Below are 57,671 nucleotides of genomic sequence, written 5' to 3'. Positions count from 1 at the left end.
GGTCGAGGACGCGAATCTCCGAGGACACATCCTTGAGGAGGTTGAGCAGCAGGAAGTTACGGGTCCAGCTCCAGGACTGCAGTGACGTGTGGGCGTCCGGGGCGAACAGCACCGAAAGCTTACGGGAGCCGGCCAGGTAGTCCTCAAACGGCGCGGCGAGCAGCGAGCCGGCGGGATGGGTGGACCCGTTGAGCACCCAGTCCTGCTGCGGGCGGAACAGCAGCCATTCGCGGTGTGCACTGACATTGACGTCCGTGGGCACGTCGATCACCACCCAGGAGCCGCCCCGCAGGACGGCGTTGCTCCGGTTGTGGAAATCGATGTAGTCAACGGCAAAGGTCCGCTCAAACCCCGGCGTGGAATCGTGGGCCACCACTGCCATCATGTGGTCCTCGGGCACCTCGAACAGGCGGGGCGCTTCCGTCAGGGAGCCGCCACGCTGGAGGATGACGGCTGTACGGGAGTAGGAGGAGGCCGTCTTCGGAAGCCCCCCGCCGGTGGAGGCGACCAGCAGCGTGTCCGCATCGAGCCACGAAACGTTGCCCTTCGCCGTCGGCAAATCAAAGCCGCCCTGCGCGGGGTCCACAAACGTCCTTGTTTCCACGTCGTATTCCCGGTAACGGTTGGCGTCGCCGCCGTCCGGGGACAACGCCAGCAGCGCCAGCCGGTAGGGTTCGCCCAGGTCCGGTCTGAGGAAAGTTGCTCCGTGGAACACCCATTCTTCACCCTCGGCGGCGGACAGGGCATCCATGTCCAGCAGGACGACCCAGTCCGGGGTCTCCGTGCAGTAGCTGTCCCAGGTGGTGCGGCGCCACAGGCCCTTGGGATTCTGCTGGTCCTTCCAGAAGTTGTAATACCAGTCACCGCGCTTGCCCACCATGGCGATCCGGTCCGTGGAGTCCAGCACCTCGAGGATGCCGCCCTCGAGTTCCACGTAATCGGCGTCCTCCAGCAGGTCTTCCGTGCGTGAATTCTGTTCCTTCACCCACGCCAGCTGCTGCTCGCCGTAAATCTCCTCAAGCCAGACATTCTCGTCAGTGGGCTCGGGCGCCATGCCCGAGGGCGCGCCGGACATGTTGCCGGAACCGGGGGCGGGCGCTGGATCAGCTGCAGTGGTGGTCATGCGCCCCATCCAAGCAACATCGCCGCTCCGGTAGCAAGTCAAGCGTTCAGCGCATCCTTTGCTTTCAGCCCGTACTCTGGATGCCGTGGAAATAACGGAGAGCATAAGGACCGCCATCATTGGGGCAGGTCCGCGGGGCACCAGCGTCCTGGAACGCCTGCTCGCCCGCACTGCCGCGCAGATTGCTTCCGGCGCCGGCCCGGCCCGGCTCCACATCGACGTTATCGACCCCTACCCGGCAGGCCCGGGGCACGTGTGGCAACCGGGGCAGTCCAGGCTGTTCCTGATGAACACGCAGTCCTTCTACCCCACTGTGATACCCGAAGACCCTTCCTTGGCGCCGCCCGTCGCCGGCACCACCTTTGACCAGTGGCGTGCCCGGCAGCAAAAGCACCCGTCGCCGGACCTGAGCGAGGAAGAGCTCGCAGAACTTGCCGTCCTGGCTGCCAGCGATTTTCCCAGCCGAGCGCTGTACGGCCGCTACCTCCGCAGTACTCTCAAGGAACTGATACGCAACGCGCCCGACGGCGTCACCATCGACTTCCACGCAACGTCCGCACTGTCCGTGTGCCCGTCGGGTGACGGGACGTTCGACGTCGGCCTGGCCACCGGGGCGAGGATCCGCACGGGATCCGTGGTGCTGGCGCTCGGTCACATACCGTCCCGGCTGAACCCCGAACAGCGGGACCTGCAGGCCTCGGCGGAGCAGTTGGGCCTGCGGTACCTGCCACCGGCCGTGCCCGCCGATGTGGACTGGTCCCTGATTCCTTCCGGAGAGCCGGTCCTGGTGAGAGGCATGGGCCTGAATTTCTTCGACACCATGGGCCAGCTGACCGAGGGCCGCGGCGGAAAGTTCGTCAGTAACGGGGCGGTGCTCCAGTACGAGCCTTCGGGCCAGGAGCCCCACATCATTGCTGCCTCCCGGCGGGGAACGCCCTACCGGGCGAAGGCTGCCCTGAACGGCTACTACCCGGCATCTGTCTCCTTGCGCTACTTCACCGAGGCGGCGCTGGAACGCTTCCGCACGGCCGGCATCCGCCCCGCGTTCGACCATGACTTCTGGCCGCTGCTGCACCGCGATGCGTTGTGGGCCTACTACTCAACGCTCGTGCGCTCGCAGCCGAACGCTGTGCCTGACCCGGCCGCGTTCCTTGCCGCCCTTGACGAAGCCCTCCACCCGCATGCCCACAGTGCCGTGAACTGGGAGGACAGCGTGGAGAGCGTGCTGGCCGTCCACGTGGGGCCCCGGCACCGGCTGGACCTGCCGGGGCTCGCGGCGCCGCTGGCGGGACGCTCCTTTGCCTCGCGTGCCGAGCATGACGCCGCCGTGGTGGAATACCTGCTGGACGACGCCCGCCGGTCCGCGCTCGGCGAGGATGACCCGTTGAAGATGGCCATCGGTGCGCTCCATCACGGGCGCGCCGTGCTGAAGACAGCAGTGGCCGACGGCGGCATCACCGACGAGTCCTGGGTTGCCGGCCTGCGTGGCTGGTTTGAATCGTTTGTGGAAGGACTTGCCAGCGGGCCTCCAGCGCTGCGCTCGGAGCAGCTTGCGGCGCTGGCCAGAGCAGGAGTGGTCAGCTTTGTGGGGCCGGACCCCAAGTTCGGGGTGGACCGCCGGAATGGTTTTTTCACTGCCTTCTCGCCCTGGGTGGACGACGCGCCGGTGGCCGCACGAACCATGGTGGAGGCACTCGCGCCGGGCAACAGAGTCTCAGCCAACGATTCGCCGGTTCTGGAGCAGCTGCTAGCGGACGGCCTGGTGCGCCCGCGACTCATGATGTCGGTGGAGGGTGCCCCCGTTCAGTCCACCGGCCTTGAGGTTGAGCCGCACCCTTACCGCCCCGTGGCAGCAAACGGGTCGGTGACGGAAGGCCTTTACGTGCTGGGGCTTCAGCTCTCGTCCACCCAGTGGGGCACAGCCATCGCCGCCGAGGCCTTCCAGCCCGGCGGGCCGAACTACCGCAGCGGCCAGCGAACCCTGCGCGACGCGGACGAGATCGCCGGCGCCATCCTGGGGCGGTAGCAAACCCGAACGATCCCTCACTTGTCGCGCTTTAAACCCAAACGCTCTCTCACTTGTCGCGCCTTAAGCCCCAACGCTCTCTCACCCAGTTCACCTGGGTGAGAGAGCGTTGGGGGTAAGACGCGCACTATGTGAGAGAGCGTCGACGGGGGCCGCCGACGTCAGCTCCTTAGCCGCGCAGGCACACCTGGTACTGGAGCCAGGCTGCAGCGTAGCGGATCCAGCCCCGGACGTCGTACCACCTGGTCGGCTTCACCGGGGCGGTGCACACCGGCTCAACCACAACACTTGCCACCGTCACGTCAACAGTGACCGCCGTGCCGGATTCTGCTGCGGTGAGGACCAGCGATCCTGCTCCTGCCGCGGCTCCCGAGGGAACAGCCAGGCTGACGCTGGCTGCACCCGCCTGAACCGGTACGGAGCCAAGCTGGGTCACGGTGCCGGCGGAGTCGGTGAACACGGCTGAGAGTGCCTTGTTGACCGGGCTGCCGAGCGACGTCAGGTCCAGCTTGGAGACGGCCACAGTGATGGGATCGCCCGGCTTGACCTCGCCGGGTGTGGTGTTGGTGACGGCCATGGAGCGGCGGGCAAAGTCCGGCGAAACGGGGCTGCTGTTCTGCAGGTATCCGATCCAGGCGTCCCGGTCCACCAGTCCTGAGTCCTTTGTGTTGGCTCCCTCCGTGAAGATCCGGAAGTTGTCACCACCGGTGGCCAGGAAGCTGAAGGTGCCGATCCGGTAGGACTTCGCGGGATCGAGCACGGCCCCGTTCACCCGCACGGAGGTTATGCGGTCCCCGGCGGGCCGGGCGGCGTCGTAGGTGTAGTTCACGTTCTTGGACAGGCCGAGCTGGATGTAGGCGCGGCTGGGTACCGTGCCGTCCGGGTTGGTCTGCCACTGCTGTTCCAGCATTGTTTTGAACTGTGCGCCCGTCAGGGACGTGGTCCAGAGGTTGTTCACGAACGGCAGCACGGCGTTTGCTTCCGCGTAGGTGATGGTTCCATCCGGGGCGTAGTAGAGCTCGTTCCGAAGTCCGCCGGCATTGACCACACCGATTTCGGCGCCGCCCAGTTCGGCAGGCTGGAGCGAATCCAGCAGGGAGTCGGCCACCAGGTTGCCCAGGGTGGACTCGTTCCCGCGGTCATCACGTTTGGCGACGCCGGCGGCGTCCGTGGTGAAGGCGGTAGTGATGTCAGCGGTGACTGCGCCAACAGGCTGGTTGCCCACAACGGCGGCCTCCGCGAGTGCCTTCTTGACGATGGCGTCGACGGCGGCCACGCGCGGGTAGGCGGCGATCAGGTTCGCGGCGGGGTCGGTGGTGCGCTTGACGTTGCCGGCCTTGTGCGCTGTTACCTGCTTGGTGGCGGTGTCCACGGTGAGCTGGATCTGCCCCACGTTCTCGCCGTAGTTGCCGGTCTGGACGATCGGGCGGGTCTTGCCCTCAACTCCGGGAACGGGGGCGTCCCACGCATATTCCTTGTGCGTGTGGCCGGTGAAGATGGCGTCGACGTCGGACGAAGTTTCGGTGACCAGCTTCGCGAACGGACCGCCGGCTGCCACTTCCTCTTCCAAGGTGGCGCCTTCCACCGTTCCTGAGCCGGCGCCGTCGTGGTTTTCCACAATGATGACGTCGGCAAGGTTCTCCGCAGTGATCCGTGACGCTGCCCGGTTGATTGCCTCCACGGGATCGCCGAACTCAAGGTCGGCGATGCCGGCGGGAGTTACCAGGGAGGGAACCTCCTGCGTGACGGTGCCGATGACGGCCACCTTGATGCCGTTCATGTCCAGGACGGTGAACTCGGGCAGCACCGGTTCGGTGGTGCCCTTCCTGTAGACGTTGGCTCCCAGGTATGGGAACTTAGCGTTGTTGCCGCCGGCGATGACGCGGTCCCGCAGGTCCGCCCAGCCGCCGTCGAACTCGTGGTTGCCCACCGCAGATGCCCGAAGCTCCAGGGCATTCAGCACGTCGATGGTGGGCTGGTCCTTGGCGACGGAGGACGCAAACAGCGACGCCCCGATGTTGTCGCCGGCCGAGAGAAAGGCGGTGGCGCCGGGCGCAGCAGCTGCCCGGAGCTTCTCGATGGTGCCGGCGAACTGGACCGTATTGGTGTCGATCCTGCCGTGGAAATCGTTGATGCCCAGGAAGTTCAGGTCAACGGTGGCGGGAGCAGACTTCAGGTTCAGGCCCACAATCACGGGATCGTGGTCGCTGGCGCGGTACTGGTTGGGTGCGTAGTAGTCGGTGACGTTGTTGTTGTAGCGGCTGTACTCCAGGGCTACGGATTCCACCGAGTTGATGTTCCAGATGTCCGCCCCCGTGACCGCAGCGTTCGCCGCAGGGGATGCCAGGATGTGGTCCAGGGAGCCCACCATTCCGCCGAACAGGTAGGAGTGCTTGGCGGTGCCGTCGGCGTTGCGTGCCTTTTCGTCCTGGTTGACGTAGCCCTCGGTGGTGAAGACGTTGATGGGGTCTTCCTTGGCGTATGCATTGAAGTCGCCGATGAGGAAAACCTTGTCCGTGCCCTTGGACTGCTGCAGGGACTTGGTGAACCGCAGAAGGGACTTCGCCTGGGCTGTACGGGCCAGGTTTGATGCGCCCTGGCCCTTGTCCGTGTCCTCCGGAGTGGCAGCGGAGCCCTTGGACTTGAAGTGGTTGGCGATGGCGATGAACTCAGTTCCGGCACCGCCGCCCACTGGCTTGAAGACTTGGGCCAGCGGCTTGCGTGCGCTGGCAAATGCTGCGGTGTCGTTGTGGATGATGGATTCCCCCACAGGTTCTGCAACGGCCTTTTTGTAGATGAAGGCGGTGCGGATCATGTCCTCATCGCTGAGCGGCGGTGCGTTGGCAGGTGAGCGGACGTAGTCCCAGATGCCCGGGGTCTCGACGTTCAGGGCGTCCACCAGCTTGGCCAAGGCGTCGTCCCGGTTCTTGCCGAACTGTGCGGAGTTTTCGATCTCCATCAGCGTGACAACATCGGCGCCCGCCTTGGTGATCGCGGCGACGATCTTGTCCTGCTGCCGTTCGAAGTTCTCCGCGTTGGCGGCCCCGCGCGCGTCACAGCCTCCACGGACGGTGATGGGGTTGCCGGCACGGTCCTCGTAGAAGGTGCAGCCCGCCAGGGTGTCACCGGTGGTGGGGAAGTAGTTGAGGACGTTGAAGGAGGCGATCTTCAGGTTGCCTTCTACCGCGGCGGGAGCGTCCGTGCGGGTGGCGCCGAAGGTAGCGGGCTGGACGGCGGCCTTGTTGGCCTCCGTCAGGTGGGTGAGCGGCTGGAGCTTCCAGGCGTTGTTCCCGTAGCCGAGCACCACGTTGGTGGTGAACGTGGCAGGCGAGCCCACGCGGACCGGGTCAGTTGTGGTCAGGTAGGGCAGGACCTGCGCCTTGGTGGCGGCGTCCTTAAGGAAGTTGGTGCTGGAGCCGTCGTCGAGCTTGATGCCACGGTCCGCGTTTTCAGCGGCGATGGCGGTGTGTTCGGCAGAGCCGTAGGGAGCGACGGCGGTGGGCTGGACCAGCGGAGTCGTTCCGCCGGCGAGGCCAACCTCGCCGTACTGGTTCAGGGTGTAGTTGTCGGTGACCGTCAGCGGGCCCTCGGGCGCCAGAAGCATCCCTTCCAGGGATTCGCGGAAGGTCTCGTTGGCGGGAAGCGTAAAGGTGGTGGCCTTCACCTCGGGTGCCGGCTCTGTCAGCTTGGTGAGCCCTGCCGCGGCGGTGACGTTGAGCTGGGTCATGCCGAAGTATTCGGCCACGGTCCCGGTCACCTGAACGTGCTCTCCGGCCTGGACCGACGCCGCGGTGGCGGGGGAGTAGACGAAGATTCCGTCCGATGCCGCATGGTTGGTTGCCGTAAGATCCCCACCGGTTCCGGCGGTCTGCAGGTAGTAGCCGTTGAGGCCGCCGGTGGCGAAGACTGCCGTGACCTTGCCCGTGGTGGTCACCGTGGACCCTGTCAGCGGGCTTTCGGTGCCAGTGCCTTGGATGTCGGCGATGGTGCGGGTGGATGGTGCGGGTGTGGGTGTGGGGTCAGGAGTGGGCGTGGGGTCCGGCTCCGGGGTGGTGGTGCCGCCCGTGCCCGTTGGGGTGATGGCAGCGTTCAGGCTTAGGTCCGTGGCGTTGCTGTTGCTGTCCGCGCCGGCCGCCCGGTTGAGGCTCTTGACGTCAGTGTTGCCTCCGGGGGCCTTGGCCGCCAGTGTTTCGAAAGTGTTGGAGGTGCCGTAACCGAGGAGATCAGCGACGCCGGCAGGCTCCACTTGGGAACCGAGGCCCAGCGTGACGGCGGTTCGCTGCTTTGCGAGCACAATGGTGCCGCCAGCGCCGCCGAAGTTCAGGCTGCCGGCCACCAGGTCCGGCGCGGGGAGATCCGCGCCGTTGGCACCGTTGCTGGAACCCTGGACCAGGAAGTACCCCTTGGCCGGGATGGAACCGGAAAGGGCTGCCACGCTGGTCGGAGCTGCCTCGCCGGTGGCTGAGCGGTACTGAACCGACCAGCCGTCCAGGGAAACCGGGGCGTCAGATGAGTTGTACAGCTCAACGAACTTGTTCTTGTAGGCGGCGCCTGCGCTGCCACCGCTCAGATAGGCCTCGTTGATGACAACCGGCGAGGTTCCCGCCGCGGGCGGGAGCTCCGCGGCCGCGGGGATGGCTGCCAGCGGAGCTATGAGCCCCGCTGACAGCGCTGTACCCAGCGCTAATTTCCAAGGTGTTTGCATCTGCTCTTACTTTCAGAAGGGTCTCCCCGGTGGGGGAGCCGATGGAAGGTGTCCAGGTTGTACCGATGGACAAGGGCCCGGATCCTGCTCCTGGTCAAGTGGTATCCGGCACATCAAAACAGCGATGAATGAACGCAAGGTTGATAGCGCGTGCATTCGGCGGGACGTTCCCCAGCGGAACGGGCCACTCCACCGGCCGTACCCCCGTGGCCCGGTCCGGTGATGGTGTCAGTAGTGGTTGGTTTGGCGGCCGGAACCCATGTGCCGGCCATCACAAAAGGATACCGGCCGGTAGCTTTGGGGGAAGCTCCGGCAGGCAGTTCTTTTTGGGATTTTTGCGAAGCCTGAAACCGGCTTCCAGCTACTGGCCCTGCGCGGAGCCGGGCTTGATGTCGGGAGCAGCTATAGCGGTCTCCTGGTGCAGTTCGGTGACGAGGTGGCGTCGGAGCGGGGCCGGTGCAGTCTTTGCTCCGCGGAGGACACCAAGAGGCTATCGCGCGGGGTCTGACACTTTTAATGGTTCCCGCCGGTCCGGTACGTTTTCCGGCAGCTGCCGGGTTAAACGAAGGACCCCTGCCGGCCAGCATGCTGGCGGACAGGGGTCCCAATCGCGGAAGGTAAGAGATTCGAACTCTTGGTACGGGGTTACCGCACACTAGTTTTCAAGACTAGCTCCTTCGGCCGCTCGGACAACCTTCCTCGACTAGTAGTGTTTCATAGGCACTTGCCTGCAACAAAACAGAGACCGGAAGGTGTCCGGTGCACACTGGTTGCAGCCAGTATTAAGTCAGAAACGGGAGTGTTCCATGAAAGCCGTCTACATATCCGAACCGGGCGGCCCCGAAGTACTGGAGGTCCGCGAAACGGACACTCCCGTACCCGGACCGGGGGAAGTGCTCATCGACGTCGTAGCCGCAGGCCTGAACCGCGCGGACGTCCAGCAGCGCAGGGGCTTCTACCCGCCGCCGCCCGGCGCTTCAGAAATCCCGGGCCTGGAAGTCTCCGGCCGGATAGCAGGCTTTGGCCCCGGTGTCAGCAAGCCGTTTTCGCTCGGCGACAAGGTGGTGGCGCTGCTGGCCGGTGGCGGATATGCCCAGCAGGTGGCGGTGCCGGCGGAGCAGGTGCTGCGGGTGCCCGACGGCGTTGACCTGGTCACGGCGGCGTCCCTGCCGGAAGTTGCCGCCACGGTTTACTCGAACCTGGTGATGACTGCCCAGCTCCAGGCCGGCGAGACGGTCCTGATCCACGGAGCCACCGGCGGGATCGGCACCATGGCCATCCAGCTCGCCAAGGCGCTGGGAGCCAAGGTGGCCACGACCGCCGGAACGGACGAAAAGGTGGGAACCGCGAAAGCCTTCCTGGGTGCGGACATTGCCATCAACTACGCCGAAGAGGATTTCCCGGCGAGCCTCCGCGAGCAGAATGGCGGGCGGGGCGCTGACGTAATCCTCGACGTCGTTGGTGCCAAGTACCTCCCGCAGAACGTGGACGCGCTCGCGGATTATGGCCGGCTCGTGGTGATTGGCCTGCAGGGCGGCGCCAAGGGCGAACTGGACCTGGGGCAGTTGCTCAAGAAGCGCGCAGCCGTGGTGGCCACTGCGCTGCGGCCCCGGCCGGTCGAAGAAAAGGGCGCCATCATGAACGCCGTCCGCGACGCCGTCTGGCCCCTGGTCAGCGACGGCAGGATCCGTCCCCTCGTGGCCAAGACCTTCCCCCTGGAACAAGTCCAGGCCGCCCACGAATACTTCGACACAGGCGACCACGTGGGAAAGATCCTCCTGCTGATGTAAGCATCTCTTCCGGGTAGATACTGAGTATTGCCTCCCCGGCTTCCCTGCATTAGGCTCACCCTATACGCGGTATGCACGGGCCTTGGGGGACCGTGCACACCCAGGCCTCCAAGTGCAAGGAGCAATGATGTCCATCCGTCACAGCCTCCTCGCCCTGCTGCAGGACCAGCCGCGCTACGGCTACCAGCTGCGGGTCGAGTTTGAAAACCGCACGGGGGCCACGTGGCCGCTGAACATCGGGCAGGTGTACACCACGCTTGACCGGCTGGAACGCGACAGCCTGGTCACCAAGGACGGCGACGACGGCGACGGCCACGTGATCTACAGCATCACCGACGCCGGAAAGGCCGAGGTGGTGAGCTGGTTTGCAGCCCCGGTGGAGCGGAATAACCCGCCCCGCAACGAGCTGGCCATCAAGCTGGCGCTCGCCGTCACTATCCCGGGCGTGGACGTGCAAGGCATCATCCAGGCGCAGCGGGTGGCCTCCATCCGTGCCCTGCAGGACTACACCAAGGCCCGCAGGGACACCACCACCAGCCAACGGTCAGGAGATACAGCCTGGCTGCTGGTCCTTGATTCCCTGATTTTCCAGACCGAAGCTGAGGTCCGCTGGCTGGATCTCTGTGAAGCGAGGATGGTCCAGCAGGCGCAGTCCGCGGGCCAGGCACGCAGGACATCCAACGGGGTCACGGAAGATGCCGCCCCGCTCAGCGCGGACAGCCGGCGGTGAGCGTCCAGGGACCGCAGCAGGTCCTGGAACTTGCCGGGGTCAGCAAGACTTTCGGAGAGGGGTCGACGGCGGTGGCGGCACTCCGCGACGTTGACCTCACCATCGATGCGGGAGAGTTCGTTGCGGTCATGGGACCGTCCGGGTCCGGCAAGTCATCGTTGCTGGCGCTCGCCGGGGGACTGGACCGTCCGACGTCGGGCGGTGTCTTTGTGGAGTCCACGCCGCTGGCGGGATTGGGGCTGAATGACCTTGCGCGCCTGCGCCGCCGCGCCGTCGGCTACGTTTTCCAGGACTTCAACCTGGTCCCCACCCTGACTGCGGCAGAGAACGTGGCGCTGCCGCTGGAACTGGACGGAACGGCGACGCGGAAAGCCCATCGGCAGGCGTTGGACGCACTGCGGCAGGTGGGAATCCCGGAGCTGGCCGACCGGTTTATGGACCAGATGTCCGGAGGCCAGCAGCAGCGCGTGGCCATAGCGCGTGCCGTGGTGGGACAGCGGCGCCTGATCCTTGCGGACGAGCCCACCGGAGCGCTTGATTCCACCACCGGCCAGGGGGTTATGGAAGTTCTGCGGTCCCGCGCGGATGCAGGCGCCGCCGTGATGCTCGTAACCCACGAAGCGCGGCACGCAGCCTGGGCGGACCGTGTGGTGTTCCTTCGCGACGGCCGCATTGTGGACCAGGCGGCTGCACTGCATGATCCCGCCGTGCTGCTGGCGCAGGCCGGTTTGTGATGCCGCTGGACCTCGCTCCGGCCCCGGGCGGGCGCCGGAGCAGCTTCCGCGTTGCCCTGCGTATGGCGCGCCGGGACATCAGGCGGCATGAAGGGCGCTCATTGCTCATCATCCTCCTGATCATGCTGCCGGTAGCCGGCATGATCGGCGCTGCCACGCTGTACCAGAGCACGCAAGCTACGCCCGAAGAAATCGTCAGCTCCGAGCTCGGGCAGACGCAAGCCCGGTTCACTGCCCTCCCGGTCCCCAACGCGGACTCCGTCCAGGACCCGTTGAACGACACCAGGGTGGCTTCCAGCACAGGGGACCATGATCCGAACTTTGTCCCGGCGGATCCTGCGGAGCTGCTGCCGTCAGGCTACGAAGTCCTGCCGCAGCGGCAGGTGAACCTGACCACTCGTGTGGGCGCGGCTTTGGTGCCCCTGCCAGGCAGGGTGGTGGACGCACTGCATCCCGCCTTTGCCGGAAAGTTCACACTGCTTGACGGAAGGGCTCCCCGGTCCGCTGATGAAGTTGTGGTGTCACCTGGCCTGCTGGACCGGTTCAGTCTGGGCTTTGGCGAGGAGATTACGACGTCGGCCGGTACTTTCGTTCCCGTGGGAACCGTCCGGGACGCCGGTGCCTCGGACCGGAACTCCTTTCTTTTCCTGACGCCGGAGCAGGTACCGGACTCCGCTCTGCAGCAGGAATCCGAACGGCCGCAGTCGACGTCCTACTACCTGGTTGGTCCCCAACCGATGACCTGGTCGCAGATACGTGATGCGAACCGCCACGGGGTGGGCGTGCTGTCGCGCAGTGTGGTGCTCGACCCGCCGGCTCCGGACCAGCGTGGCATCGAAGGCGTCACGCCCCGCCAGCCGCCGTCGGATGCCTTGGCTTTTTACGCGGCGGCCGGTCTGATCGCAGCCCTGGCACTGCTTGAGGTGGGCCTCCTGGCCGGGGCGGCATTCGCTGTCGGGGCAAAGCGGCAAGTGCGGGAGTTGGCGCTGTTCGCGGCTGCAGGCGCGGATGCCCCAACCGTGCGCCTGGTAGTGACGGCAGGAGGACTATGGCTTGGCGGCTTCGCTGTGCTGTCGGGCGGCGCCCTGGGTTTCCTCTCCGCAGCAGTTGTAGTCCATTGGGTCCGCTTTATGGGTTCCCCACGCTTTCCCGGCCTCCATCCTGACCTGCCACTGACCCTGGTTTCCATGGTCCTGGGGCTGCTGTGCTGCATTCTCGCCGCCATGGCTCCGGCCAACCACGTTGCTCACCAAGCGGCCCTCGGAGCGCTCAAATCGGGAAGGGCGCCGGCCGGCAGCGGCAGGCGGACAATTGTGGCCGGAGCCGCGTTGCTGCCGCTTGCCGGCGGGCTGCTGGCCACGGGATGGCTGCTCGGGCAGTCGGCCAGCGATCCGGACCGCAAAGCCGAGCAACTTCCTCTGGTTGCAGGGTTGCTAATCGCAGGCGCTGTGCTCGCCGTCGTCGGACTTGTGCTCCTGGTGGGATGGATCATTGCTGCGCTGACCGCGCGGACGGGCTGGCTCCCGCTGGCCCTGCGACTGGCGGCGCGTGACTCGGCCAGGAACCGCAGCCGTACGGTGCCGGCCGTGGCAGCTGTCCTCGCCGCCGCAACCCTGGCAAGCGCGGCCTTGGTCCTCTCGGCAAGCCAGCAGGCCGGTATGCGCGAGAACCATTCCTGGAGCGCGCTGGAGTACCAAACCTACCTGCCGCTGTCGCTGGAACAGCCCCTCCTGCCTGACGGCAGCACCCGGCCCGCAGTCAGGGTTGAGGCAGCGGACCTGTCATCCGCGGTGGAGGGTGCACTCACCGGCGTTGCCTGGACAAAGGAGATCAGCGCTCCCGCGTACGTCCAAAACTGTGGTTTCGGCCTTGAGGCTGATATCGTCCGGCCGGCCCGGACGGCAACCTCAAACTGCCTGCAATATGCGCTTGCCAAGCCAGCGGGAAATGAATGTCCGCTCACCCCTCAGCGGAGAGTGATCGACCCTGAGGACTGGCGGTGCAAGGGCTCCCTCGCCCAGTGGCCCGGGAGTCACCGTTCGATCGTGGTGGGCGGTGCGGACGCCATCGCCGCGGTCATGGGCCGGGAAGCTGGACCGGAGGCGTTGGCGGTGCTGGATGCGGGCGGCATGGTGGTGACCAACCCTGTCTTCGTGCGCGACGGGAAGACCGTGCTTCTGACGCAGGATGTACGCACGCAAGCGGAAGACCCGGTTGACCCGTTCCACATGCACGAAACGGTCAGCAGCACCACCCTGGCTGCCGTGGTTGTTGAGCCCGCAGTAGCTGTTCCCTACTACGGGGTGGTTTCGCCGGAGACGGCCCACAGGCTGGGCATGCACCCGGGCCCGGCTGAACTCCTGGTCCAGCTGACCCGTCCTCCCTCCGCTGCGGAGGTGGATGCGGCGGCGGGGGCCATTGCCGCGGTCTACAAGCAGCCAGGCACCGGCTTCTGGGTGGAACCTGGCATCTCCCAGGACAACGCATGGATCACCTGGGCCATCGTAGCCGTCAGCGCACTCATCACGTTCAGTGCAGCAGGCATTACCACCGGTCTGTCCCTTGCGGATGCCCGGGCAGACCATGCGACCCTCGCCGCAGTGGGCGCCTCACCCCGGCTGCGCAAAGGACTGGCGGGTTCTCAGGCACTGCTGACCTCAGGACTGGGGACCCTGCTCGGAGCTTTGGCCGGCACCGTGCCGGCAGCACTCATCGTCGCCGCAACGGAAATGGGCGCCGCCCTTGAAGTTCCCTGGCTGCACCTTCTGGCCCTCCTGGTCGCTGTCCCGCTGACGGGTGCCGTGCTGGCCTGGCTTTTCACGCGGGCCAGACTGCCGGCATCCCGGCGCGGTGGGGATGTGAGCAATTAGGTCACTAAATTGGGTCTTTTTGATTGTTCGCTGCGGGCTTACCGTGGGGTGCAAGAGCCGCCCGGTCAGGGCGCCGGACCCAGGAGGACTTTCCATGACAACGCACGTCGCCGACTGCAGCGTAACGAACTGTTCCTTTAACGACCACACCAACTGCAACGCCGCCGCCATCACGGTGGGAGGCGCAGAAAACCACGCAACCTGCGCCACGTTCATTGACACAGGCCTTCACGGCGGGCTGCCCAAGGTGCTGGCCGACGTCGGAGCATGCCAGCGTTCCGAATGCGTGCACAACGACCACCTGATGTGCAAGGCGGCTGAAGTGCACGTGGGCCCGGGGGCCGATAACGCCGACTGCCTCACCTACGCGCACGCCTAACGACCTATTCCGCCGCTGGCGGTACCCAGGGCCTCCGTCCGGAACACCGGATGGGGGCCCTCTTTGCGCGGTGCCGTGCCCCGGACGGTGCCGCGGGCTGCAGCCGAAGCATGACGTTGAGCGCCGGCTGCAAGCCGCTCGGCGCAGACCAGAGCTCTAAAGCGGCAAAAACCGGCCCGATGCGCTCGCGTCGTTGGTAGGGTGCCTCTCAGTAGAAGCGGAAGAACCTCAAGGAGGAGACATGGCAGAGACGCCAGATTATCGACGGAATGCAGCCCGGGGCGACGGTGCGGTGGCCACCGATACCGCCCTCCCTCCCTCGGCGCTGGACGAAAAGGTCCGCGAGGCGGAAGAGAAAAAATGGACGCCCGGAAAGATCGCACTCTGGGCAGCGATTGCCCTGCTGGGCGGCGTTGCCTGGTTTATGCTCGCCATCATCCGAGGCGAGACCGTCAATGCCATCTGGTTCGTGTTTGCCTCGGTCTGCACCTATCTCATCGGCTACCGCTTCTATTCAAAGGTCATCGAACGCTACATCACCAAGCCTGATGACCGCCGGGCCACCCCCGCAGAGTACAAGGCAGACGGCAAGGACTATGTCCGCACGGACCGCAACGTCCTGTTCGGCCACCACTTCGCTGCCATCGCCGGCGCCGGGCCGCTGGTCGGCCCGGTCATCGCGGCCCAGATGGGCTACCTGCCCGGCACTATCTGGATCATCATCGGCGTCGTCCTCGCCGGCGCGGTGCAGGATTACCTTGTAATGTTCTTCTCCATGCGGCGCGGCGGGCGCTCGCTGGGACAGATGGCCCGGGAGGAACTTGGTGTCATCGGCGGCACCGCAGCCCTGGTCGCCACCCTGCTGATCATGGTCATCATCGTGGCAATCCTGGCCCTGGTTGTGGTCAACGCACTGGGCGAAAGCCCTTGGGGCGTCTTCTCCGTTGGTATGACCATCCCCATTGCCCTGTTTATGGGCGTCTACCTCCGGTACCTGCGGCCCGGCAAAATCATGGAAGTCTCCCTGATTGGTTTTGTCCTGCTGATGGCGGCGATCATCGGCGGCGGCATTGTTGCTGAAACCGCGTGGGGCGCCGAGCTCTTCACCCTGGACAAGGTCACTATCGCCTGGGGACTCATCATCTACGGCTTCATCGCTGCCATCCTGCCGGTGTGGCTGCTCCTGGCACCCCGTGACTACCTGTCCACCTTTATGAAGATCGGCGTGATCGTGATGCTCGCGCTGGCCATCATCGTGGTCCGCCCCGAGATCACCGTCCCGGCCTTCAGCGAGTTCGCCAGCAGGGACAACGGCCCGGTGTTCCCCGGTTCACTGTTCCCGTTCCTGTTCGTCACCATCGCCTGCGGCGCACTGTCGGGTTTCCACGCCCTGATTTCCTCGGGCACCACACCGAAACTTGTGGAAAAGGAACGGCAGACCCGTTTCATCGGCTACGGCGGAATGCTGATGGAGTCGTTCGTGGCCATCATGGCCCTCGTCGCGGCAATCTCCATCGACCGCGGCCTTTACTTCGCCATGAATGCTCCGGCTGCCCTCACCGGGGGAACCGTGGAAACGGCCGCCACCTGGGTCAACAGCCTGGGCCTGGCCGGCGTCAACATCACCCCGGACTTCCTGGCGCAGACCGCCAGCAACGTGGGCGAGGAAAGCATAGTTTCGCGCACCGGCGGTGCTCCCACCCTGGCCGTGGGCCTCGCCCACATCATGCAGCAGTTCATCGGCGGCACCGCCATGATGGCGTTCTGGTACCACTTCGCCATCATGTTTGAGGCGCTCTTCATCCTCACGGCAGTGGATGCCGGCACCCGCGTGGCACGATTCATGCTGCAGGACTCCATCGGCAACTTCGTTCCCAAGTTCAAGGAAGCCTCCTGGCGGCCCGGCGCCTGGCTCTGCACGGCCATCATGGTCGGAGCCTGGGGCGCGGTGCTGCTGATGGGCGTGACCGATCCGCTCGGCGGCATCAACACGCTGTTCCCGCTGTTCGGCATCGCCAACCAACTGCTCGCCGCCATCGCCTTGTCCGTGTGCCTGGCCATCGTTGCCAAGCGCGGAACCTTCAAATACCTATGGATCGTGGCACTGCCTTTGGCGTTCGCAGCGGTGGTCACCATCACCGCGAGCTACCAGAAGATCTTCTCGCCCACCCCGGCTGTGGGGTACTTCGCCAACAATGCCGCCTTCAGCAAGGCCCTGGCGGACGGAAAGACGGAGTTCGGCACAGCTAAATCCGTGGCGGCCATGGAAGCCGTGGTGCGCAACACTGCCATCCAGGGCTGGCTGTCGGTGATCTTCGTGGTGCTCAGCATCATTGTGATCGCGACGGCGGTGCTTGCCACCATCAAGGCGTTCCGCACCCGGACGGACGGGACAGCCAGCAAGGGCAACGAGGACCCCGCCAGGCCGTCACGTGTCTTTGCACCGGCCGGGCTCATCCCTACTCCTGCCGAGCGGGAGCTCATGGCCGAGTGGGACAAGGTCCCCGCCGAATTGAGGTTCGAGAGGGCAGGACACCACTGATGAGCTCCGGACTCGCTGCGGTTGCCCAGGGCTTCCGTGGGTTCGCACGTTACTTCGGCGGCGTGCTGGGGGCGGATGCCTACGCTAAGTACCTGGAGCACCACCGGGCCGCCGGCCACAGCACGCCGCCATTAGGCGAGCGCGAGTTCTGGCGGGACCGGACCGACCGCCAGGACTCCAATCCCCAGGGACGGTGCTGCTGATTGAGCCTGCAGCGGACAAAGCGTCAGCGGGCTTCATGGAGTGAACCCGGGGCGGATCGCTCGTGAGAGTATGAACGCATGAGCGATCCGAAAGACACTCAGGCACCTGAGGACCTCCCGGTAGAGGGCACCACCATCGACGGCAGCCAACCGGCACCCGCGCCGGCTGCCGCGACCGACGGCGGCAAGCCCAAAGGCAGCAACCTGCAGGATTTGGTGGACGAACCAGCCAAGGTGATGCGGATCGGAACCATGATCAGGCAGTTGCTGGAGGAAGTGAAGTCCGCCCCGCTCGACGACGCCGCCCGGGAAAGGCTCGCCGAGATCCATGAGCGCTCCATCAAGGAACTGGAAGACGGGCTTGCGCCTGAGTTGGTGGAGGAACTGGACAGGATCAGCCTCCCCTTCCCGGACGAGGCTACTCCGTCCGACGCTGAACTCCGTATAGCACAAGCCCAGCTGGTGGGTTGGCTGGAGGGGTTGTTCCACGGCATCCAGACTGCCATTGCCGCCCAGCACGCCGCCCGCGAGCACGCCGCAGCGCAGCAGCAGCTCCGCCAGCTTCCTCCCGGCACTGTGATTGCGCCGGGTGTGGTGATCGGTGAAAACGGAGAGCCACAGCGGGCGTCAGCCGGCCCCCGGGCGGGTGCTCCGGCACGACCAGGCCAACCCAATGAACCGGACCACGGTCCGGGACAGTACCTCTAAGGTCGTTGGGCTTTTTCAGCGCCGCCAGGCAGGGGCGCAAGGACGACGCGGAACTAGGGAAGGGATTGTGGCGCCGGGCCCACGACCGCTTCCACCGGGGACTGGACCGCTTCCACCAGGTCCTCGAAGGGGTTGAGGACGACCAGCTCTACGCCGAACTTGTGGACATCGCCAATGAGCTGGCGGCACTGCTCGACCGCGTCAGGGCAGTGTGTGTGCAGGCACAGCAGCGGTCACCCAGCGAGGGACTGGACATCCCGGCGGCCCTCGCCGGTGTCCATCGCGCGCTTTCCAAGGCCGGCAACTCGCTCGCCACTACCGCAGAAGCAGCCGCCATGCTGCGGCTCGCCGTTGGCCCCGTCCCCGTGGGAGCGGCATCCGTACGGCGGCGCGCGGAGGCAGTCTTCCAGCAGGTGGCCGACGCCGAGAGGCAACTGCGGGAGGAAAGCCTGGGCTCCCGGCAGGAAGATATTCCCGGTTAAGCGTGTGGCTTAGTCGGCGCCTGATCTTCCTGCGCGGGGCATTTCGTTTGGCAGGATAATGTCATGACTCTTTCACCGACACTGACGTTTAACGACGGAAACCAGATTCCCCAGCTCGGCTATGGCGTATGGCAGGTTGAGGACGGCGTGGCGGAAAAGGTTGTCCGCCAGGCCTTCGAAGCGGGCTACCGTCACATCGACACCGCCAAGATCTATGGCAATGAGGCGGGCGTAGGCCGGGCCATCGCCAGCTCGGGCCTGTCGCCGGAGCAGCTTTTCATCACCACCAAGCTGTGGAACGCTGACCAGGGCTACGAATCCACCCTTGCCGCTTTCGAAGAGTCTATGGACCGGCTGGGCCTAGAGACCCTTGACCTTTACCTGATCCACTGGATGACCCCCAAGCGGGACAAGTACGTGGACACCTGGAAGGCCCTGATCGAGCTGCAGAAGCGCGGCCGGATCAAGTCGATCGGTGTTTCGAACTTCACTGTCGAGGGCCTGGAACGGATCATCGACGAATCGGGCGTGGTCCCGGCCATCCACCAGATCGAGCTCCACCCATACTTCAGCCAGCGCGAACTGCGCGAGTTCGGAACCGCGAAGGGGATTCTGACGCAGGCCTGGTCACCGCTGGGCCAGGGCGGCGAGCTCCTCGAGGACGCCACGGTAGCGTCCATCGCTGCCAAGCACAGTGCCACGCCTGCCCAGGTGGTTATCGCCTGGCACCTCGCCATCGGCAACGTGGTCATCCCCAAGTCCGTCACCGAGTCCCGCATCCGCGAGAACTTCGCGGCGCTGGAGGTTTCCCTGGACACAGACGACATCGTCGCCATCAACGCGCTGGACCGAAGCGCCAAGGGCGAGGGCCGAATCGGAGCCGATCCTGCAGTCGCCGATTTCGCTTAAGCTGAACCGCTGGCCGGTCGAACCAGACCGGTCTCGGCAGACCGCTCTTTAGCAGACCGCTGACCCGCGTTGCCTGGGTAATTCCCGGGCAATGCGGGTTAGTGCTTTAAGCGGCAGCGGTCCGAAGCAGTGCCGATATGCGGCGGCCCCTTTTTTGCCGGCTTCGATTCAGGCGGCGATACGGACCTGCAGGACCGGGACTGCGTCCACGACGGCCCAGCTGTCCTCGCCGGCGCAGTGCCGGCTGGCGAACCGCTCCGCCTCCGCGAGGGTGTCAAAAGTCTCGGCGCGGGCACGGCCGCAGTCGGCGTCGAAGTAGGTGACGTGAAATTCCTGTACGAATTGGTTTTCCATAAATCCAGTGTGCAACCGGGGTCTGACATTCCCCGGAATCAGCTCCGCGTGTTGCCCAGCCGGAGGACCCGTTCCCCTGCCAGCATCGCCGTCCGCTCAGCTTTGTCTGCGGCCCGCGCCGCCTGTTTTGCCTCGGCGGTGGTGCTCGCCAGCCCTTTGCGGGACTGCTCCAGCCGGTCCTCGGCCGCCTTGAGGCGGGCCCGCAAATCCGATGCTTCCTGGGTCAGCTCGGCGATTTCGCTCCGCAGTTCGTCTGCCTGGTCCTGCAGGTCCCGGGCCAGCTGGGCCGTCTCAGCTTCTGCCGCCTGCGCTTCCGCCAGCGCGGTTTTGGCTTTCTCCAGCGCGGGCGGTGACGTTGGACGCGGTGTCTGCCGGACTGCCTCCAGCCGAGGCTTGTCCGGCCTGGTCCGGTCGGTGCCCGCCGCCGTCGTATTCTCCTTTTGATCTTTTCGCACTGGCGCCTTGGCCGGAGCGGGAGCCGCCCGGGGTGCGGGAAGGGCGGCCGGGACTGCCACTGAGCCCTCAAGCTCCACGGCGTTCACGCCGTCCGCCGAGAGTGTCTTCAAGAGCCGTCCGCTCTGGACAGCAGCAGCTGCGCCCTCATCCGCCGTCAGGGCCCGAAGCGTCTCCTCAACGTCGGTGGCCATCGCATCGCTGATGGCCCGGCCGTGCTGCTGAGCTACTGAGCGGGCCGTATCGACGGCGGCGGCGAGCATGGTCCGCCGCTCGCGTCCCAGCTCGCGAAGCGCCGCGGCGTCCAGCGACGACTGCGCCTCGCGCATCCTGCCGCCGAGATCCGCCAGTTCGGTAAGGGCTTCCGGTTGGTGCAGGGCCAGCATGTTCACGGCCCAGGCGGCAGCGGACGGCTTTGGCAGCGTGCGTACCGCTGCTCCGAGTTCCTTGTCCGAACCGGCGGCTTCCTTCGCTGCGGCGGCGCGTGCCGCCACAAAGTCTTCCATCGGCTTGGCGTAGAGCTCATTGGCGATCTCCGCCAGGGCCTCGTCTTCCATGAACGCCATCATAGGTGCAGGCGTAGGCACAGAAGGACGATCCTACGGCCCCGCGGTCCCCGCTACTTGTCGTCTTGCCGGCGAACCATTTCGGTAATCCAGCTGGGCGCATAGGGCGAGGTGCAGCCCGGGGGAGTTGGGTAGTCCTTGAGCACTTCCAGGCGTTCCCCGATGCTGACGGCCCGGTCCCTGTGTTCGGCGTGCCCGATTCCGATTTGTGCCAGGCACGTGTTCATTGCCCACTGGAGGCGGTCCGGAGCATTCTTCATCTTCGCCTCGAATGTCCAGCAGTCTGGCGAGGTCGAGGCCTTCGGGCTGCTTCACGACACGGTCACTGGTCAGCGCCCAGCCGGCACTCGCGACCACCGGATCGGGATCGGCGGACCAGTCCAGGCGCAGCTCTTCTGCGTGTGGATTCTTTTTCACCACGTAATTCACGAGCCAGTCATGCACCTTGGGTGTGCGGGCCTCGCGCAGCATGGCATCCAACTCGTCACGCCCAAACGCCTTCGGGCGGCAGACCAGGAGGGCCAGCAGCCTCGCGGCGGTGTCACCGGTCTCCCAGAGCTGGCCGGCAAGTTCCTGCTGTGTCTTCAGGCGCTTCGCGACGGCGCGCAGCTTGCCGAGGTTCACACCGTGATCGTCACCGTGTTTTTCGTTCACCTCGCGTGCCCGCGGGTCCTCCAGCGCAGCAAGCTCCGCCATCAGCCCGGCCACGCTCGTCCCGGTGAATACAGTCCCGGCCATCGCAGTCTCCTCTCCGTCGCATGCGAAGTTCAGCCTACGACGAAGCGGGCACTCCGCACATGTATGCTGTCACCGGATCGGGGCCCGGCCCAGCTAAAGGCGACGCACCAACCAGCTGGCGACCCACCGCGTGTCCTGCCCGCCGCCGTCGTCCCACTCCACCAGCACGTGGGTGACGGTGTAGGCAATGGCGAGCCCGATGATGGAGCCCATCTTCACCCGGGCCGGCCGGAGCATCAGGACCGGCCTGCCGGGTGCCTGCTGCAGGGCGTCCTCGCGAACGGCTGCCTGGACCCCACGGCCGGGCAACTGCTGGGGGAGCGTCTCCAGTTGCACGCGCTTTTCGGCTGAATCGGGGGACAGCGGCATGGGAAGTCCTGGAATATTGGAACCTGTGCACCAGTACCGTCTTCTTAGGCTGAGCGCACACCACCGGGAAAACCGAATGGCCGGCAGCAGCCGTGGCCGGCGTGCTGCCGTACCAACAAGGCTAGGATCCATTTCCTTACTATGCATGCGTAGGAAGTACTCGACTCTCGGATGGGTCAACTACTTGCCGGAGGCTGCTTCCTGCGGGAATTGCCCGTTCTAGTTCTTATTGAGATCGAAGTCCAAGTCCAGGTCCTCCGGGGACAAGAGCTTCCTCCAGGTGGTCGCCACCCGGGCGGAGGGCAGCTGCGCCGCTATGGGCATTCGGTCTACGGCGACAAGCTGACTGAGATCCAGGCCTGTCAGCGCGGCGATGTCCCGAATGGGGACCTGGAAAGTCCGGAACGGGCCCAGCGGCGGAGCCTCCTCCACCGCCTTTTGCAAAGTGACGTCCGGCAGTTCGCCCAACTGGGCCGTCTGGTCCACCACGTAGCCCGTGGCCGCCAGCTCCCCGTCCTGCAGGAAGGCAGCGACTTTGAAGAACAGCAAAGGGATGTCCACACCCCGGTACACCGGATCGTTGTCACCGAAGACGGGTCCGGTAAAGACGATGAGCCGGCGGCCGTAGTCGGCGGCATGTTCGAGCAGGTAGGACTCAAGGCCGAGCCACAGGTCCAGGCCTTGGTTGAATTTCGCGGCCTGTGGAGCAGCGTTTGTGTAATGGAAGGTGTCCTGATTGGCCTGGGCTGCCTCGGTTCGGGAATCGCCCCACACAGCGGAGGCACGGCGGACCAGGTGACCGCGATCGATATCGTTGCGTGCGTAGAGCCGCTCCCCGGTCTGCTGGTCCTCAGCCAGTCTGGGGTCCAGACGCCACTGGATGCCGGACCTGTCCAGGTCCATCAGCTTCTCACCGTTGATACCTAGGGCAGTTATGGCGGCCAGGCGCTTGTCGAGCCGCATAAGCACTGAGAAGTGCGTGTAGGGCAGCAGTACTGTCTCAGGACCTGCGAGGGCCGGTACTGGAACTGGAAGCCCCAGGAACTCGTCATCGAACCCGGACCGGCCGGACAGATCATGTGCCACAGCAGAATTTGATGACAACCAGACTTCATTCATGGCCCGGACACTAGCAGCAGGAGATGACAATCGCATGAAAAGCTGCGTTCTTTCCGGCGGCTTGGACTGCGGGCTGAGGACCTGGCTGTCATCACCAGTTCCAAGATGTGACCGAAAGGCAACCTTCACCTCTGCCTGCCGGTGTCATGCTGGGCCAATGAAGAGACTGTCGGTCCAGTTGCTTGTGCTTCTTGCGGTCTCAACAGCAGGTTGCGCTACGCCCGGCGTGTGTCCTGCCATCGGCTGGAGCAACTCTGCCATCGTTGTCCTCGACGGACCGGTGGACGGCGTGGCCAAGGTCCAGTTCTGCCTGGACGGGAACTGCTCCATGACGCCGCAACCGAGCACGGCGCCCAAAAATACCGTCACTCCCGGCGTCTCCGCCAGCGCTGGCCAAGCCGAGTCCGCGGCCCCCGCAACGCCGGGCACGCCCGTCGGCGACTCGAAATACAGCCCGTTCTCCGGCAAGAAAATCGATGACCGCACCTGGCAGTTCAGTACGGCCATGAATGCCCCCAAAAAAGCCACAGTGAGGGCATTGGCGGCAAGCGGTGAGGTACTCGCCGCCCGCGAGGTGGATCTGACCTGGACCCGGGTCGGAGGGAGCGAACAATGCGGCGGCCCCTCCACAACAGGGCCCATCCCGCTGGCACTGTAGCCGGCCCTGGCCTGCCACCCCTGCCGTTTCGATTGGTGCGCGCGACGGCGGTGTACAACGCAACAAGGCCGGAAACGCAACGCTGCTTGGTCCGTGCTGTGGTTCAGGGTTTGCCGAAGTCTGGCCTGCCCGGCTGGTCTGCAGCAGGGTCCAGCTCCTGGAAGAGCGTCACTTGAAGGCCGGCCGGTGCCGCAAGGCGGGAGTTCAGTGACCGCCACGGGGTTACCCGCGGTGTGGCAATCAGTTCAGCACCCGCTTCCACGAGCTCAGTCGTAACCGCCGCAGTGTCCGCCACCTCGAAAGCCACCCGGAGCCTGGCGCTTGGCCGCCCGTCGGCTTCCACCCGGTCGATAAGTCTTACCTGGGCCGGGTTGGACAATTCAAGGGTGGCCCGGCCGGCGTCGAGAATCGTTACCCGGGCGTCCCCTTCTCCTTCATAGGCTTCCTGCTCGGGGAGCCCCAGCACGTCGCGGTAGAAGATCAGCGCCGCCTCATAGTCCTCGGCCTCAACAACGAGGCGGAGTTGGCGGACGGGGGCCTTGGCATTTTCGGTAGTCATGCTTGAACCGTAGGTCCCGGCCCCAGCCCGCACAACGATGGGCGATGGGCCATGCTGACCTCTATGACCGGGGTCCCCTGTGCTGCGCGGCGAGGCCCTGCAAACTTTGATCCCTCTACAGGGCATTGAAGGCCACTTGTACGAAACCTCGGCCCGCGCCAACGTCCCGGCCATGACGGAAAGTGACACCCACTTTAGTTCTCCACGCCATGCTGCCGGGGAGCTACCCCAGTCTCTCCACGTCAGCCGTGGAGGACCGAGTAAACCCCAGCTGCTCATAGGCGGCGTCGGGCGAAGCGCGTCCGGTCTCTGGTTCCCGCACAAGGTTTTTCCAAACTGCGCTGCCTTGGCTCGAGCTGCTTTACGCGTCTGTTCCTGGGGGAGGAGGCGCAGATAAATTCGCAATACTTGCTGCCCCACCAAGGCGGCAGTTCAATCGGGGCGCCACCAGCGGGCCGGTGCCGACGGCCTTGCCATCCTAGGCAAATCCACAGGCTGTTCAAAGGTTCCGAGGTTAGGGTCGGTCCATGGCAACCAGGAGTGCTAAGCCGGTAACTAGACGTAGGTTCATGGCAGTTACGCTCGGCGCCGGCGCCGTCGGCCTCGGTGCTGTTGCCGTTAACGCTGGATGCAGAAGCCAACCACTCGGCGGCGCGGGCCCGCAGATCGTGGAGCCGCCACTCCCGGAGCTGAGTTGGGTCTCGGACGCGCGTGTGGCGGGGTTTGAGGGCTTTGAGGATGATGCGGACGTTGACGCGCGGCTCGATGTGCTGGCGGCCTCGGACGTGAGTGTGGTGGTGATTGATACCGACCTTTCCTTTTATATGAGCGAGGAGCTTTTCGAGGAGAGCGCGGTCTATATTGACGCGGTGGCGCAGAAATGCCACGGGCGGGGCATGAAGGCGGTGGTGTATTGCTCGATGCTTGAGGCGCTCAGCAGGAACGCGCTGAGCGGGCAAAGCACCATGGGGAAGGACCACCCGGATTGGGTGCAGCGGGGCATGGATGGCCAGGCGAACGTGTTTGTTGGCGGGGGCCGGGTGTTTTGGGTGCCGGAGGGGACCGAGAGCGCGTGGTTGTGCCCCACGTCCGGGTACCGGGACTATTTCATCAATCGGGTGAAGCGGCTGGCGCGGACCGCGCTGGATGGCTTGTGGGGTGATGTTCCGCTGCTCTCGGACATCGTGGGCGTGTGGCCGTGCACGAACGCGACCTGCGCGGCCAAGTTCCGTGCCGAGACCGGGTTCGCGCAGCCCGCCGGCGTGGACTGGGACGACCCGGTGTTCCGTCGCTGGGTGGCGTGGCGGCACGGGATCATCCACGAGTTTGAGCAGGCGGTGCTCGCGGGTGCGCGCACGGTGCGGCCCGGCTTCGAGCTGATTGTCGAGACCGGCACGATGGATTACAGCAACGGCACGGTGCAGGGCCTGGACGGCGCAAGCCGCGATGACGGGGACGTGCTCCGGGCGTGGGAAGTGAGCTGCGTCAGCGACGAGACCGGCATGCGTGAGGCGTCCGCGGACGATTGGATCTCGATGGCGATCATGATGCGGCACGGCCGCGGCTGCGCGGGCAAGAACCCGAGCTGGGCGATCTCCTACGGCCGGCAGGCCGACGACGCCGAGCGGGTCATGGCGCTGGCCATCGCCGGTGGCCAGCGGCCGTACGAGAGCCAGATCCCGCTCCTGAGCCGCACGGTCGGCGACGCCTGGCGCGGCAGGATGTATGGCTGGCTCAAGGACAATAACGACATCTGGGCCGGCGGAAGCGCCAACCCCGTGGCGGTGGTATTCTCCAGCGCGAGCCGGGATTTCGTCGACCGGAACACCGGTGTGGGGCTCTACACCAGCACCAACCCCGCTGATGAGCTCTGGTGGACGACCCGCCAGAGGGATTCGGCGGTGTCCCTGCCCTACGTGGGCGAGTACCGCGGCATCTGCAAGGCCCTCATCCACGCGCACGCCCCGTACGATGTCGTCACCACGCCGCACTTGTCCGCGGCGCGGCTCGCGCCCTACCCGGTGGTGGTGGCGCCGCGGCCGGCGGCACTGTCCGATAAGGAGATCGCCGCCCTGAAGGGCTACGTCGAGGCCGGCGGCACGCTGCTGGTCACCGCCGGTACCGATGCCGGGGCCTTTGATGAGAACGGCGCGCAGCGGCCGCAGCCGGCGCTGCTGCGCGCGTTTGGCATCAGCCCGGGCGCCGACTGGTCGCGCACGTCCCACCGCGACGGTGCGGTGGTACTGGTAACCGGGCAGGTGGGGCAAAAGTACTACCAGACCGACGATGCCGCAGTGACGACCGCGCTGGCGGGAATCATGGAGGCGACCGGGCGCACCATCGTGACCGACGCGCCGGCCGAGGTCCTCATCGACCTGCGGCAGCGCACCGAGCACCGCCTGGACGTGCTCTTCGCCAACATGGACGGCCTCGATACCGGCGGGTTCAACGCGCAGAGCGCCAACTTCCAGGTCGGCATTCCCTGCGGCGGGAAAACGCCCCGGCGGGTGACCATCACCCAGCCAGGAGACCCGGCCCCCGCGGAGACCCCCTTCATACACGAAGACGGCCGCGCCGTCTTCGACGTGACCGTCAACGCCCTCTTATTGGCGCGCATCGCCGTTTCCTAGTGCGCGAGCCGACCCTCGTCGTCGCGGGCGCGGCTCTCACTGCTCGTGACTATCAGGCAACGTTGGGGATCAGCCACCCCTTAGACGGTTTGCTGCCTTGTCCGTGGAGCCGCTAAGTCAGCCGCTTACCAAAACGCGCGTGTCACTTAACCAGCGAAAAACCCCGCATCATCGTCGAAATCAACGACAATACGGGGTTTATCCCGAGCTTCCTATCAGAATCGAACTGATGACCTTTTCATTACGAGTGAAACGCTCTACCGACTGAGCTAAGGAAGCACCGCATGTTTGCCCGGAAAGAACCGGGCGCCTCATGCAAGAGTCAACTGTAATAGAGTCCCCGCGCCCGGGTCAAAATGGGCGGGACGAAAGGGCTGAGGCCTTCAGCACACCGTGTTGTCGGCAGGAACTTTGCCGCTGACAAGGTAGGTGTCCACGGGGTCCTCGAGGCAGCTGTTGGACCGGCCGTAAGCGGTATGGCCTTCACCTTCCCAAGTCAGCAGTGTGGCGTTGCCCAGCTGCTTGCGGAGTGAAGCGGCCCACTCGACAGGTGTTGCAGGGTCGCCGGTGGTGCCGATAACCACAATGGGCGAATCTCCCGTGTACTCAACGGGCGCCGGCGTGCGGGTGTTCTTGTACGGCCAGTCGGCGCAGTTGGTGCCGCCGTAGGCAAAGAAATACCCGAACGTGGGGGAGTCCTGCATCAGGCGCTGCTGTTCCGCCCGCATGGCCGCGGTATCGGAGTCCATCGGGTAGTCCAGGCAGTTGATGGCGTTGAATGCGAACGTGGAGTTGGACGTATATGTCCCGTTGGAAGCGCGGTCGGCACCAAGATCGGCCAGCCGAAGCATAAGGCTCACGTCTCCGGTCATCGCCGCTTCAAGGGCCTGGGTCAGGGCCGGCCAGCTCTGATCGTTATACAGCGGGGTTATCAGGCCGCTGACGAACATCATGGCGTTGACCACGCGCCCGTCCTTGGCAGTGCGGGGCGTCTGCTCGACGGCGGCGATAAGGTCGCGGAGCTGCTGCACTCCTGAATCGACGGTTCCGCTCAGCGGGCAGCCGTCCTGCTGGAGGCAGCTGGCAACATATGCCCGGATGGCCTTTTCGAAGGCTCGGGCCTGCCCCCGGGTCAGCTCCTCGCTACTGATGGACGGATCCAGCGCCCCGTCAAGCACCATGCGTCCCACGTTGTCCGGGAACAGCGAAGCATAGGTGGAACCCAGGAACGTGCCGTAGGAGTACCCGAGGTAGTTGAGCTTTGTGTCGTTGACCACTGCGCGGAGAATGTCCAGGTCCTTCGCGGAGCTCACCGTATCGATGTGCGCCAGCACCGGCCCGGTCTGCTCGGCACACTGGGCGGCGATCGCCTTGTTGTCCGTGCGGGCTGCTTCCAGGCCGGCGTCGGTTTCGAGGTCGTAGACCTTGGCCCGCGCGGCGTCACGCTCGGCGTCCGTCATGCATGTCACGGGGGCGGAGCGCTTTACGCCCCGGGGATCGAAGCCCACCAGGTCGTAGGCGTCACGCACTGCCTGGGAGAAATGTGTCCCGGAGGCGTCCTTGACGAAGTCATACCCGGACGCACCCGGTCCTCCCGGGTTGACCAGCAGACTGCCCGTTTTGTTGCCCGTGCTCGAGGCCCTCAGCGCGGCAAGTTCGATGGTGTCACCCTCGGGCTTGTCGTAGTCCATCGGCACCTTCACCTTGGCGCACTGGAATTCGCTTTCGCAGGGTTCCCACACCACTTCCTGCGAGTAGAACTGCTCCAGCCCGGACGGAGCGGACGCCACGATCGAGGGATCCGCCTTGGCAGTGGAAGCCTCCTGGCTGCGGGTGCCGCCGTCGATGAGGGTGCAGGAGGCCAGAACCATGGCAAGCGCCATGGCCCCGGCGGCACGCACGCCAATCACCCAGGATCGGGGGCGTGCTGGCAGGGGGCGGGCAGTCATCGGGTCTCCTTGGAGGGGTTAGATCAGGCTGGCTGCCATGGACTCAATGGTCAACAGCGGGGCAACGTTGGTGGTGGTAATGCGTTCGCGGGCTTTGTTGATGGCGTCCATGCGGGCGAGAGTGGCTTCTGGAGTGGAGCGGCTGGCGAACTCCTCCAATTCACTCCTCAGCTCAACGTTTACGAGCTCCACAGCATTCCCGAGCTGAATAATCAGCACATCCCGGTAGAAGGACAGCAGATCCGTGAGCGTCCGGTCCAGGGAATCCGTGATGGACCGCTTGGCGCGCCGCTTTTGGTCGTCCTCAAGCTGCTTCACCTGGCTCCGCATGGCCGGAGGGAGGGTTCCGGACGCCGGCGCCCCAAGGGTTGCCAGCAGGGCAGCCTTCTCGGCGGCGTCGCGTTCCTCGTTGGAGCTGTTGGCCTCGGCGGTGGCGATCTTGACCAGCTTCTCTCCCATCATCACAGCGGCGGTAACGCCCCGCAGTCCCAAGGGAAACCTTACGGTTTCCAGACGACGTTCCCTGGCGGCAGGATCCCGGGCAAGCCGTCGGGCAATACCCACATGGCTTTGTGCCGCCCGGGCTGCGCGCTCCGCCAGCGCCGGCTCCACGCCGTCGCGCTTAACCAGCAGGGCAGCCACATCGGAGGCGGGCGGCAACCGTAAAGCCACACTTCGGCAGCGCGACCGGATGGTCACCAGGACGTCAGCCGGGGACGGTGCGCACAGCATCCACACAGTGCGGGGAGTTGGCTCCTCGATGGCTTTGAGCAGAACGTTGGTGGTGCGTTCGGCCATCCGGTCTGCATCCTCCACCACGATGATCCGCCAGCGGCCGGAGGACGGCCGGTTGCCCGCCGTGGCCACCAGGTCGCGCGCTTCGTCAATGGTGATGGTGACTTTTTCAGTACGGACGAAGGTGACGTCGGAGTGGGTTTCACCGAGGATTGTCAGGCAGGCCGGGCATTGCCCGCAGCCGCGTCCGCTGATGTCCTCCTGGTCGCAGTTCAACGCCGCGGCGAACGCTTTGGCTGCATTTGAACGGCCGGACCCCGGCGGCCCGGTGAACAGCCACGCGTGCGTCAGGCTTTCGCCGCTGGCCGCTTGGCGCAGTTGTTCGACGACGGCGGGCTGGCCCTGCAGGTCGTCCCACACGGTCATGCGTCTCCCTCCGTCGCCGTCAACAGTTCCTCCACCCGCTGGAGGATCTGCGCGGCAAGGTCACTCACGGGAAGATGGGCGGGCAGCACAAGGTAGGAACCGGCCCGGCTTTCAGCCAGTTCCAGGAAGGCCTTCCGGATCCGCAGGTGGAATTCATCAGCCTCGGATTCCAGCCGGTCTTCCGTGGCATCACCGGCGGTCCGGCGCCGGCGGCCCACTGCCGGGTCAACGTCCAGCAGAACAGTGAGGTGGGGCTCCAGGCCGGAGGTGGCCCACGCGTTGATTGACCGGACGGCGTCCTTGCCCAGGTCCCGCCCTGCTCCCTGGTAAGCAACGGAAGAGTCAATGTACCGGTCCGTCAAAACGATCTCGCCGCGCTCAAGCGCCGGCCGAATGACCTGGCTGGCGTGGGCAGCCCTGGACGCCGCGAAGATCAGGGCTTCGGTGTGGGCGTCGATATGCCCGTGGCCGTGGTCGAGGACCAGGGACCGAAGTTTCTCGCCGATGGGGGTTCCGCCGGGTTCCCGGGTCCGCAGTACGGTGAGGCCGCGCGATTCAAGAGCGTCTGCAAGCCGGGCTGCCTGGGTGGACTTGCCGGCACCATCGCCGCCCTCAAACGCGATGAAAAGGCCCGCCCGTTGTTTACTCACCGGTCAAGCCTACCGATCCCCGCCGGCAATCGCAGATTGCCGGCGGCAGTATGTGGACAGTATTGGCAGGCGGGTAATGGCTTTCCGGGGTGCCCGGGCCGGACAGTAGGCTTTCCCGCATGAGTCTTTCCGAACAGCAAGCGGCTTCCCTGGCAGCTGAGACGGTAGTGGTGGCCGCCGGGCGTCCCCCGCGCGAAAGGGACCAGCCGGTCAACGCGCCCATCGTCCTGTCCTCCACATATTTCGGCGTTGGTGCCCTTGCTGACGGGGACCGCGGCTATGGCCGGTACTCCAACCCCACCTGGGACCCCTTCGAGGAAGCGCTGGGCCAGCTCGAGGGGTCGGAACTGCCCGGCCTCCTGTATGCGTCAGGCCTCGCCGCGGTCAGTTCCGCGCTGTCCCTCATTCCCGCCGGGGGAGTGCTGGTCATGCCAACGCTCTGCTATTCCGGTTCCCTGGTGATGGCCGCCGAGCTTGCCCAGAAAGGTTTCATCGAACTTCGAACCGTTGATATCGCGGATACCGAAGCAGTCGAGGAGGCGCTTTCGCCCAGCGGCCCGGCCGGGAGGGCCGCCGCCATGCTGTGGCTTGAGAGTCCCACAAACCCCATGCTCAGCATCGCCGACATTCCGGCTCTTACTGCAGCAGCACACGCTGCCGGAGCCATCGTCGTCACGGACAACACCTTTTCCACCCCCTTGGTGCAGCAACCCCTGGGCCTGGGCTCCGACGTCGTCCTGCATTCGGTGACCAAGTACCTGGCGGGCCATTCCGACGTCGTCCTTGGCGCCCTGGTGACATCCAACCCGGACATCCGGTCCGCGCTGCTTCATCACCGGACCATCCACGGCGGCATTGCCGGCCCCTTCGAATCCTGGCTGGCCCTGCGCGGGCTGCGGACGCTGGCGCTGCGCATCGAACGGTCCCAGGCCACGGCCATGGTCCTGGCGGAGCGGATTGCAGCCCATCCCCGGATCGAATCGCTCCGGTTCCCGGGCCTTCCCACGGATCCGGGCCACGAACGGGCCAAAGCGCAGATGAAGGGCTTCGGTTCGATCGTTTGCTTCCAGGTAGCGCCCGTGGGCGGGATGAGCGGCGCTGACGCTGCGGACGCGGTGGTCCGGGCGATGAAACTCTGGCTGCCCGCGACGTCGCTGGGTGGAGTTGAGTCTCTCATCGAACGCCGGCGCCGGCACGCCGCCGAGCCTTCAGACGTGCCTGAGAATCTGGTCCGCCTCAGCGTGGGCATCGAAAATGTTGAGGACCTCTGGGCAGATTTGAAGCAGGCGCTGGACGCGCTGGGCGGCTAGGCTGGGCTTGTGGACGGTGAACTCATTATTCGGCCTGTAGAGCAGGCAGTGTTTTTTATTCTTGCCCTTGTGGCACTCGGACTTGAACTGTGGGCCGTGGTGGACTGCGCCCGGCACCGCGCCAATGCGTTCGAGGCCACCGGGAAGAGGACCAAGACCTTTTGGCTGGCCCTTACAGGCGGCGCCGCCCTCGTCGGTGTCATCTCGTTCCTTGGCAGCGGCGGCTTTTTCGGCACGCTCGGCCTGTTCGGGCTCGCGGCGGTCGTCGCGGCGTCCGTCTACCTGGCAGACGTGCGGCCGGCCGTGAAGGATGCCGGACGCGGCGGCAGCCGCAACACGGGGCCCTACGGACCCTGGTGACCCAACCCCGCTGAATCAGTCCCGCGGGGCCACCGCTTCCCAACCCACCGTCAGCTCGCCCAGTCGCCATCTGGCCGGTCCGTCCTGAACCGGCCAGCCGGCGTCGCGCAAAATCCGGGCCATGGACTGCCAGCGCTGCCGATTGCCAAATGCAGCCATCGGTGCGGACTCCAGCCAGGCCCGGTCCATCGCCTGCATCAGGGTGTGGACCCGTTCGCCGGGGACGTTGCGGTGGATCAGCGCTTTTGGCAGCCGTTCGGCAACATCGGAGGGCAGGTCAAAACTGCCGAACCGGACAGACATACTGAGCGAGAGCGGCCGTTCGGCATCCAGCGCCACCCACGTCACCCGCCGGCCGATCTCGTCGCAGGTCCCATCGATGAACAGGCCGTCGGCGGACAGACGGTCCTGCACCAGCCGCCAGATCCCGGCCACATCCGCTTCCTCATACTGACGCAAGACGTTGAACGCACGCACCAGCACGGGCCGTCCGGGAACGGGAATTTCGAAGCCGCCCACATGGAAGCTCAAGCCGGGCCGCTGCAGCGGCAGTGCTGCGCGGACCCGGTCCGGTTCAATCTCGACGCCGCGCACCTGGACGTCGGGACGCAGGGCGGACAGCCTCTCAAAGAGTTCGACGGCGGTGGCCGGGGTGGCGCCGTAGCCCAGATCCACCACCAGGGGGTTGTCAGCGGACCGCAGCCGCCAGGACTGCGGGCCGATCAGCCAGCGGTCAACGCGGCGCATGCGGTTCGGATTCGTGGTGCCGCGGGTGATGTTGCCTACCGGCCTGCCTTGCCTGCCGGCCGGGTTCCTGCCGGATATCTGCGGGGCGGCCACCCGTTCAGCTTTTTGCACCACCGACCCACCTTATCCTTGCCGCAACCCCTTCCGCAGGGCACGCTTTGTAACGCTGGGCGGGCAGCAGCGGCGCTCGGCTAGGATGAAAATCATGACTTATAAGCTGATTCTGCTGCGCCACGGCCACAGCGAATGGAACGCCAAGAACCTGTTCACCGGATGGGTGGATGTAGACCTTAACGACCAGGGCCGCACGGAAGCAGCACGGGGCGGAGAGCTCCTGGTTGAGAACAATGTTCTCCCGGACATCCTCTACACCTCCCTGCTAAAGCGGGCCATCAACACTGCAAACATCTCCCTGGACAAGGCCGACCGCGGCTGGATCCCCGTCAAGCGCGACTGGCGCTTGAACGAACGCCACTACGGCGCGCTGCAGGGCAAGGACAAGGCCCAGACCCTCGCTGAATACGGCGAAGAGCAGTTCATGGAATGGCGCCGTTCCTACGACACCCCGCCGCCGCCCCTGGACGACAACTCCGAGTTCTCCCAGGCGCACGACCCCCGCTACGCCGACCTGGGCGACGCCCTCCCGCGCACCGAGTGCCTGAAGGATGTCCTGGTCCGCCTGCTGCCGTACTGGGAGTCGGACATCAAGGAGGACCTGAAGTCCGGCAAGACCGTCCTCGTCACGGCCCATGGCAACTCCCTGCGCGCGCTGGTCAAGCACCTGGACGGCATCAGCGATGAAGCCATCGCCGGCCTGAACATCCCCACGGGCATCCCGCTGGTTTACGACCTCGACGAGGATTTCCAGCCGGTCAAGCCGGGTGGCACTTACCTGGATCCCGATGCAGCTGCCGAGGCGATCCTCGCCGTGGCCAACCAGGGCAAGAGGTAAGCCACAAAAGCGTACGACGGCGGGCCGGTCACTTTTCGTGACCGGCCCGCTGTCGTTTGTTCAAAAGGTCACAGTTAGCTGTGCTCGATGCCGTTCGGATGCCAGGCGCCAGTGACCAGGTAGGTGACCTTCTCGGCCACGGAGACGCCGTGGTCCGCGAAGCGCTCGAAGTACCGGCTGGCCAGAGCCACGTCCACAGTGGTTGCGGGCGACTCGGCCCATTCCGGGGCGGCAATGGCTTTGAACACGCTGAGGTGGAGGTCGTTGATGGCCGTGTTCGCCTTCAGGATGTCCCGCGCCACCTCAAGGTTGCGGGTTTCCAGCAGGACAGTGAGTTTGTCGGCGATCTCCTGGTCCAGTTCCGCCATGCTCTTGAAAATACCGGTCATGGATTCCGGAATGACGGTGGAGGGGAAACGGAGGCGGGCCAGCTGCGCGAGGTGCCGGGCAAGGTCGCCCATCCGCTCCAGCGAGGCGCTCATCCGCAGGGACCCCACGATCATCCGCAAATCGCTGGCAACCGGCCCCTGCAGCGCCAGGATATCGATGGCCCGTTCGTCCAGGCTGTTCTGCAGGAAATCAATACGGGCATCCGCAGCAATGACGTCCTGGGCGAGGTCAACGTCCGCCACTTGGAAGGATGTGGTGGCCTTGTCCATGGCTTCGCTGACCAGGCGGGAGATCTCCACCAGCTGGTCACCGACCTGGGTCAGCTCTTCCTGAAAAACCTTACGCACTTAGGCGTCCTTTCCTTGGAACTCCGTCCCGCCCGCTCCAGGGCAGCAGGAATTCGTGTCGCCGTTCGGCAGTCCAACTCGTTACTCTGCCAGTATGCGGTAAACGGTTAAGTCCTTGAAGATGAACGTTAGTTGAACCGTCGGTGCAGCAGTCCCGGACGCGCCGACGGCCACCCGCCAGCGCATAAGGTGGAGCTGTGGATCCTATGCTCATCGGTCTGGTCGCCGGCCTCATCGGCCTGGCGCTCGGCACGTTCGGCGTGCTGGCCTTCAGGGTCAGCGAGAAGCAGCGTCACCTGCTGGACGTCGACGCCGATGAAATCGCCCTGCCGGCCGGCGCCGCCGAGGTGCTGGCCGTCGTCGGACGCGCCTTTGTGGTGGTGGACGCTGTGGACGGCGTGGTCCGTGCCAGCCCGGCGGCCTACGCCTACGGCCTGGTGCGGGGGCACACTGTGGTCCATAAGGAACTGCTGGATATGACGGCAGGAGTGCGGCGCGACGGCGTCATCCTGGAGAAGCAGCTGGAGCTGCCGAGAGGGCCCCTGGGCCAGGGCACCATCATCGTCCAGGTGCGGGCGGCCATGCTCGGGGAGGAATACATTCTCCTGCTCGCCGATGACCGCACCGAGATCACGCGGACTGAAGAAATCCGGAACGACTTTGTCGCCAACGTCTCCCACGAACTTAAAACCCCCGTCGGTGCCATCTCCCTGCTCGCCGAAGCCCTGGAGTCCTCGGCTGACGACGAACAGGCAGTGCGCCGCTTCGCAAAGCGCATGCACAAGGAATCCGGCCGCCTGGCCGCCCTGGTGCAGGACATCATCGAACTCTCCCGGCTGCAGGGCGCAAGCGTCATTCAGGAAGGCCGCCCCGTCGACGTCAACGCCGTCATCGCCGAGGCCGTGGACCGGTCCCAGCTCCCTGCCGAGAGCAAGAACATCCGCATAGTGGTCGGCGGCCGGACAGAGGGCAAGGTCTTCGGCGACCAGGACCTCCTGGTCACCGCACTGCGCAATCTGATCGACAACGCCATCCGCTACTCGCCCGCCAACACCCGGGTGGGCATCGGCGTCCGCTCCCGGGACGGCCTGGTGTCCATCTCCGTGACAGACCAGGGCGAAGGGCTCAGCCCCGAGGACCAGGAGCGCGTCTTCGAGCGTTTCTACCGCGTGGACTCGGCCCGTTCCCGCCACACCGGCGGCACCGGCCTTGGACTGAGCATCGTCAAGCATGTCGCCTCCAACCACGGCGGGGAAGTGACCCTCTGGTCACAGCCGGGCCAGGGGTCCACCTTTACGCTCCGCCTCCCGGAAATGGAGGGGCAGGAGGGCGAGGATGAGGTCCCGCACGCGGCCGCCCCCGGGCTGGCGGGTCATGGACACCGGAAGCCAACCGTCACCCAAGTACCCCGCGCCGCAGGCGCAAAAGAACGAGGAGCTAACGCTTGAGCAGGATTTTGATTGTGGAGGACGAGGAATCGTTCAGCGATCCCTTGTCCTATTTGCTGGGCAAGGAAGGGTTCGAGGTGGAGGTCGTGGACAACGGCCTTGATGCCATCACCGAATTCGACCGTAACGGGGCGGACCTGGTGCTGCTGGACCTCCAGCTGCCCGGGCTCTCCGGCACGGAGGTGTGCCGCCAGCTTCGCCAGCGTTCCAGCGTTCCGGTGATCATGCTGACCGCCAAGGACTCCGAGATCGACAAAGTGGTGGGCCTGGAACTTGGCGCCGACGACTACGTCACCAAGCCCTACTCCTCCAGGGAACTGGTGGCCAGGGTCCGGGCGGTCCTGCGCCGCCAGGGTGAGCCGGAGGAGCTGATCTCCTCCACCGTCCAGGCCGGGCCGGTCCGGATGGACATTGAACGACATGTGGTCAGCGTGGGCGGCGAACAGGTACTGCTTCCGTTGAAGGAGTTCGAACTCCTGGAAATGCTCCTGCGCAATTCGGGCCGGGTGCTCACCCGCGGCCAGCTCATTGACCGCGTCTGGGGCTCGGACTATGTGGGCGACACCAAAACGCTCGATGTCCACGTTAAGCGTTTGCGCGGGAAGATCGAACCGGATCCTTCAGCGCCCCGGTTCCTGGTGACCGTGCGCGGCCTCGGCTACAAGTTCGAGCCGTAGGACTGCCGGCTCCGGACCGGGGGCGTGCAACGACTGCGTACAAAAGGGAGGGGCCGGCCGGCCCCTCCCTTTTGTACGTGTTGCTTACCAGCCAGCCTTAGTGGCCGGCTCCGGCGCCGCTTTCGGAAGCCGAAGGAGACGGGGTGGCAGAGGTGGTGGGCGAAGGAGTGCTGCCTGCCGGCAGGTATTCCTTGTACTCCGGCAGCGTGGCATCCAGCACCGGAACCTTCACGGTGTTGCTCATGTTGGTGCCGCTTTCGCTGATCTTGACATCAACGAGTGAGCCAGGGATATCGCCCGTGGTGCTCAGGATCGCTTCATCCGAGGTTTCGTTCAGCAGGGTGTAGGAGTTGGCCTTGACCGGCACTTCCGTCTGCGAGCCTTCAGCGCCGTTGAGCTTCAGGGTCACATCCTGCGAGGACGAGTTGTAGACCGCGCCGATGACGCGGCCGGGCTGGTCCTTCCCGGAGGACACAATGAGGATGTTGCGCAGCTGGAGCGGACCGAGGTCGGCGACGATGCCATCCGATGCGGAGTACTGCTGGTTTGTCTGCTGGGGTGTGATGTAGCCGCAGCCCGCCGTCAGCAGGCCAATGCCGAGAGCGCCCGCAGTCAGTGCCAGTTTGGCGCGCCGGGCCCGGTTCATCGCAGTGAAACGCACGTCACGTACTCCTCGAGAGTTTGAAAGATTATTCAGGCATAGCCTATCCGCAAACCCCCGCAAACCATGATTCGACGCCGTCATATCGCCCTTGGCAGCACCCTCGCGATGCACTATTATCCGCGTTCGTCAAGGGGGTGAAGGGGGCCTATTGTGCCGATTTTCCGCGTATTTTCGCGGTTCGCGGCCCTTTTCACGGCCGGTCATATGCCTGAATCGTGATAAACTGGTCTGCGGGAAAGGGGAAATGTCCACATGGTATTTGAGGTCGGCGAGACAGTAGTTTACCCTCACCACGGTGCTGCGAAGATTGAAGAAATCAAGATGCGCACCATCAAGGGCGAAGAGAAAATGTATCTCAAGCTCAAGGTGGCTCAGGGTGATCTGACCATTGAAGTTCCAGCAGAGAATGTTGATCTTGTTGGGGTTCGGGACGTAGTGGGCAAGGAAGGCCTGGAGCACGTGTTTGATGTGCTTCGTGCCGAGTTCACCGAAGAACCCACCAACTGGTCACGCAGGTACAAGGCAAATCTGGAGAAGCTTGCTTCCGGTGACGTCATCAAAGTGGCAGAGGTCGTCCGCGACCTGTGGCGCCGCGATCACGATCGGGGCCTTTCCGCAGGCGAGAAGCGAATGCTGGCCAAAGCCCGGCAGATTCTGATTTCAGAACTGGCCCTGGCTGAAAAGACCGACGAGGAGAAGGCTGCAAGCGTTCTCGACGAGGTTCTGGCTTCCTAAGAATTGAACCCCGGTGGCACCCAAGTGCCGCCGGGGCTTCTTTTTGCCCGGATTCAGGTCCGGGCGGGGCCGGCCGCTGGGACGTAGGCTAGTCCGCATGAGTGAAACTCCCACGCGCCCCGTCACGGCAGTGATCCTGGTGGCCGCCGGCTCCGGGCAACGGCTCGGCTACGGCATGCCCAAAGCAGCAGTGCCGCTGGGCGGCGAACCTATCCTGATGCACGCCCTGCGGGGCATTGTCGCGTCCGGAGTCAGCAGCCAGGTGTGCATCGCGCTCCCAGCCTCGGACACTGCCCTGCGGCAGCTGTGCGAGGACTTCCGGGAGGAACTGGCCGACGGCGGCCCCCTCCTTTCCTTTGTCGACGGCGGCGCCACCCGGGCCGAGTCCGTCCGTGCGGGCATGGCTGCGCTGATGGATGGTATCGACGCCGTGCTGGTGCACGATGCTGCGCGGGCGCTGACGCCCGAAGCGGTTTTCCACCGGGTGGTGGACGCGTTGGCGGCGGGAGCTTTGGCAGTCATCCCTGCTGTCGCCGTCGTGGATACCGTCAAAACCGTGGCCGCCACCACCGGGGAGGACAGCACCTTCGCCCCGGAAATCGTCACCGGGACCGCGCCGCGCGAGGACCTGCGCGCCGTCCAGACACCCCAGGGTTTCCGGCTCAGCACCCTCCGGCAGGCGCATGAAGCGGCCCGGACCCTGGACCAGCAGCAGTCCGCGGCCGTTACCGACGACGCCATGCTCGTGGAGATGCTCGGCACACCGGTCCACGCCGTCCGCGGTTCCAGCCAGTCATTGAAGATCACCACTCCGCTTGATCTGATCCTCGCCGAAGGACTGCTCGAAGGGCCGCTGGGCGCCCGCTGGGTGGAGGGCTGACCATGGCAGACATCAACGTTGTCCTGCCCCGCACCGGCATCGGCATTGACGTCCACGCCTACGCCCCGGAAGACGCGCCGCGCCCGCTGTGGCTCGGCGGGCTCTTTTGGGAAGGCGAGCGCGGCCTCGCCGGGCACTCGGACGGCGACCCGGTTGCCCACGCGGCCGCTGACGCCCTGTTTTCTGCCGCCGGGATCGGCGACCTTGGCACCCACTTCGGAACCAGCCGTCCTGAGTTCGCCGGAGCCTCCGGGGTCACCCTCCTCACCGAGGCCGCACGAATCGTGAGGGCAGCGGGCTTCGAGATCGGCAACGTCGCAGTCCAGTTCGTCGCCAACCGGCCCAAATTTGGTCCCCGCCGGGAGGAATCGCAACAGGTCCTCAGCGAAGCCGCCGGCGCACCCATCAGCGTCACAGCAACCACCAGCGACGGCCTGGGGTTCGCCGGACGGGGCGAAGGCATCTCCGCGGTGGCCACGGCGTTGGTGTATCCAAGCCCCTCCGGCCCCATCGGCTAATCTGGAGCGGTGACCCTGCGCTTCTATGACACTGCCTCCGCCGAAGTCCGGAACTTCGTCCCCCTCATCGAGGGCAAGGCCAGCCTCTACTACTGCGGAGCCACGGTGCAGGGCATGCCCCACGTTGGCCACATCCGCTCCGCCATCGCTTTTGACCAGCTCACCCGCTGGCTGACCTACCGGGGCTTTCGGGTCACGGTAGTCCGGAATGTCACTGACATCGATGACAAGATCCTCGCCAAGTCGGAAGCATCCTTCGCGGCGGGCTTCAAGCCTGAGGCGGGCGAAGTGGTTCAGGAGGACTGGTGGGCCCTGGCATACCGCTACGAACAGGAATTCCTGAAGGCGTATGACACCCTTGGGGTCTCCCGGCCAACGTACGAACCCCGCGCCACCGGCCACATTCCGGAAATGCATGCCCTCATCCAGCAACTGATCGACCGCGGGCACGCCTACCCCGCCCTGGACGGGTCAGGTGACGTGTACTTCGACGTCCGGTCCTGGAGCAAATACGGCGCCCTGACGAGGCAAAACATTGACGACATGCAGGCAGCCCCCGACGCCGACCCCCGGGGGAAGAGGGACCCCCGCGACTTTGCGCTGTGGAAGGGTTCCAAGGAGGGCGAACCGGCAACCGCGAGCTGGGCTTCCCCGTGGGGCGCGGGCCGACCGGGCTGGCACCTGGAATGCTCCGCCATGGTCACGAAATACCTCGGCACCGAGTTTGATATCCACGGCGGCGGGCTGGACCTGAGGTTCCCGCACCATGAAAACGAGCTGGCCCAATCCCAGGCCGCGGGCCACCCGTTCGCCAACTTCTGGATGCACAACGGCATGGTCACGTACCAGGGCGAAAAGATGTCCAAGTCCATCGGGAACACCATCAGTCCCGCCGAGATGCTCGAACTTGCCCCACCCAGGGTGGTCCGCTACTACCTCGGCCAGGCGCATTACCGCTCCATCCTGGACTACCGGCCCACGTCCCTGCAGGAGGCCGCCGCCGCCGTCGAACGCATTGACGGTTTCCTCGCCAAAGCCTCAGCCCGATTTGGCAACGACGTCAGCATTGTCGCCGGCAACTTCGGCTCATCGGCCGACGCTGTCCGTACTTTCGCCGAGGCCATGGACGACGACCTCAACGTGCCGCGTGCGCTGGCTGCGCTCCATGAGACGGTCCGCGCCGGGAACACCGCCCTGGCCGAAGGGGATGACGACGCCGGCCGCCAGGCAATGTACGCCGTGGTGATGATGGCCGAGGTGCTTGGGCTCAACGCCGTGGCGGGCACCGATTCCGGCAGCGGCAAGGAAGCGACAGCTCTTGAGGTCCTGGTCCAGGCGCAGCTGCAAGCCCGTGCCGCCGCCCGCGCCGAAAAAAACTGGACCGCCTCCGACGCCATCCGGGACACCCTGGCTGCCGCCGGCGTCGTAGTGGAGGATGGCCCGGACGGCGCAACCTGGAGCCTGAAGCGGGACTGAACGGGGAATTTTTTCCACGGGCAATCCCGGGTCAGGCGATTTTACTTGATTCAGTAGACTGGTAGGCAGACTCAGTCAACACAATCAAGGGTGGAACACAATGGCCAACAATGGTCGCCGATCGGTTAAAGCGAAGAAGGGCCCAACCATCGGAACCGGTGGCCACGGCCGCAAGGCCCTCGAAGGCAAGGGCCCCACGCCCAAGGCGGAGGACCGTCCCTACCACAAAGCGCACAAGTCCAAGCAGCTCGCCGAGCGTTCTGCGGCCAAGCGCGGCACGGGCGCGCGCAGCGCCGGCGCAGCCAAGTCCGGCCCCAAGGGGCGGGCTACGGAGGAAGTGGTCACGGGCCGGAACTCCGTGGTTGAAGCGCTCCGGGCCGGCATCCCGGCCAAGGCCCTGCACATCGCCATCCGCATCGAAATGGATGACCGGGTCAAGGAATCCCTGAAGATCGCCGCCGAACGCGGCATCCCGCTGCTGGAAACCGGCAAGCCCGAACTGGACCGGATGACTGACGAAGCCGTCCACCAGGGCCTGGTCCTGCAGATCCCGCCGTACGAGTACCAGGACGCCTACGACCTCGCCGAAGAAACGGTGGATAAGTGGAAGAAGGGGCACGTCCCCAACGCCCCACTCTTCGTGGCGCTGGACGGCATCACCGATCCCCGCAATTTGGGTGCAATCATCCGCTCCGTCTCCGCCTTCAGCGGCCACGGCGTGATTGTCCCCGAACGCCGTTCGGTGGGCGTCACCGCCTCCGCGTGGAAAACCAGCGCAGGGGCAGCGGTCCGGGTACCGGTGGCACGCGCGTCCAACCTCAACAGTGCGCTGAAGCAGTTCAAGAACATGGGCATCTTTGTCCTGGGCCTTGACGGAGACGGCGACGTTTCACTTCCCGACCTCACCCTCGCCACCGAACCGGTGTGCATTGTGGTGGGCTCTGAAGGCAAGGGACTCAGCCGCCTGGTCCGGGAGAACTGCGACCAGATCGTTTCGATCCCCATCGACTCGGCAATGGAATCCCTCAACGCCTCCATGGCAGTGGGCATCTCGCTGTACGAAGTATCCCGCCAGCGCGCGGCTAAATAAGCACGGCACAGTAACAAGGTTCCGTTTCCAGGCCTGCCTGGGCGCCACTGCGGCGCGTAGGCAGGCAATGTGCCCTTGGCGGCTAATATTTTAGGTGATGGTTATGCCGCTCTTCGACACTGCTTCCACCACGGACGCCTCAACGGCCCTTCCACTCGGTGTCACTGTCCCGCGCGCGGATGTGGCCGCGGGTCCAGCCGGAAACGGGACCAGGCCGGGCGCCCGCGCCAATGTGGCCTGCTACGCCCCCGGGGTGCGAAGTTTGGAAATCGTCTATCGGGCCCCGGGCGAGGACTGGAGCGTACAGGCGCTGCCCAACGTCACCCACGGCGTCCATCACGGAATCGTGGACCACCTGCCTTACGGCTCCCGGTACGGGTTCCGCCCGGCAGCAACCGAACAGTCGTTGCCGCTTGCCGTGCCCACCCAGGACGTTAGCGACGACGGCGGCCAGCCGCTGCTGCTAGACCCCTACGGCCGGGCAGTGGACCAGCGCGACGGATTCCTGACCAGTGTCAGGATGGCCAGCGACTTTGACTGGGGATCGGACGCGCGGCTCCGCCTGGAATGGCGCGACACCATCATCTACGAGGCCCACGTCCGCGGCCAGAGCATGCTCCACCCCGACCTGCCCCGGGAGCTGCGGGGCACCTACGCCGGCATGGCGCACCCAGCCATTATTGAACACCTGAAGAGCCTCGGAATCACGGCCGTCCAGCTGTTGCCCGTGCACTTCCACCTTGATGAGCCGCACCTGCAGGACCTGGGACTGACCAACTACTGGGGTTACAACACGGCAGCCTTTTTCGCCCCGCACCCCGGCTACGCCACTAAAGCGGCCCAGGAAGCGGGACCCCAGGCCATCCAGGACGAGTTCAAGGGAATGGTCAAAGCGCTCCATGCCGCAGGGCTGGAAGTCATCCTGGACGTTGTGTACAACCACACCGCAGAAGGCGGGCCGGACGGGCAGGCCCTGAGCTTCCGCGGGCTGGGGGAGGACACGTACTACCGGACGGACGGGAACGGCAAGTACGTGGACACCACGGGTTGCGGCAACAGCCTGAACTTTGCTGAGCCCCGGGTGGTCCAGCTGGTGGTCGACTCCCTGCGCCACTGGGTGGACGAGTTCCACGTGGACGGCTTCCGGTTCGACCTTGCCGTGACGCTCTGCCGCAACGATGCCAACGAGTTCGACCCCCGGCACCCGTTCCTGGCTGCCATTGCGGCGGACCCCGTCCTGTCCGACGTGAAGCTGATCGCCGAACCCTGGGATATTGGCTATGGCGGCTGGCAGACCGGGCGTTTTCCGGCCGGATGGGCGGACTGGAACGACCACTTCCGTGACGCCGTGCGCTCATTCTGGCTGGCCGACCGCGCTTCCCTTGAATCCGGCGGGCAAGGCGGATCCGTGGCCAGGCTCGCGGATGTGGTGTCCGGTTCCGCAGCCCTCTTTGCGGCGTCCGGCCGCACCAGGCTTGCCTCGGTCAACTACATCACGGCCCACGACGGCTTCACCCTGAACGACCTCGTCTCCTACGATCGCAAACACAACGAGGCGAACGGTGAGCAGAACCGGGACGGCCACGGCGACAACCGCAGCTACAACCACGGTTTTGAAGGCCCCACCGAAGACGGCGGCATCCTGGCCAAACGCGCGCAGTCCCGCCGCAACCTCATGGCCTCCCTGCTGATTTCCATCGGCATCCCCATGATCACGGCCGGAGACGAACTGGCGCGGACCCAGCAGGGGAACAACAACGCGTACTGCCAGGACAACGCCATCGCCTGGCTGGACTGGACCAGGACCCCGGAGTCCTCGGAGATGCTCCGGACCACCAAACGGTACATCCGCCTGCGCAAGGAGTTCCTCGCCGCGCAGCCCAACGATTTCCCGGTCCGGGATGAGCAGTCCTACCTGTACTGGTTCGACCAGGCCGGGGAGCCAATGTCCATGGAACGGTGGAACGATCCGCAGCACCGAGTGATGCAACTCCTGCTCGGTTCAGACGACGGGACACTGGCCGGCCTGGTGGTGGTGAACGGCAGCACCTCCGACGTCCACATCACGCTGCCCCGGATCCTTTCCGAGGGCACCCCGCACACGAAGTTCGAGCTGCGCCTGACCACCACGCCACTGCACGAACTCCGCCAGGGCAGCAGGGTGGCCGCGGGGGAGAAGGACCTCGTGGAGGCGAACTCCGTCAATATCTACCGCACCTGAAGCACCGGGAAACAACTCAATGCGCAATCGCAATATCCTGCCCCTGCTGCTCACTGCGCTCGTGGTGCTGGCGCTGCTCGCCTTTGGCGGCACCGGGATCCTGGGCCAGCTGACGGAGAGTGCGACGCCGGAGGTTGGGTCCAGTGCCACGCCTGCACCGGGTGCCGCAACGAGTTCCCCCGCAACAGGGCCCGCTGCTGCCGGCCCCGGGAAGGCAGATTCCGCACCGAAGCCCCAGGCACAGGTCAACCCGTCCGGCCTGCCGGAGGTACGCGAGTCTGCCTTGCCGGTTGAAGGCCGCAGGACCCTCGCCCTCATTCGTGCCGGGGGACCGTACCGCTACAGCCAGGACGACCAGACCTTCGGGAACTTCGAGCGGATCCTGCCGCGGCGGGACCGGGGCTACTACCGGGAATACACGGTGCCCACGCCGGGAGAATCAGATCGGGGAGCGCGGCGCATTGTGGCGGGCGACGGCGGCGAGAAGTACTACACGGATGACCACTACGAGACGTTTCGATTCATCGCAGAAGGCAGCTAGGCACCAATGAAGATCTACTCCGGCGAGACCTGGACCTTGGAAGAACTGCAGGAACAGGTGGCCGATGCCGGCCGCCGCAGCCTGGTGGTTCCCGCCGCCGACAGCAAGAAGGCAGTCCTGGAAGCCTTTGGCGAGGTCCTGAACTTCCCCGAACACTACGGAGTCAACCTTGATGCCTTGAACGATTCCCTGCATGACTTCGCGGGCAGCATCACGGACAACGGCAACCCGCCGGTCACGGTGCTGTGGCAGGTCGCAGCGCCTTTCCGCGCTGACCGGTCATTCGGGGTCATCTGCGAAATCCTCCAGGACGCCGAGCGCTACGCCGGCAAGGACCTGTCGGTCACCGCAGTACTGCTCTAACAATCACCGCAGCTGCCCTAGGGGTGTTCTTCATGCCCCGTATAGGTTTCCAGCAGGCCCAGTGCCCGGCTGCCGTCCGGCTCCTCCGCCAGGGCCTTGCGCATGCTCTCCGCCTTCTCCCGGCCTCCCGGGAAGGGCGGCAGGAGGGGAACCTCCGGATCGGTGAGCACTTCGATCACCACCGGGCGGTCAGCCGCGAACGCCCGCTCCCAGGCATCGCCGAGAAGCTCGGGATCGTCCACCCGGATGCCTGTGAGTCCCAGCAGTTCGGCGTACCCCGCGAACGGGAAGTCGGGGAGCTCCTGGCTGTCCCGGAACCGCGGCTCGCCCTCGGATTCGCGCTGTTCCCACGTCACTTCCGTGAGTTCCCGATTGTTGAAGACGCAGACGACGAACCGCGGATCCTTCCACTGCCGCCAGCGGTGGGCCACCGTCACCAGCTCCGCGATTCCGGACATCTGCATGGCGCCGTCCCCGGACAGTGCCACCAGCGGCCGGTCGGGGTGGGCAAGCTTAGCCGCAATGCCGTACGGGATGGAGCAGCCCATGCTGGCCAGCGTCCCTGAGAGGTGGGCCGGTACGCCGGGCGGAAGTATCAGCTGGCGGGCGTACCAGTAGACGCAACTGCCGACGTCGACACTCACCTGGGCGTTGGCCGGAAGCCTGCCGTTGAGCTCCCGCACCACGCGCTCCGGGTTCACTGGCCGGGCAGGTACCGCTGCGCGTTCTTCGGCCAGGGCCCGCCAGCGCGTAACTTCCTGTTCGACGTCCTCCCGCCATTGCCCGCGCGGCCGCTGATTGAGCCGCGAACCAAGGGCCTGGAGGGCGTTTGCGGCGTCTCCTGCCAGCCCCACTTCCACGGGGTAGCGGTTGCCGATCTTCCGCTCGTCGATATCGATCTGGACGGCCCTGGCGGCTCCGGGCGGGGGATAAAACTCGGTCCAGGGATCGTTCGAGCCCACAATCAGCAGCGCATCGCAGTTGCCCAGCAGATGGGCGCTGGCGGTGGTGCCCAGATGTCCCATGGTGCCCACGGCGAAGGGCAAAGTCTCGTCTATATAAGGCTTGCCCAAGAGGCTCGTGGCTATGCCCGCCCCCAGCTGCTCCGCCACAGCCACCACTTCCGCGGCTGCGTGCCGGGCGCCCTGGCCAACGAGAAGCGCCACCCGCTGCGCATTGTTGAGGATCGCAGCCGCAGCGTCCAGGTCTTCCTCCCGAGGTGTCTTTGCGGACGTGCTCCAGGACGGTGCAGTAACCACCACGCCGTGTTCCTGTTCCAGCTCCGGTGCGGGTGCGGACTGGATATCGTGCGGCAGGATTACCACGCAGGGCGAGGAGGTGGCCTTGGCCGTGCGGAACGCGCGGTCCAGCACCATGGGAAGCTGCTCTGGGGCGTTGACCTGCTGCACGAACTGGGCTGCCACGTCCTTGAACAGGACGGTCAGCTCGATCTCCTGCATATACGCCGAGCCCAGAACGGTCCTGCTTTGCTGCCCCACAATGGCCACCACAGGCACGCCGTCGAGCTTGGCGTCGTAAAGGCCATTAAGAAGGTGCACGGCGCCCGGCCCCTGCGTGGACGTGACCACTCCCACGCCGCCGGTGTACTTCGCATGACCCACCGCCATAAAAGCAGCGGTCTCCTCGTGCCGGGCCTGAACGAATTCAACCCGTCCCGCCGCACGGCGGAGGGCACCCATGAACCCGTTGATCCCGTCGCCGCTGTACCCGAACACACGGCTGACGCCCCACGTTGTGAGCCGTTCCACGATCAGGTCAGCCACAGTCCGGTCGTTCATGGAGTCCTCCTGCAGTGGTTCGGGCCCTGCCTGTTATGCGTTGACGATCAGGCCCAGCTCGGCCTTCGACGCCAGCGCATCATGCTTCGGCAACACGCGGACGGTGTAGCCGAAGGACCCTGAGCGGTCGATCACCAGGGAGCCGCTGAACAGGTGCCGGCCGCTGCCCAGGTCTTCCTGGACCTTGAGTTCCACCACGGTGATGTCCGTGAGGGTGTCGCTTTCCTCCGCCCTGCCGTAGGCCACCTCCACGCTGACGTCATCAGGGGTGAGGCTGTTCAGCGCCACGTACGCGTTCACCTGGAGCGTGTCACCGATCTGCGGATCCTCGGAGACTCCCACCGAGTCCACGTGCTCCACGTGCACCTGCGGCCAGGCGGAACGGACCTTTGCCGTCCACGCTGCGAGCAGCCGCGCCTGGGAGTAGGAGTTGGCGCCGGCGCTCCGGCCCGCCTCCGCTGCCGGGCGGTAGAGAATGTTCACGTAGTCGCGCAGCATGCGCTCGGCTGAAACCGCCGGGCCGAGGTGCGAAAGGGTGTGCTTGATCATGGACACCCAGTGCGTGGGCACCTTCTCCGCGCCCGACGTCGACGGACCCGCAGCTCCGGCTGCTTCCGAAACGGTGCTGCCGTAGAACCGCGGGGCGACCTGCGTTTCCAGGAGTTCGTAGAGCGCGGCGGCTTCGATGTCGTCGCGTTCCTCCGGGGATGCGTCGTTATTGGCCGTGGGAATCGCCCAGCCGTTCTCGCCGTCGTACATCTCATCCCACCAACCGTCCAGGACGGACAGGTTCAGCGAACCGTTAAGCGCAGCCTTCATGCCGGACGTTCCGCAGGCCTCAAGCGGCCGGAGCGGATTGTTCAGCCACACGTCACAGCCAGGGAACAACGTCCGTGCCATCGCGATGTCGTAGTTGGGCAGGAAGACGATGCGGTGACGGACCTCAGGGTCATCGGTGAAACGGACAAGGTCCTGGATCATCTTCTTACCGGCGTCGTCCGCAGGGTGGGACTTGCCGGCAATCACCAGCTGGATCGGATGCTCGTTGTGCAGGAGGAGTGCCTTGAGCCGGTCCGGTTCGCGCAGCATCAGGGTGAGGCGCTTGTAGGTGGGCACGCGGCGGGCGAACCCGATGGTGAGTACGTCCGGGTCCAGCACTTTGTCCGTCCAGCGCAGCCCGGCATCAGCGGCGCCGCGTTTCTTCCACGCAGCCCGCAGCCGGCGGCGGACGTCCTCAACGAGGGCGGTCCTCATCTCGCGGCGCAGCTCCCACACATCAGCGTCGCTGACGTTATAGGCCAGGTCCCAGCGGCCGTTCGCTTCAGCTTCGCTGCCGAAATGGTCCCGGGCGAACTGTGAGATGCGGCTGTCCACCCAGGTGGGCACGTGCACGCCGTTGGTCACGGAGGTGATGGGCACTTCCGAGTGGTCGAAGCCGGGCCACAGCGCAGAGAACATCCCGCGGGACACTTCGCCGTGCAGCTTGGCCACGCCGTTGGCCCGCTGCGCCAGCCGCAGGCCCATCACGGCCATGTTGAACACCGAGGGGTTGCCCTCGGCGTAATTCTCGCGGCCCAGCTCCAGGATCCGGTCCACGGGCACAGCCGGGGCGAGCCCCGCCTGGAAAAAGTGGTGGATCTGGGAGATCTCAAACCTGTCGATGCCGGCAGGCACGGGGGTGTGCGTGGTGAAAACGGTGGAGGCCCGGCCGACGGCCAAAGCCTCGTCGAACGTCAGTGCCTCGTCCCCGGACATCAGTTCCTGGATGCGCTCAATGCCCAGGAATCCTGCGTGGCCTTCGTTGGTGTGGAACACTTCCGGAGCGCCGGTCCCGGTGAGCTTCTGGAAGGCACGCAGCGCCTTGACCCCGCCCATGCCGAGCAGCAGCTCCTGCTGCAGCCGGTGGTCTCCGCCGCCGCCGTAGAGACGGTCCGTGATACTGCGCGCGGCCTCATCGTTGCCCGGGACGTTCGAGTCCAGGAGCAGCAGCGGGACGCGTCCGACGTCGGCACGCCAGATGTGTGCCAGCAGCCGGCGGTTGTTGGGGAGAGGCAGGGAGATCTGCAGCGGTCGGCCGTTGCCGTCGCCGGAAGGCTCGCGGAGCAGGGTGAGCGGCAGGCCGTCCGGATCCAGGACGGGGTAGGTTTCCTCCTGCCAGGCGTCCCGGGACAATGACTGCTTGAAGTATCCAGCCTGGTAGAGAAGGCCAACGCCGATCAGGGGCACGCCCAGGTCCGAGGCAGCCTTGAGGTGGTCGCCGGCCAGGATTCCCAGGCCGCCTGAGTACTGGGGGAGGACTTCGGTGATGCCGAATTCGGGGGAGAAGTAGGCAATCGACGCCGGCGCGTCCGGGCCCAGGCCTTGGTACCAGCGGGGCTGCTCGAGGTACCGGTCAAGGTCCTCCTCGGCGGCGCGGACCCGTTCCACCACGGATTGGTTCGCGGCAAGCTGCTGAAATTCTTCCCGGCTCACCAAACCCAGGAAACCGACAGGGTCCTCACCGCTTTCCACCCAAAGCCGCGGGTTCAGCCCGGCGAAAAGCTCCCGGGTGGGGCGGTGCCAGGACCAGCGCAAATTACTCGCCAGCCGGACCAGCGGCCGGATGGGCTCGGGGAGGACTGTACGGACCGTAAACCTGCGGATTGCCTTCACCTGCGTCACACTAACGGACAACATGCATAGCTGGAACCAGGATTGCGTGTCTTTTGGGTAAATGACCCTCAGCGTCAAGGAAATGACACGGGCCACAACGAATTTAGTGCGCAGGCTTAGCAATCCGGCTCATTTCTCGCTAACGTCGAGCTTGTGACGACTAACTCAGGAACCATTGCCGCATCAGAGAAAAAGCCGCAGGGCCCCATCACGGACGGCCTCCGGTTTGGACGTTTCCCCATCACGGCCGTGCAGCCGGTGGTGGAGGGTGGAAAGTTTCCCGCCAAGGCCCTGCCTGGCGAGGGAATCGTGGTGGAGGCCACCGCGTTCCGGGAAGGGCATGACCAGCTTGGGGTCAGTGCCGTGCTCCTGGATCCGGAGGGCACCGAACGCCAGCGCGTCAGGCTCGCCCCGCCTCGCGGGGAACGCGGTATGGGGACCGACCGCTGGGAAGGCGTCCTCACGCCGTCGGACTCCGGCAACTGGTCCTTCGTCATTGAGGCCTGGCACGACCGCTACGGCACCTGGCACCACAACGCCGAGGTGAAGGTGGCGGCCGGCATCGACGTCGAGCTGATGCTCGCCGAGGGTGCTGCGCTGCTGCGTGAAGCGTCCGACGACGGCTCCCGCAGCGAGTGGGACAGGGGCGTCCTCCGAGGGGCCGCCGAAAAGCTGGCCGATTCTTCCCTCAGCACGGAGGAGCGACTCGGGGCCGGCTTCAGCCAAGAGGTGGCGGGGGTTGTCGCGCACCAGCCCATCCGAGAGCTGGTCACCGTATCCCAACAGTTCCCGCTTCTGGTTGAGCGGGACCTGGCCGGCCGCGGCGCCTGGTACGAGTTCTTCCCCCGTTCTGAAGGTGCAGTCCTTGACCACAACACGGGCACCTGGACCTCAGGAAACTTCCGCACCGCCGCGCAGCGGCTCGACGCCGTTGCCGCCATGGGCTTTGACGTCATTTACATGCCGCCCATCCATCCCATCGGTGTCCAGCACCGCAAGGGACCCAACAACACCTTAATCGCGGGCCCGAACGATCCCGGCTCGCCGTGGGCAATCGGCGCCAAGGAGGGCGGCCACGACGCCATCCACCCTGACCTTGGAACCTTTGACGACTTTGACGCCTTTGTGGCACGGGCCAACGAACTTGGCCTGGAAGTGGCTTTGGACCTGGCCCTGCAGGCTGCCCCGGACCACCCCTGGGTCCAGTCGAATCCCGAGTGGTTCACTACCCGGGTGGATGGCAGCATCGCTTATGCGGAGAACCCGCCCAAGAAGTACCAGGACATTTATCCCCTTAATTTCGATAACGACCCCGAGGGGCTTTCAAACGAAATTCTCCGTATTGTCCTGCTCTGGGTCAGCCACGGCGTAAAGATCTTCCGCGTGGACAACCCGCATACCAAACCCGTGTGGTTCTGGGAATGGCTCATTGCGCAGGTTAATAAGGAAGCTCCCGGGGTCGTCTTCCTCGCCGAGGCCTTCACCCGCCCGGCCATGATGCACGCGCTGGGCCGCGCCGGCTTCCAGCAGTCCTACACCTACTTCACGTGGCGCAACACCAAAAAGGAAATCGAGCAGTACTTCCACGAGGTCAGCCACGAGTCGCCGGCCTTCTTCCGGCCCAACTTCTTTGTCAACACCCCGGACATCCTCACCGAGTACCTCCAGTTCGGCGGCCCGGCGGCGTTCAAGATCAGGGCAGCCCTGGCCGCCACGGCAAGCCCGCTGTGGGGCGTTTACGCGGGCTACGAACTCTACGAGCACGTTGCCCGGCCGGGGGCCGAGGAGTACATCGACAACGAGAAGTTCGAATACAAGGCACGGGACTGGGACGCGGCAGCGCAGTCCGGGCGGACCCTCGCCCCCTACATCACCAGGCTGAACGAGTTGCGGCACACCCACCCGGCGCTGCAGGACCTGCAGAACCTGACGGTGCACCACAGCACTGATGATTCGACAGTGGTGTACTCCAAGCACAAGACCCTCGCCGACGGATCCAAGGACACCATCATTGTGGTGGTCAACGTCGATCCGCACGTCACCAAGGAATGCAGTGTCGCACTGGATCTGGCTGCGCTCGAGCTGGACCCCCAGGACCTCACGGCCAACGGCGGCTTCCACGTTGACGACCTCATCTCCGGTGAAAGCTGGGAGTGGGGCGAGTTCAACTACGTCCGCCTCGATCCGCATGTTGAGCCCGCACACATCCTGAGCGTGAGGAGAACTCATCAGTGAGTTTTAATCCGCAAAGTTCGGGCCAGCATTTCACGCCGAAGAGCACCTTCGAACTGAATGCGCCGGGCCTGCAGCACGATCCGCTGTGGTACCGGAAAGCCGTGTTCTACGAGGTCCTCGTCAGAGCCTTTGCGGATGCCAACGGTGACGGCTCGGGAGACTTCTCGGGCCTCATCGACAGGCTTGATTACCTGCAGTGGCTGGGGGTGGACTGCCTCTGGCTGCCGCCCTTCTTCCAGTCGCCGCTGCGCGACGGGGGTTATGACATCTCCGACTACAACTCGGTCCTGGATGAATTCGGTACCATCACCGACTTCAAGCGGCTGGTTGCCGAGGCGCATGCCAGGGGAGTGCGGGTCATCATCGACTTGCCCCTGAACCACACCTCCGACCAGCACCCTTGGTTCCAGGAGTCGCGGAAGGACCGGGACGGGCCCTTCGGCGACTTCTACGTCTGGAGCGACACGGACGAGAAGTACCAGGACGCCCGCATCATCTTCGTGGACACCGAGGAATCGAACTGGACCTTCGACCCCATCCGACGGCAATTTTTCTGGCATCGGTTCTTCGGCCACCAGCCTGACCTGAACTTTGAGAACCCCAAGGTCATCGACGCCCTCTTCGATGTGGTCCGGTTCTGGCTGGACCAGGGCATCGACGGGTTTCGCGCAGACGCCATCCCCTACCTCTTTGAGGAGGAGGGAACCAACTGCGAGAACCTGCCCGCCACGCATGACTTCCTCCGGAAACTCCGGGCCATGGTGGACGAAAGCTACCCCGGTCGCGTGATTATTGCCGAGGCCAACCAGCCACCCAACGAGGTGGTGGAGTACTTCGGGACGGACGAGGAACCGGAGTGCCACATGGCCTTCCACTTCCCGATCATGCCCCGGCTGTACTACGCACTCCGGGACCAAAAGGCCGCGCCCATCATCGAGACGATGCAGGACACGCCTGACATTCCCGACGGCGCCCAGTGGGGCACCTTCCTGCGGAACCATGACGAGCTGACCCTCGAAATGGTGACGGCCGACGATCGCGCGGCGATGCTTGGCTGGTACGCGCCGGACCCCCGCATGCGTGCCAACATCGGCATCCGGCGCCGGCTCGCGCCCCTGCTGGATAACTCCCGCGCGGAGATCGAACTGATCAATGCCCTGCTGCTGTCGCTTCCTGGCAGCCCGTTCCTGTACTACGGGGACGAGATCGGCATGGGGGACAACATTTGGCTTGAGGACCGGGACGCGGTCCGGACCCCCATGCAGTGGAACCCCGACCGGAATGCCGGCTTCTCCAATGCGGACCCTGGCAAGCTCTACCTGCCGGTCATCCAGTCGCTGGTTTACAGCTACAACATGGCGAACGTTGAAGCCGAGGCCGCCCACTCGGGGTCCCTGCTCCGCTGGACGCGGCAGATCCTCAGCGTCCGCAAGAACCATCCCGCTTTCGGCCTCGGTGCCTTCAAGCATGTTGAGGCCGACCATGACGCCGTGCTGGCGTACCTCCGTGAGTTGCCCAACGGCAACTCCGCGGGGGTGGACGGCGAATCCATTCTGTGTGCTTTTAACCTCTCGCAGCATCCAGTGGCCGCCAGGCTGCGCATCCCCGATTACAGCGGGCGCGGTCTCCGTGACGTGTTTGGCGGCCAGCCATTTCCTGGCATCAACGAGGACGGGACGCTGACGCTGACCCTAGGAAGCCACGATTTCTTCTGGCTGAGGATCAGGTCGACAGCGTCCAATCCTTCGTCCCCCTATACGCAGGCAATGCCGATCCTCTCGATTGAGAACTGACATGAACCAGCCCATCCTTACCCCCGCCCTTACCGCGCTGCTTCAGGAATGGCTTCCGAAGCAACGCTGGTTCCCCGTAAAGACGCCCGCCTTCGAGCTGTCCCAGGCCGGCAGCCTGGGGCTGGAGGATCCTTCCGGCCACGCCGCGCTCGCTGTGTTCCTCCTGAAAGTGACCACCAAGGGACCCGACGGCGGCCGCCGCACGGCCGTCGTCCAGGTCCCCTTGAGCTTCAGGCCGGCGCCGGCTGCAGGCATGGAGCGCGCCCTGGTGGGGGAGGCCGCGGGCACGGATCCGTCCAGGCCATGGGTCTACGATGCCGTGCATGATCCCGATTTTGTGGGCGGCTGGCTTGACCTGATGCGCCACGGCGAGAAGGCGCCCAACGGCACCGCCACCGGCTTCCGCGCGCCGGGAAACCACCGCCTTCCCACCGCCCGCGGAGTGGTGAAGGTCCTATCAGGTGAGCAGTCCAACAGTTCCGTGATCGTGGACGACGGCGAATCGGCCGCCATCGTGAAATTCTTCCGCGTCCTGTCGGATGGGACCAACCCCGAGGTCGAGGTGGGTGCCGCCCTCACGTCAGCGGGCACTACCGAAGTGCCGGCCACCCTGGGCTGGGTACGCGGGGAATGGCTGACACAGGGCGGTCCTACTTCCGACGGCCCGGGCTCTGGCTCGCGGTACGTCCAGGGGGAGCTGGCGGTGGCGCATGAGTTCCTGGCTGGCGGACGGGATGCCTGGCGCCTCGCTGTTGACGCGGCCCGGTCCGGAACGGACTTCACAGCCGAGGCCCGCGCCCTGGGCGCCGCCACCGCCACGGTCCACCGCCGGCTCGCCGAAGCGCTCGGGCAAACAGCGGAAGCTGAACCCGGAAAGGCGATTGCCCCTGCAGTAGCCCAGCGCGTCCGGCAGGCCTGGGCAGAAGCCGCCTCCGCCGTCGGACCCTACGAGGCAGCGCTGGACGAACTGCTGAACGGGCTCGACGCCGTATCAACCGGTCCGCTCCAGCGGATCCACGGCGACCTTCACCTTGGCCAAATCCTTCAGGTCCCCGGACGGGCGGGAAACCCGCCCCGGTGGGCGATCCTCGACTTCGAAGGCGAACCGCTGCGCCCCATCGCCGAGCGGAACGTTCCTGATGTTCCCCTGCGGGACGTCGTGGGCATGCTGCGGTCCTTCGACTACGCAGCAGGAGCTGCGCAGCGCGAGCAGGAAGGCGCCCAGGTGCCGGCCTCCTGGGTGGATGACTGCGCCGAGGCGTTCCTCGCCGGTTATGCGGGGGTCACTCCGGGTACGGTCAACAGGGAATCGCCCCTGTTTGTGGCATTGTGGCTGGACAAGGCCCTGTACGAAGTAGTTTATGAAATGCGGAACAGGCCGGACTGGCTGGCGATCCCTGTGGACGCCTCCAGGCGGCTCCTCAGCGGTAACGGCGCCGGCGACCAAGCCGGGGCAGCATCGGAAGGTATTGAAATGACAGGCTCAGCACGAACGGATCGTCCGGGGGCGCCGCTGCACGTGGATGCAGGCACTCTGGGCAAGATCGCGAACGGTGAACACCACGCCCCCCATTCCATCCTGGGGGCGCACCTGGACGACTACGGGCACGTCACCATCCGTACCGTGAAGCATTTGGCCGAAGCCGTCACCGTTATCACCGCGGCCGGCGAATTCCCCATGGAACATGAAGCCCACGGCGTGTGGGCGGCTGTTCTGGAGCCGCTGCAGCAGGGGCACGTTCCGGACTACCGCCTGGCCGTTTCCTACCCGGGTGCTGAACCAGTCACCGTGGACGAGCCTTACCGCTACCTGCCCACCGTCGGTGAAGTGGACCTGCACCTCATTGGTGAAGGCCGGCACGAAAAACTATGGGAAGTGTTGGGCGCCCACGTCCAGCATTACAAGTCGTCCCTGGGAGACGTGGACGGTGTGTCCTTTGCCGTTTGGGCACCCAACGCCCAGGCTGTGCGTGTCATCGGTGACTTCAACGCCTGGGACGGGCGCGAAAACTCGCTCCGCTCCCTCGGCTCCTCCGGCGTGTGGGAAATCTTCGTTCCCGGGGTTGTAGCAGGGGCGTGCTACAAATTCGAAATCAGGACCAAGTCAGGCCACTGGGTGGAGAAGGCTGACCCGCTCGCCTTCGGAACTGAGGTTCCCCCGCTGACGGCCTCACGGGTCGTTGAGCCCTCATACGCGTTCAAGGACGACGATTGGATGGAGGCCCGGGCCAAGCGGGATCCGCACAACTCGGCCATGAGCGTCTACGAAGTCCACCTCGGTTCATGGAAGCTGGGGCTCGGCTACCGGGAACTTGCCAAGGAACTGGTGGACTACGTCAAGTGGCTTGGTTTCACCCACGTGGAATTCATGCCGGTGGCGGAGCACCCCTTCGGCGGATCGTGGGGCTACCAGGTCACCTCGTACTTCGCCCCCACCTCCCGGTTCGGCCACCCGGACGAATTCCGGTACCTGGTGGACGCACTCCACCAGGCCGGTATCGGGGTCCTGCTGGACTGGGTGCCCGCGCACTTCCCCAAGGACGCCTGGGCTCTGGCCCAGTTCGACGGCGAGCCCCTGTATGAGCACGCTGACCCGGCCCTCGGTGAGCACCCTGACTGGGGCACGCTGATCTTCGACTTCGGCCGCACCGAAGTCCGCAACTTCCTCGTGGCCAACGCCCTGTACTGGCTGGACGAGTTCCACATCGACGGCCTGCGCGTGGATGCCGTCGCCTCCATGCTGTATCTGGACTACTCCCGCGAAGAGGGACAGTGGCGGCCCAACCGCTTCGGCGGCAGGGAAAACCTGGAAGCAATGTCCTTCCTCCAGGAAGTCAACGCCACGGTGTACAAGACACACCCCGGTGCTGTCATGATCGCCGAAGAATCAACGGCCTTCCCCGGCGTCACCGCCCCCACGGCCCACGGCGGCCTGGGCTTTGGCCTGAAGTGGAACATGGGCTGGATGCACGACTCCTTGAAGTACGCCTCCGAGGAGCCGATCAACCGCAAGTGGCACCACGGCACCGTGACGTTCTCCCTGGTTTACGCCTTCACGGAAAACTTCCTGCTGCCCATCAGCCATGACGAGGTAGTCCACGGCAAGGGTTCCATGCTCCGCAAGATGCCCGGCGACCGTTGGCAGCAGCTTGCCAACCTGCGTGCCTTCTTCGCCTACCAGTGGGCCCACCCGGGCAAGCAGCTCATCTTTATGGGTACGGAGTTCGGCCAGGAAGCGGAATGGTCCGAGCAGCACGGGCTCGACTGGTGGCTCGCCGACATCCCCGCACACAAGGGACTGCAGCTGCTGACCAAGGGCCTCAATGAGCTCTACGCATCCACTCCGGCCATGTACGAACGGGACAACGAACCCGGCGGCTTCCAGTGGATCAACGGGGGAGACGCAGAGAACAACGTACTGTCGTTCATCCGCTGGGACAAGGAGGGCAACCCGCTGGTCTGCGCTATCAACTTCTCCGGGGCGCCGCATGCCGGTTACACGTTGGGAGTGCCGGAGGCAGGTGCCTGGACAGAAGTACTGAATACCGACGCCACAACGTACGGCGGTTCAGGTGTGCTGAACAGCGGTGAGCTGAAGGCGACGGATGAGGGACAGGACGGACAGCCGGCCACCCTGAGCGTCACGCTGCCGCCGCTCGGCGCTGCTTACTTCAAGCCGGGACCATCAGCCACGAGCTGATTGCTGCGGCAGTCTTCTTCGGAAAGGCCCGGAATCCTTGCGATTCCGGGCCTCTTCGTAGCCTGCGCGGCCCGCCGGAGATGCGCCTCGAAGCCGGGTTGGCCATCTCGGAAGAGTGGTGGTAGAGTTTATTTCCGCGCTGCTCCACGGAGTCAGACGGAAAAACCGACAATCAAGCCTCAGGGTGCAGATCGCCGCGGACGCCGGTTTGACAAGTGAGAAGCCAGCGGGTAAGTTTGGAAAGTTGCTCCGGAGCGATTCATGACTGTGATGTTGTGGTGGTGCCGGGTGTGTCTGTTGTTTGAGAACTCAATAGTGTGCCAAGTTTGTTGATACCAATTGTTTTAGTGATTGGTTGAATTGACT

44 protein-coding genes, 2 tRNA genes and 1 pseudogene (1 of these 47 running past the window's edge) are annotated in these 57,671 nt (G+C 65.2%); 29 read left to right on the top strand and 18 right to left on the bottom strand.

Annotation, left to right across the window (positions count from 1 at the left end; genetic code table 11):
• On the bottom strand, positions 1 to 1,123 hold the 5' portion of the coding sequence (locus CXQ88_RS05185) for a prolyl oligopeptidase family serine peptidase (protein WP_104043111.1). The gene continues 1,115 nt to the left of window position 1, outside the view; the window shows 1,123 of its 2,238 coding nt (coding positions 1-1,123); it begins with the start codon at positions 1,121 to 1,123; the stop codon falls past the left edge of the window.
• Between the two features lie 85 nt (positions 1,124 to 1,208).
• Here CXQ88_RS05185 and CXQ88_RS05180 point away from each other — a divergent pair, with 85 nt between their 5' ends.
• A complete protein-coding gene (locus CXQ88_RS05180) occupies positions 1,209 to 3,149 on the top strand; it encodes an FAD/NAD(P)-binding protein (RefSeq protein ID WP_104043110.1) in 1,941 nt (646 codons plus the stop codon).
• 169 nt (positions 3,150 to 3,318) lie between these two features.
• Here the strand turns inward: CXQ88_RS05180 and CXQ88_RS05175 are convergent, their stop codons facing one another.
• Together CXQ88_RS05175 and CXQ88_RS05170 are read right to left on the bottom strand one after the other, a co-directional pair.
• The gene (locus tag CXQ88_RS05175; protein ID WP_104043109.1) at positions 3,319 to 7,854 is read right to left on the bottom strand and encodes an ExeM/NucH family extracellular endonuclease; all 4,536 of its coding nucleotides are present in this window, start codon (positions 7,852 to 7,854) and stop codon (positions 3,319 to 3,321) included.
• Between the two features lie 611 nt (positions 7,855 to 8,465).
• A tRNA-Ser gene (locus CXQ88_RS05170) sits at positions 8,466 to 8,553 on the bottom strand.
• A gap of 107 nt (positions 8,554 to 8,660) precedes the next feature.
• Here CXQ88_RS05170 and CXQ88_RS05165 point away from each other — a divergent pair.
• From CXQ88_RS05165 to CXQ88_RS05120, 10 genes are all read left to right on the top strand, one after another.
• Complete coding sequence (locus CXQ88_RS05165; protein WP_104043108.1) at positions 8,661 to 9,644, top strand: NAD(P)H-quinone oxidoreductase; 984 nt, start codon at positions 8,661 to 8,663, stop codon at positions 9,642 to 9,644.
• 127 nt (positions 9,645 to 9,771) lie between these two features.
• Positions 9,772 to 10,374, top strand: coding sequence for a PadR family transcriptional regulator (locus CXQ88_RS05160; RefSeq protein WP_104043107.1), 603 nt, complete (start codon positions 9,772 to 9,774; stop codon positions 10,372 to 10,374).
• Positions 10,371 to 11,108 (top strand): ABC transporter ATP-binding protein, encoded by a 738-nt coding sequence (locus CXQ88_RS05155; RefSeq protein WP_104043106.1) that lies wholly within the window; start codon positions 10,371 to 10,373, stop codon positions 11,106 to 11,108. The genes CXQ88_RS05160 and CXQ88_RS05155 overlap by 4 nt, the downstream gene beginning before the upstream one ends.
• The gene (locus tag CXQ88_RS05150) at positions 11,108 to 13,978 is read left to right on the top strand and encodes an FtsX-like permease family protein (RefSeq protein WP_104043105.1); all 2,871 of its coding nucleotides are present in this window, start codon (positions 11,108 to 11,110) and stop codon (positions 13,976 to 13,978) included. The genes CXQ88_RS05155 and CXQ88_RS05150 overlap by 1 nt, the downstream gene beginning before the upstream one ends.
• Before the next feature lie 94 nt (positions 13,979 to 14,072).
• A complete protein-coding gene (locus CXQ88_RS05145; protein ID WP_104043104.1) occupies positions 14,073 to 14,357 on the top strand; it encodes a DUF1540 domain-containing protein in 285 nt (94 codons plus the stop codon).
• A 241-nt stretch (positions 14,358 to 14,598) separates the two neighbouring features.
• The gene (locus CXQ88_RS05140; protein ID WP_181037427.1) at positions 14,599 to 16,899 is read left to right on the top strand and encodes a carbon starvation CstA family protein; all 2,301 of its coding nucleotides are present in this window, start codon (positions 14,599 to 14,601) and stop codon (positions 16,897 to 16,899) included.
• Positions 16,899 to 17,102: a YbdD/YjiX family protein gene (locus CXQ88_RS05135; RefSeq protein ID WP_104043103.1), complete on the top strand. Its 204-nt coding sequence runs from the start codon at positions 16,899 to 16,901 to the stop codon at positions 17,100 to 17,102. Before CXQ88_RS05140 ends, CXQ88_RS05135 begins: the two co-directional genes overlap by 1 nt.
• A 78-nt stretch (positions 17,103 to 17,180) precedes the next feature.
• Complete coding sequence (locus CXQ88_RS05130) at positions 17,181 to 17,810, top strand: bacterial proteasome activator family protein (protein WP_104043102.1); 630 nt, start codon at positions 17,181 to 17,183, stop codon at positions 17,808 to 17,810.
• 5 nt (positions 17,811 to 17,815) lie between these two features.
• The gene (locus CXQ88_RS05125) at positions 17,816 to 18,292 is read left to right on the top strand and encodes a hypothetical protein (RefSeq protein ID WP_104043101.1); all 477 of its coding nucleotides are present in this window, start codon (positions 17,816 to 17,818) and stop codon (positions 18,290 to 18,292) included.
• A gap of 63 nt (positions 18,293 to 18,355) precedes the next feature.
• On the top strand, positions 18,356 to 19,201 hold the full coding sequence (locus CXQ88_RS05120) for an aldo/keto reductase (RefSeq protein WP_104043100.1): 846 nt from the start codon (positions 18,356 to 18,358) through the stop codon (positions 19,199 to 19,201).
• 168 nt (positions 19,202 to 19,369) lie between these two features.
• Here the strand turns inward: CXQ88_RS05120 and CXQ88_RS05115 are convergent, their stop codons facing one another.
• From CXQ88_RS05115 to CXQ88_RS05095, 5 genes and pseudogenes are all read right to left on the bottom strand, one after another.
• Positions 19,370 to 19,555 (bottom strand): hypothetical protein, encoded by a 186-nt coding sequence (locus CXQ88_RS05115; RefSeq protein WP_104043099.1) that lies wholly within the window; start codon positions 19,553 to 19,555, stop codon positions 19,370 to 19,372.
• Between the two features lie 38 nt (positions 19,556 to 19,593).
• Positions 19,594 to 20,565 (bottom strand): hypothetical protein, encoded by a 972-nt coding sequence (locus CXQ88_RS05110; protein ID WP_104043375.1) that lies wholly within the window; start codon positions 20,563 to 20,565, stop codon positions 19,594 to 19,596.
• Between the two features lie 62 nt (positions 20,566 to 20,627).
• A pseudogene (locus CXQ88_RS05105) lies at positions 20,628 to 21,312 on the bottom strand (DNA alkylation repair protein).
• A 93-nt stretch (positions 21,313 to 21,405) separates the two neighbouring features.
• The gene (locus CXQ88_RS05100) at positions 21,406 to 21,681 is read right to left on the bottom strand and encodes a hypothetical protein (protein ID WP_104043098.1); all 276 of its coding nucleotides are present in this window, start codon (positions 21,679 to 21,681) and stop codon (positions 21,406 to 21,408) included.
• A 219-nt stretch (positions 21,682 to 21,900) separates the two neighbouring features.
• A complete protein-coding gene (locus tag CXQ88_RS05095) occupies positions 21,901 to 22,767 on the bottom strand; it encodes a DNA/RNA non-specific endonuclease (protein WP_258061691.1) in 867 nt (288 codons plus the stop codon).
• Between the two features lie 190 nt (positions 22,768 to 22,957).
• Between CXQ88_RS05095 and CXQ88_RS05090 the strand changes: the two genes are divergently transcribed.
• Positions 22,958 to 23,458 carry a hypothetical protein gene (locus CXQ88_RS05090; protein WP_146069165.1) on the top strand — a complete coding sequence of 167 codons (501 nt, stop codon included), beginning with the start codon at positions 22,958 to 22,960 and terminating at the stop codon, positions 23,456 to 23,458.
• Positions 23,459 to 23,561: 103 nt separating this feature from the next.
• On the opposite strand, the gene CXQ88_RS05085 is transcribed toward CXQ88_RS05090, so the two are convergent.
• Complete coding sequence (locus CXQ88_RS05085; RefSeq protein ID WP_104043095.1) at positions 23,562 to 24,017, bottom strand: VOC family protein; 456 nt, start codon at positions 24,015 to 24,017, stop codon at positions 23,562 to 23,564.
• A 569-nt stretch (positions 24,018 to 24,586) separates the two neighbouring features.
• Between CXQ88_RS05085 and CXQ88_RS05080 the strand changes: the two genes are divergently transcribed.
• Positions 24,587 to 26,647, top strand: coding sequence for a beta-galactosidase trimerization domain-containing protein (locus CXQ88_RS05080; RefSeq protein ID WP_181037426.1), 2,061 nt, complete (start codon positions 24,587 to 24,589; stop codon positions 26,645 to 26,647).
• Between the two features lie 206 nt (positions 26,648 to 26,853).
• Here the strand turns inward: CXQ88_RS05080 and CXQ88_RS05075 are convergent.
• The 4 genes from CXQ88_RS05075 to tmk form a co-directional block, all read right to left on the bottom strand.
• Positions 26,854 to 26,926 (bottom strand) — tRNA-Thr (locus tag CXQ88_RS05075).
• A gap of 104 nt (positions 26,927 to 27,030) precedes the next feature.
• A complete protein-coding gene (locus CXQ88_RS05070) occupies positions 27,031 to 28,596 on the bottom strand; it encodes an alpha/beta hydrolase (RefSeq protein ID WP_104043094.1) in 1,566 nt (521 codons plus the stop codon).
• An 18-nt stretch (positions 28,597 to 28,614) separates the two neighbouring features.
• Positions 28,615 to 29,757, bottom strand: coding sequence for a DNA polymerase III subunit delta' (locus CXQ88_RS05065; RefSeq protein WP_104043093.1), 1,143 nt, complete (start codon positions 29,755 to 29,757; stop codon positions 28,615 to 28,617).
• Positions 29,754 to 30,407, bottom strand: coding sequence for a dTMP kinase (gene tmk / locus CXQ88_RS05060; RefSeq protein ID WP_104043092.1), 654 nt, complete (start codon positions 30,405 to 30,407; stop codon positions 29,754 to 29,756). The genes CXQ88_RS05065 and tmk overlap by 4 nt, the downstream gene beginning before the upstream one ends.
• A gap of 119 nt (positions 30,408 to 30,526) precedes the next feature.
• Between tmk and CXQ88_RS05055 the strand changes: the two genes are divergently transcribed.
• Positions 30,527 to 31,717, top strand: coding sequence for a trans-sulfuration enzyme family protein (locus tag CXQ88_RS05055; protein WP_104043091.1), 1,191 nt, complete (start codon positions 30,527 to 30,529; stop codon positions 31,715 to 31,717).
• A gap of 9 nt (positions 31,718 to 31,726) precedes the next feature.
• On the top strand, positions 31,727 to 32,077 hold the full coding sequence (locus CXQ88_RS05050) for a DUF2516 family protein (protein WP_104043090.1): 351 nt from the start codon (positions 31,727 to 31,729) through the stop codon (positions 32,075 to 32,077).
• Between the two features lie 15 nt (positions 32,078 to 32,092).
• Here the strand turns inward: CXQ88_RS05050 and CXQ88_RS05045 are convergent, their stop codons facing one another.
• Entirely contained in the window at positions 32,093 to 32,938 is an 846-nt protein-coding gene (locus CXQ88_RS05045; RefSeq protein WP_258061690.1) for a class I SAM-dependent methyltransferase, read from the bottom strand.
• Between the two features lie 91 nt (positions 32,939 to 33,029).
• On the opposite strand from CXQ88_RS05045, the gene CXQ88_RS05040 reads away from it, so the two are divergent.
• On the top strand, positions 33,030 to 33,776 hold the full coding sequence (locus CXQ88_RS05040; protein WP_104043089.1) for a phosphoglyceromutase: 747 nt from the start codon (positions 33,030 to 33,032) through the stop codon (positions 33,774 to 33,776).
• Positions 33,777 to 33,850: 74 nt separating this feature from the next.
• Here the strand turns inward: CXQ88_RS05040 and phoU are convergent, their stop codons facing one another.
• Positions 33,851 to 34,513, bottom strand: a complete 663-nt coding sequence (gene phoU, locus CXQ88_RS05035; RefSeq protein ID WP_104043088.1) for a phosphate signaling complex protein PhoU — start codon at positions 34,511 to 34,513, stop codon at positions 33,851 to 33,853.
• 206 nt (positions 34,514 to 34,719) lie between these two features.
• Here phoU and CXQ88_RS05030 point away from each other — a divergent pair, with 206 nt between their 5' ends.
• Both CXQ88_RS05030 and CXQ88_RS05025 read left to right on the top strand, forming a co-directional pair.
• The gene (locus CXQ88_RS05030; protein WP_104043087.1) at positions 34,720 to 35,961 is read left to right on the top strand and encodes a sensor histidine kinase; all 1,242 of its coding nucleotides are present in this window, start codon (positions 34,720 to 34,722) and stop codon (positions 35,959 to 35,961) included.
• Entirely contained in the window at positions 35,958 to 36,638 is a 681-nt protein-coding gene (locus CXQ88_RS05025; RefSeq protein ID WP_104043086.1) for a response regulator transcription factor, read from the top strand. The genes CXQ88_RS05030 and CXQ88_RS05025 overlap by 4 nt, the downstream gene beginning before the upstream one ends.
• A gap of 97 nt (positions 36,639 to 36,735) precedes the next feature.
• Here the strand turns inward: CXQ88_RS05025 and CXQ88_RS05020 are convergent, their stop codons facing one another.
• Positions 36,736 to 37,284, bottom strand: a complete 549-nt coding sequence (locus tag CXQ88_RS05020) for a hypothetical protein (protein ID WP_104043085.1) — start codon at positions 37,282 to 37,284, stop codon at positions 36,736 to 36,738.
• Positions 37,285 to 37,554: 270 nt separating this feature from the next.
• Here CXQ88_RS05020 and CXQ88_RS05015 point away from each other — a divergent pair, with 270 nt between their 5' ends.
• The 8 genes from CXQ88_RS05015 to CXQ88_RS04980 all read left to right on the top strand — a co-directional run bounded on the left by CXQ88_RS05015 (position 37,555) and on the right by CXQ88_RS04980 (position 45,126).
• Positions 37,555 to 38,037, top strand: coding sequence for a CarD family transcriptional regulator (locus CXQ88_RS05015; RefSeq protein WP_011690592.1), 483 nt, complete (start codon positions 37,555 to 37,557; stop codon positions 38,035 to 38,037).
• 97 nt (positions 38,038 to 38,134) lie between these two features.
• Positions 38,135 to 38,917: a 2-C-methyl-D-erythritol 4-phosphate cytidylyltransferase gene (gene ispD / locus CXQ88_RS05010; protein WP_104043084.1), complete on the top strand. Its 783-nt coding sequence runs from the start codon at positions 38,135 to 38,137 to the stop codon at positions 38,915 to 38,917.
• Between the two features lie 2 nt (positions 38,918 to 38,919).
• The gene (gene ispF / locus CXQ88_RS05005; protein ID WP_104043083.1) at positions 38,920 to 39,435 is read left to right on the top strand and encodes a 2-C-methyl-D-erythritol 2,4-cyclodiphosphate synthase; all 516 of its coding nucleotides are present in this window, start codon (positions 38,920 to 38,922) and stop codon (positions 39,433 to 39,435) included.
• Between the two features lie 9 nt (positions 39,436 to 39,444).
• A complete protein-coding gene (cysS, locus tag CXQ88_RS05000; RefSeq protein ID WP_104043082.1) occupies positions 39,445 to 40,911 on the top strand; it encodes a cysteine--tRNA ligase in 1,467 nt (488 codons plus the stop codon).
• Positions 40,912 to 41,011: 100 nt separating this feature from the next.
• Positions 41,012 to 42,001 (top strand): 23S rRNA (guanosine(2251)-2'-O)-methyltransferase RlmB, encoded by a 990-nt coding sequence (gene rlmB, locus CXQ88_RS04995; RefSeq protein ID WP_104043081.1) that lies wholly within the window; start codon positions 41,012 to 41,014, stop codon positions 41,999 to 42,001.
• Between the two features lie 97 nt (positions 42,002 to 42,098).
• Positions 42,099 to 44,222 carry a glycogen debranching protein GlgX gene (gene glgX, locus CXQ88_RS04990; protein WP_104043080.1) on the top strand — a complete coding sequence of 708 codons (2,124 nt, stop codon included), beginning with the start codon at positions 42,099 to 42,101 and terminating at the stop codon, positions 44,220 to 44,222.
• Positions 44,223 to 44,241: 19 nt separating this feature from the next.
• Positions 44,242 to 44,763, top strand: a complete 522-nt coding sequence (locus CXQ88_RS04985) for a ribonuclease domain-containing protein (protein WP_104043079.1) — start codon at positions 44,242 to 44,244, stop codon at positions 44,761 to 44,763.
• Positions 44,764 to 44,769: 6 nt separating this feature from the next.
• Complete coding sequence (locus CXQ88_RS04980) at positions 44,770 to 45,126, top strand: barstar family protein (RefSeq protein WP_104043078.1); 357 nt, start codon at positions 44,770 to 44,772, stop codon at positions 45,124 to 45,126.
• A 17-nt stretch (positions 45,127 to 45,143) separates the two neighbouring features.
• On the opposite strand, the gene CXQ88_RS04975 is transcribed toward CXQ88_RS04980, so the two are convergent.
• Both CXQ88_RS04975 and glgP read right to left on the bottom strand, forming a co-directional pair.
• On the bottom strand, positions 45,144 to 46,925 hold the full coding sequence (locus CXQ88_RS04975; RefSeq protein ID WP_104043077.1) for a thiamine pyrophosphate-requiring protein: 1,782 nt from the start codon (positions 46,923 to 46,925) through the stop codon (positions 45,144 to 45,146).
• Between the two features lie 33 nt (positions 46,926 to 46,958).
• The gene (glgP, locus tag CXQ88_RS04970) at positions 46,959 to 49,577 is read right to left on the bottom strand and encodes an alpha-glucan family phosphorylase (RefSeq protein ID WP_181037430.1); all 2,619 of its coding nucleotides are present in this window, start codon (positions 49,575 to 49,577) and stop codon (positions 46,959 to 46,961) included.
• A 153-nt stretch (positions 49,578 to 49,730) separates the two neighbouring features.
• On the opposite strand from glgP, the gene CXQ88_RS04965 reads away from it, so the two are divergent.
• From CXQ88_RS04965 to CXQ88_RS04955, 3 genes are read left to right on the top strand one after another with little or no spacing between them, the layout of a single operon-like run.
• A complete protein-coding gene (locus CXQ88_RS04965; protein ID WP_181037425.1) occupies positions 49,731 to 51,812 on the top strand; it encodes an alpha-1,4-glucan--maltose-1-phosphate maltosyltransferase in 2,082 nt (693 codons plus the stop codon).
• A complete protein-coding gene (gene treS / locus CXQ88_RS04960) occupies positions 51,809 to 53,605 on the top strand; it encodes a maltose alpha-D-glucosyltransferase (RefSeq protein WP_104043076.1) in 1,797 nt (598 codons plus the stop codon). The genes CXQ88_RS04965 and treS overlap by 4 nt, the downstream gene beginning before the upstream one ends.
• Before the next feature lies 1 nt (position 53,606).
• Positions 53,607 to 57,305 carry a 1,4-alpha-glucan branching enzyme gene (locus tag CXQ88_RS04955; protein WP_104043075.1) on the top strand — a complete coding sequence of 1,233 codons (3,699 nt, stop codon included), beginning with the start codon at positions 53,607 to 53,609 and terminating at the stop codon, positions 57,303 to 57,305.
• The last annotated feature ends 366 nt before the right edge of the window (positions 57,306 to 57,671 follow it).

Source organism: Arthrobacter sp. ZGTC412, from assembly GCF_002929215.1.
Taxonomy (GTDB): Bacteria; Actinomycetota; Actinomycetes; order Actinomycetales; family Micrococcaceae; genus Arthrobacter.
The sequence above is the reverse complement of the archived record's forward strand: the minus strand, read 5'-3'. Positions and strand labels throughout refer to the sequence as shown.

Bases quoted from the DNA above. Each gene is read 5' to 3' on its own strand.
- CXQ88_RS05175 (WP_104043109.1), bottom strand. From the start codon at position 7,854: ATGCAAACACCTTGGAAATTAGCGCTGGGTACAGCGCTGTCAGCGGGG.
- CXQ88_RS05165 (WP_104043108.1), top strand. From the start codon at position 8,661: ATGAAAGCCGTCTACATATCCGAACCGGGCGGCCCCGAAGTACTGGAG.
- CXQ88_RS05160 (WP_104043107.1), top strand. From the start codon at position 9,772: ATGTCCATCCGTCACAGCCTCCTCGCCCTGCTGCAGGACCAGCCGCGC.
- CXQ88_RS05150 (WP_104043105.1), top strand. From the start codon at position 11,108: ATGCCGCTGGACCTCGCTCCGGCCCCGGGCGGGCGCCGGAGCAGCTTC.
- CXQ88_RS05145 (WP_104043104.1), top strand. From the start codon at position 14,073: ATGACAACGCACGTCGCCGACTGCAGCGTAACGAACTGTTCCTTTAAC.
- CXQ88_RS05140 (WP_181037427.1), top strand. From the start codon at position 14,599: ATGGCAGAGACGCCAGATTATCGACGGAATGCAGCCCGGGGCGACGGT.
- CXQ88_RS05135 (WP_104043103.1), top strand. From the start codon at position 16,899: ATGAGCTCCGGACTCGCTGCGGTTGCCCAGGGCTTCCGTGGGTTCGCA.
- CXQ88_RS05130 (WP_104043102.1), top strand. From the start codon at position 17,181: ATGAGCGATCCGAAAGACACTCAGGCACCTGAGGACCTCCCGGTAGAG.
- CXQ88_RS05120 (WP_104043100.1), top strand. From the start codon at position 18,356: ATGACTCTTTCACCGACACTGACGTTTAACGACGGAAACCAGATTCCC.
- CXQ88_RS05115 (WP_104043099.1), bottom strand. From the start codon at position 19,555: ATGGAAAACCAATTCGTACAGGAATTTCACGTCACCTACTTCGACGCC.
- CXQ88_RS05110 (WP_104043375.1), bottom strand. From the start codon at position 20,565: ATGGAAGACGAGGCCCTGGCGGAGATCGCCAATGAGCTCTACGCCAAG.
- CXQ88_RS05100 (WP_104043098.1), bottom strand. From the start codon at position 21,681: ATGCCGCTGTCCCCCGATTCAGCCGAAAAGCGCGTGCAACTGGAGACG.
- CXQ88_RS05090 (WP_146069165.1), top strand. From the start codon at position 22,958: ATGAAGAGACTGTCGGTCCAGTTGCTTGTGCTTCTTGCGGTCTCAACA.
- CXQ88_RS05085 (WP_104043095.1), bottom strand. From the start codon at position 24,017: ATGACTACCGAAAATGCCAAGGCCCCCGTCCGCCAACTCCGCCTCGTT.
- CXQ88_RS05080 (WP_181037426.1), top strand. From the start codon at position 24,587: ATGGCAGTTACGCTCGGCGCCGGCGCCGTCGGCCTCGGTGCTGTTGCC.
- CXQ88_RS05070 (WP_104043094.1), bottom strand. From the start codon at position 28,596: ATGACTGCCCGCCCCCTGCCAGCACGCCCCCGATCCTGGGTGATTGGC.
- CXQ88_RS05065 (WP_104043093.1), bottom strand. From the start codon at position 29,757: ATGACCGTGTGGGACGACCTGCAGGGCCAGCCCGCCGTCGTCGAACAA.
- CXQ88_RS05055 (WP_104043091.1), top strand. From the start codon at position 30,527: ATGAGTCTTTCCGAACAGCAAGCGGCTTCCCTGGCAGCTGAGACGGTA.
- CXQ88_RS05040 (WP_104043089.1), top strand. From the start codon at position 33,030: ATGACTTATAAGCTGATTCTGCTGCGCCACGGCCACAGCGAATGGAAC.
- CXQ88_RS05030 (WP_104043087.1), top strand. From the start codon at position 34,720: ATGCTCATCGGTCTGGTCGCCGGCCTCATCGGCCTGGCGCTCGGCACG.
- CXQ88_RS05020 (WP_104043085.1), bottom strand. From the start codon at position 37,284: ATGAACCGGGCCCGGCGCGCCAAACTGGCACTGACTGCGGGCGCTCTC.
- CXQ88_RS05015 (WP_011690592.1), top strand. From the start codon at position 37,555: ATGGTATTTGAGGTCGGCGAGACAGTAGTTTACCCTCACCACGGTGCT.
- ispD (WP_104043084.1), top strand. From the start codon at position 38,135: ATGAGTGAAACTCCCACGCGCCCCGTCACGGCAGTGATCCTGGTGGCC.
- ispF (WP_104043083.1), top strand. From the start codon at position 38,920: ATGGCAGACATCAACGTTGTCCTGCCCCGCACCGGCATCGGCATTGAC.
- rlmB (WP_104043081.1), top strand. From the start codon at position 41,012: ATGGCCAACAATGGTCGCCGATCGGTTAAAGCGAAGAAGGGCCCAACC.
- glgX (WP_104043080.1), top strand. From the start codon at position 42,099: ATGGTTATGCCGCTCTTCGACACTGCTTCCACCACGGACGCCTCAACG.
- CXQ88_RS04985 (WP_104043079.1), top strand. From the start codon at position 44,242: ATGCGCAATCGCAATATCCTGCCCCTGCTGCTCACTGCGCTCGTGGTG.
- CXQ88_RS04980 (WP_104043078.1), top strand. From the start codon at position 44,770: ATGAAGATCTACTCCGGCGAGACCTGGACCTTGGAAGAACTGCAGGAA.
- CXQ88_RS04975 (WP_104043077.1), bottom strand. From the start codon at position 46,925: ATGAACGACCGGACTGTGGCTGACCTGATCGTGGAACGGCTCACAACG.
- CXQ88_RS04955 (WP_104043075.1), top strand. From the start codon at position 53,607: ATGAACCAGCCCATCCTTACCCCCGCCCTTACCGCGCTGCTTCAGGAA.